Here is a 57,671-nt window from a genome sequence, read left to right as displayed (position 1 = left end):
TTATTATACAAAACACTAATATTTAGAAGGGGCTTATAAAATCAGTATGATCGTAACTGATTTTAATCGTCTATTTGCAGAAATAATTAAGGCTACCTGAACTCAGATAGCCTTAATTATTAATCATGTCGTGAGGCTTTATGCCATCATAAACATTAGTATCATTTGTCCTGTAAGGATTCTTAAAAACATTGTTAGAGGATATACTGTTGAGTATCCCACAGAAGGAGCATCGCCCGATCCCACAGAGTTTGCATATGCTAGTGCTGGAGGGTCAGTATTACTACCTGCTATTAATCCCATCAGTGTAAAATAATTAATCTTGTAGTAAAGACGGGCAATAGAGCCTATAATTAATATAGGAATAATAGTTATAAGGAATCCAAAACCTACATAAAGTAATCCGTCTCCATCTACAACTGTTGAAATGAAATTTTCTCCAGCTTTTATACCCACACTGGCTAAGAATAAAACAATACCTATTTCTCTTAACATTAGGTTGGCACTTTGAGTAGTATAGGTTACTAATCTGAAGTGATGTCCGAAACGTCCAATTAATATAGCCACAACAAGTGGTCCTCCAGCCAATCCTAGTTTCACAGGGGTAGGCATACCTGGAAATTTCATAGGTAAACTACCAAAAAGAATACCAAAGAAAATACCAATAAAGATGGTGATAATATTAGGGTGGTCTAACCTTTTCATAGAGTTACCTAAATGTTTCTCTATTTGGTTGATTCCTTTTAGTGTACCTACAACAGTAACACTGTCACCCACTTGTAGCGTTAAGTTGGGATCTGCTAATAAATCCATTCCCGAACGATTAACACGGGTAACATTGACACCGTAGATATTTCTAATCTGTAATTCTCCCAAGTTTTTACCGTTAATATCAGATTTGGTAATTAATATTCGGCGAGAAACTAATTCTTTCTCTTCTGAACTGTCATTTTCTGCTTCTAGATCCCATGCATTTGCTTCGGCCTCTTTTCCTACCAATGCTACTACAGCATCTGTGTTATCAGCAGAGCAAACTACAAGGAGTAAATCCCCTTTTTTAAAAATCGTATCTCCCTCGGGCATAATGCTTGAATTTCCTCTACGAAGTCGAGAGCAGATAAAAGGGTATCCAAGGAAATGTTTTACATCTTTTAGGCTCTTGCCTACTATTGCTTCATTGGTAACTTCTACAATAATACGAGAGGGCTTATCTTGCCCAGCTTCTTTTTCTGCAAGAAGCTCTTCTTCTTCTTTTTTGATGTTCACTCTAAAAATGTATCGGATAGCTATGATACAACCTATGATGCCAATAACTCCTAGCGGGTAGGCACAAGCATACCCCAATGCAATCTCAGGTCCTTCATAGCCAATTTGGTTTAGGGCTTCTTGAGCCGCACCAAGTCCTGGAGTATTCGTTACTGCACCATAAAGAGTACCTATAATCATAGGTAGTTCAATGCGTCCTCCCATTATATAATAGATGCTTAGAGCAACTACAATATTGAGAGTTACAATACCGACGGCGAGTAAATTTAAAGTCATTCCTCCTTTTTTAAAGGAAGTAAAGAAGGCTGGTCCTACTTGAAGACCAATACAGAAAACGAAAAGAATTAGGCCAAACTCCTGAATAAAATGAAGTGTCTCTGGGTTCACTTTAAACCCAAAATGGCCCATCACAATTCCTGTAAAAAGAACAAAGGTGACACCTAGTGATACACCAAAAATTTTAATTTTACCGAGTGCAACCCCTGCTGCAATAACAAAAGCATATAGCAGTACTATATGAGCTATCGAATTAGGGTCATGCAGTAAAACATTAATCCATTCCATAATAAGTTCTGTTGATTTGATAAGTGACACAAATTTAGTTATTTTTTGAGCAGAAAGCAATATTCGCATCTATGTCTTTCACTTGTAAGCCGAACTCAACTTCAAATGTTGAAACTTTTCCGTAATTTATCTTATTTTATAGTATTGAATTCTTATATTTGTGTAAACCTAATGTAATAATTAGACTTTTAATCAAATATGATTAGTTAAAAATTCTTACAATAAATTTAATAAACTATGGCAGAAAAAAGAGAGCATCTTTTCTCAAATTTTCCTCCAGTGTCTACAGAACAATGGATGGAAAAGGTGGCAACTGATTTGAAAGGAGCTGATTTCGAAAGAAAACTGGTATGGCGAACTAATGAAGGTTTCAAAGTTCAGCCATTCTATAGATGGGAAGACATTAAGGATTTGCAGTTAATAAATTCTCTTCCAGGAGAATTCCCATATTTAAGAGGTACTAAGAAAAACACCAATGCTTGGCTAGTTCGTCAAGATTTAGAAGTAAAGGATATTAAAGAAGCAAATAAAAAAGCTTTATTCTTACTTGAAAGAGGTGTTGAATCTTTATCTTTTAAAATTAATGAGAAAGATTTAAATGATCAGTTAATGGATGCCTTATTAAAAGGTATTGATGCTGAAACTGTTGAGCTAAACTTTTCTACGTGTCAAGGACACATCGTTGAGTTAGCAAAACTAGTAGTTGCATACTTCCAAAAGAAAAACTATGATGTTAAGAAGTTATTCGGATCGATTGATTTCGATTTTATGAATAAGATGTTAACTCGTGGTAAAGAAAAAGGGAACTTTGTTGAAACTTCAAAAGCATTATTAGAAGCAATTAAGCCTTTACCTTTTTATCGTACATTAAATGTGACTTCAAGTTCTTTAAATAATGCAGGTGCATTTATTACTCAAGAACTCGGTTACGCTTTAGCTTGGGGTAACGAATACCTAGATAAGCTTACTGAAGCAGGATGTCCTGCAGAACTAGTAGCCAAAAAAATTAAATTCAACTTTGGTGTAGGTTCTAATTACTTTATGGAAATCGCTAAATTTAGAGCAGCACGTTTACTTTGGGCTAATATTGTGGCAGCTTATAACCCAACTTGTGATCGTGATTGTGATAATCAAGGTGAAAATAAAGAATGTCGTTGTGCTGCGAAAATGCGTATCCATGCACAAACTTCATTATTCAATATGACTGTTTACGATTCACATGTAAACTTACTTCGCTCTCAAACAGAGGCTATGAGTGCTGCACTTGCTGGTGTTGACTCTATGACTGTACTTCCTTTTGATATACCTTATAAAGATTCAGAAGAATTCTCAGAACGTATTGCACGTAATCAACAATTATTATTGAAAGAGGAATCTCATTTCGATAAAGTAGCTGACCCTGCTGGTGGTTCATATTATATTGAAAAACTAACAGAATCTATTGCTCAAGAAGCTTGGAGAATATTCCTAGATGTTGTTGAAAAAGGAGGATTTTACAAGGCTGTTAAAGAAGGTAGAGTACAAGATGAGGTTAATGCTTCAAATGAAAAACGCCATTTACTTGTAGCTCAACGTAGAGAAAATATCTTGGGAACAAACATATTCCCTAACTTCTCAGAAAAGGCTGGAGACAAACGTCCAAAAGATTTTACTTCTTGCTGTAAAGCTGATGGTAAGTCGGATATTAAGACTCTAAACTTTGATAGAGCTGCACTAGAATTTGAAAAACTAAGACTAGAGACAGAACTATCTGGCAAACGTCCTAAAGCATTTATGCTTACTATTGGTAGCTTAGTAATGCGTCAAGCTAGAGCTCAATACTCTTGTAATTTCCTTGCATGTGCTGGATACGAGGTAGTAGATAACCTTGGCTTCAAAACAGTGGAAGAAGGTGTTGAAGCAGCTATGGCAGCAGGTGCTGATGTTGTTGTATTATGTTCAAGCGACGATGAATATGCAGAATATGCTGAACCAGCATTTAAAGCATTAAATAATCGTGCTATGTTTGTGGTAGCTGGTGCTCCTGCATGCATGGATGACTTGAAAGCTAAAGGTATCGAGAACTTTATTCATGTTAAAGTAAATGTTCTAGAAACCTTGAAAGAATTTAATGCAAAACTTTTGAAGTAAACAGATATGAAACCAAACTTTAAAAATTTAGATATATATTCTGCTATACACCCAGCAGATGGGATGGTATGGCAAAAAGAAAATCAAATTAAAGCTGACTGGGAAACTCCAGAACATATTCATGTAAAATCAGCTTATACAAAAGAAGATTTAGAACAATTAGAACATTTAAATTACACTGCTGGACTTCCTCCATTCTTGCGTGGACCATACTCTACAATGTATGTAATGAGACCATGGACTATTCGTCAGTATGCAGGTTTCTCTACAGCAGAAGAATCAAATGCTTTCTATCGTAGAAACTTAGCAGCTGGTCAGAAAGGACTTTCTGTAGCATTCGACTTGCCTACACATAGAGGTTATGACCCAGACAACGAACGTGTTGTGGGTGATGTTGGTAAAGCAGGGGTTTCTATTTGTTCTTTAGATAATATGAAAACCTTATTTGATGGTATTCCTCTAAACAAGATGTCAGTATCAATGACTATGAATGGAGCTGTACTACCAATTATGGCATTCTATATTAATGTAGGTCTAGAACAAGGTGCTAAGCTATCAGAAATGGCTGGTACTATTCAAAATGATATTTTGAAAGAATTTATGGTGAGAAATACTTATATCTATCCACCAGAATTCTCAATGAAGATTATCTCAGACATCTTTGAATATACTTCTCAAAATATGCCTAAGTTTAACTCTATCTCTATTTCGGGTTACCACATGCAAGAAGCTGGTGCTACTCCTGATATTGAGTTGGCTTATACATTGGCTGATGGTTTAGAATATGTTCGTGCAGGTATGAAAGCAGGTATTGATATTGATGCTTTTGCTCCTCGTTTATCATTCTTCTGGGCAATTGGTACAAACCACTTTATGGAAATTGCTAAGATGAGAGCGGCACGTATGCTTTGGGCTAAATTGATTAGTCAATTTAATCCTAAGAACCCTAAATCAATCACTTTGAGAACTCACTCTCAAACTTCTGGTTGGTCACTTACAGAGCAAGACCCTTACAATAACGTAGGACGTACTTGTATTGAAGCTATGGCTGCTGTACTAGGTCACACTCAATCATTACATACTAATGCTTTGGATGAGGCTATTGCATTACCTACAGATTTCTCTGCACGTATTGCTCGTAATACTCAGATTTATATTCAAACAGAAACAGAAGTTTGTCGTCAAGTTGATCCATGGGCTGGTTCATTCTATGTTGAAAATTTAACTAATGAAATCGCTCATAAGGCATGGGAACATATCCAAGAAGTTGAAAAACTAGGCGGTATGGCAAAAGCTATTGAAACAGGTATTCCAAAAATGCGTATTGAAGAAGCTGCTGCTCGTGCTCAGGCTCGTATTGACTCAGGAAAACAAACAATTATTGGTGTTAATAAATACGTTCTAGAGAAAGAAGATCCAATTGATATTCTTGAAGTAGATAACACTGCCGTAAGAGAAGGTCAGGTAAAACACTTAGAAGAATTAAGAAAGAACCGTGACGAAGCAGCTGTTAAGAAAGCTCTTGAAGCTCTTACTAAATGTGTTGAAACTAAAGAGGGCAACTTGTTAGCATTGGCTGTTGAGGCTGCTAAAGTTAGAGCTACTTTGGGTGAAATATCAGATGCATGTGAAACAATTGTAGGACGTTATAAAGCACAAATTAGAACTATATCAGGCGTGTATTCATCAGAAAGTAAAAAAGACAAAGATTTTGTCAGAGCGTGTGACTTAGCTGAAAAATTTGCTAAGAAAGAAGGTCGTCAGCCTCGTATTATGATTGCTAAGATGGGACAAGACGGTCACGATAGAGGTGCAAAAGTTGTTGCAACAGGTTATGCAGATTGTGGTTTTGACGTGGATATGGGACCATTATTCCAAACTCCAGCCGAAGCTGCTCGTGATGCTGTTGAAAATGACGTACACATTCTAGGTGTTTCTTCACTTGCTGCTGGTCATAAGACTTTAGTTCCTGCTGTTATTCAAGAATTAAAGAAACTAGGTCGTGAAGATATCATTGTTATTGCAGGTGGTGTTATTCCAGCTCAAGACTATGATTTCTTATACAAAGCAGGAGTTGCTGCAATCTTTGGCCCAGGTACATCTGTTGCTAAAGCTGCATCTACTTTACTAGAGATTTTATTAGACGAATGATTTCGTTGTAAATATAATTTAGAAAGGAGAAGTCAATCGACTTCTCCTTTTTTTTGATCTTCGGTTAATAAATAGATTGAGATATTTATTAATTTATTTAAAATATAAGCTTGTTATAATAATCAAGTATTAATATGTGTTATATAACATACTATTTGAGTCTGTAATTTTGCCAGACTCACTCAAAACATTACATTTGTACTGTGTTTTTCATAGTATTAGATTTAAGGTTAACAAGATTGGAGCAAGGCGTTGCTCCTTTTTTTATGCCCAAAAGCGAAATAGATTAATTTCTTGTTAATTTAAAGTTGTAACTCACCAATGAGTTAATTATCTGCTTAACAGCATTCTTATAGCAATTTTAGCTTACTCATAAATGCAACGGAAAAGAGAAAGATCGCTTAAATAAAGCAGATTAGATCTATATTTTATTTTTAAGCTTGATCAGTCACCAATGATTTTTACTAACTTTGTAGTCCACTAATATAATAGAGAATGATTGTTTGTATTGCCGAGAAACCATCTGTAGCACGTGATATTGCTAACATTTTAGGAGCTCATGAACCCAAAGGAGGATATTATGAGGGAAATGGTTATCAAGTTACTTGGACATTTGGTCATCTTTGTACGTTGAAAGAACCACATGAATACTCTTTAGATTGGAAGTATTGGAACTTAAATACTTTACCAATGATCCCACCTCGATTTGGTATCAAACTCATAGAGCAAAAATCGATAGAGAAACAGTTTAATGTCATTGAACACCTTATGCAAAGGGCTGAAATGATTGTAAACTGTGGTGATGCTGGTCAAGAAGGAGAATTAATTCAACGTTGGGTGATGCAGAAAGCAGGAGCAACTTGCCCTGTAAAAAGATTGTGGATATCTTCATTGACAGAGGAATCAATAAAAGAAGGTTTTGACAATCTAAAGGATGAAAAAGAGTTTCAACCTTTATACGAAGCGGGTTTGGCCCGTGCAATAGGTGATTGGCTTTTGGGTATGAATGCTACTAGGTTATATACTCTAAAGTATGCCAACAATAAGCAAGTATTGTCTGTGGGTAGAGTACAAACACCAACATTGGCGCTTATTGTTAATCGTCAAGAAGAAATAGACAACTTTAAGCCCGAATCATACTGGGAACTTAAAACACTCTATAAAGAGACTATCTTTAATTCTGTTCAAGGGAAATATGAAAACAAAGAAGATGCAGAGGTTCTATTGCAGAAGATACAAGGAAACCTATTTGAAGTAACTTCGGTTCAAGCTAAAAAAGGCTCTGAATTCCCACCTAGATTATTTGATTTAACCTCTTTACAGGTTGAGTGTAATAAGAAGTTTGGTTTCTCTGCTGATGAAACTCTTAAACTAATACAAGGACTTTACGAACGTAAATTAACTACTTATCCTAGAGTAGATACTACATTCCTGAGTGATGATATTTATCCTAAATGCCCATCTATACTAAAAGGTTTAAGAGATTACGCAGAGCTGACAGCACCTGTATTGGCAAAAAAGTTGCCAAAGTCTAAGAAAGTATTTAATAATACAAAAGTCACAGATCACCATGCTATCATACCAACAGGTGTTTATCCCGATCGCATAACAGATAATGATCGTAAAGTATACGATTTAATAACCAAGAGATTTATTGCATGCTTCTATCCGGAGTGTAAAATATCTACAACAACAGTAGAAGGTAAGGTTGAGAAAGTGAAATTTAAAGCTACTGGAAAGCAGATTTTAGATAAAGGTTGGCGTGTCGTTTTTGAAAAAGATGAAGATGAGCAAAAAGAGGACAAATCAAAGATGTTACCTCCTTTTACTAAAGGTGAATCTGGACCTCATGAACCTTCTTTGCTCGAAAAATGGACAACTCCACCTAAACTATACACTGAAGCAACACTCTTAAGAGCTATGGAAACTGCTGGTAAATTTGTAGAGCAAGAAGAGCTGAGTGATGCATTAAAAGAAAATGGCATAGGTAGGCCTTCAACACGTGCAGCTATAATTGAAACTTTATTTAAGAGGAATTATATTCGCAAAGAAAGAAAAAACTTAGTCCCAACAGAGACAGGTAAGGAGTTGATACGTATTATTCATGAAGAACTTCTTAAATCTGCTGAACTTACAGGAATTTGGGAAAAGAAGTTGAGAGAGATTGAAGATCAAAGTTATAATGCTTCTACTTTCATTGATGAGTTGAAAGAGATGGTCTCTGATATAGTTTCAACCGTAAAAAATGATATTACAGATCGTAGACACCCCTTAAAAGAAGGAGATCCTTGTCCTTTATGTGGTAGGGGAGTGTTGATAAAGGGTAACAAAGCCTTTGGTTGTTCTCAGTGGAAAGAAGGTTGTGAATTTAGACAAACATTCTAGTATATCAATGTGATTAGCTTTTTTATGAAGTATAAAAAGGCTATTATATCGGTATCCTATTGTTATCATGACACCGACATGATGATACGATGACACCGATATGTTGTTGTCATGTCGGTGTTATGATATATTCATTCTTATGCCCAAAAGTGCTACTTCGATAATAGTTTGAGGTATAAATAAGGGCAACTTTATTGATTTTATTGTTGTTCGATAAAGTAGAAATAAAATAGGCTGCCTAATGTTAAGCAGCCTATTTTGTTATCTATTTAGTGATAGTGATATGAGTTTATCCTATCTGACTTATCTTTGTGAGTTTTTCTACATCAATAATCTTTATTTTTCGACCATCAATTGCAATGATTCTTTCAGATGCAAAGTTTGACAAAGTTCTAATAGCATTAGAAGTAGTCATATTTGATAAGTTTGCCAAATCTTCACGTGAAAGATATATACTTAATGTATAACCATCTTCTTCTAGTCCATAACTTTCTTTTAGGAATAAGAGAGATTCAGCTAATCTACCTCTAATGTGTTTTTGCGTCAAGTTTACAGTTCTTTCATCAGCAATACCTAAATCAATAGATAGTTGTTTGATGAAGAACATGGCTAACTCGCAATTTTCAGAAACGAGCTTAGTCATTACTTCTAATGGAATTAAGCAAAGAATAGATGGTTCGAAGGCAGCAGCAGCTGTAACATAATCTTCATTAGCAAAATAAGCTCTATAGCCAAAATATTCAACGGGTTTAATCATACGAATAATCTGACTACGTCCGCCAACACCATCTTTGTAAATTTTCACTTTCCCACTTAGCAAACACATAAGGTATTTGGGTGTTTCTTCCTCATCATATATAATTTCATTTTTCTTGTAATTTTGAAGTATATAATTATTAGAAAGAAACTTCCTCTGGTCTTCATTTAAAGGAGCCCACATATCGGATAAATATTCCGAAATCTCGATATTTGATAAGTTCTTTTTACCCATGAGTGTTTCTAAAGTATGTTATATAGCACAAATATAAAAATAAATTAAGTATAAAGGTATATAAACTATCAAATAATGTAATATGACTTAATTTGCTGTTTATCTAGCAAAAAGGAGCTCTCTATATTTAGGTAAAGGCCATATTTCATCATCCACTTCCATTTCTAGATGGTCTATGTGGTCTCTTATATTTTCAAGAAATGGCCTCACTATATTTTCATATGCATAAGCCTTTTCTGTATAACATTCCATTTTGTTGGCCACCTTTCTAGCCTCAATCATTTCTTTCACTAACTTTTTTATAGAGGTAACACGGTATGATATTTCTCGAACTAGCTCTACTCTGTCTTCACTCAAGATCTGATATTCTTCCTCTTCAAAAATAGTTTTAAGTCCCATTAGATTTTTTAATAATCTATTTTGATAGCTTACCGCAATAGGTACTATATGATTTATTGCTAAGTCACCCAAAACTCTACTTTCAATTTGAATTTTTTTAGTAAACTTTTCTAGCTCTACCTCTAGTCTGCTATAAAGCTCATGCTGAGAGAATATATTTTCTGATATAAATACTTTTTTAGCTTGATCTTTTACGTAATAGGTTAAAGCTTCAGGAACATGGGATATATTACTTAATCCTCTTCTTTTTGCTTCTTCTTCCCATGCTTTAGAATATCCATCTCCTTCAAATCGAATAGATTTTGATTCTAAAATGTATTTTTTGAGCAGCTTAAAAAGTGCTTCATCTCTACCCATACCTTTATCTATTAGCCCTTCTAACTCTTCTCTAAATTGATTAAGTTGAGAAGCCATAGCTGCATTAATTACGATCATAGATGCGGCACTATTTGATGAAGAACCGGCAGCTCTAAACTCAAATCTATTTCCTGTAAAGGCAAAAGGAGATGTTCTGTTCCGATCTGTTGTGTCTAGTAAAATCTCGGGAATTCTACCTATACCTAGTTTTAATGTTGTTTTTTCTTCTGGAGTCATCCTTTTATCACCCACTTGTTCAACGATTGAATCTAGTGTTAGAGAAAGTTCATCTCCGAGGAAAATAGAAAGGATAGCAGGTGGAGCTTCGTTTGCTCCTAGGCGATGGCTATTTCCTGCACTGACGATGGATGCTCTCAGTAAATCTTGGTTTTTATAAACCATCATAAGAGCATTTACAAGAAAGGTGAGAAATAGTAAGTTACCCTTTGGGTTTTTACCAGGAGCAAACAGATTAATGCCCGTATCAGTGCATAATGACCAGTTATTGTGTTTTCCTGATCCATTAATTCCTTTATAAGGTTTTTCATGAAAGAGTACAGCAAAACGATGTTTTTGAGCTACTCTTTTCATGAGATCCATAACTTGTTGATTATGATCGTTGGCTAAATTGGCATTTTCAAAAATAGGCGCAAGTTCAAACTGATTAGGTGCTACTTCATTATGTCTTGTTTTTATAGGAATTCCTAGTTTGTGACACTCTATTTCTATTTCTTTCAAGAAAGCATTGACCCTAGGTGGAATAGAACCAAAATAGTGGTCGTCCAATTGCTGATCTTTAGCAGAAGAGTGTCCCATAAGTGTTCTGCCTGTGAGGTATAAGTCTGGACGAGCATTATACAATGCAATATCAACTAAAAAGAACTCTTGTTCCCAGCCTAAGTTAGTAAGTACCTTCGTGATGTTCCGATCAAAAAGCTTACATAGTTTCGTTGAGGCTTTGTCAACAGCAGAGAGAGCTTTTAGCAGAGGGGTCTTATAATCAAGAGCTTCTCCTGTGTAGGAGATAAATATAGTAGGAATACAAAGTGTAGTATCTACTACAAAGGCAGGGGAACTTGTATCCCAAGCTGTATAACCCCTTGCTTCAAATGTATTTCTTATTCCCCCGTTTGGAAAAGAAGAAGCATCTGGCTCTTGTTGAATCAGTAATTTTCCTGAGAAATGTTCGATTGCATCAAATTCTTCTTTCAGTTCTATAAACCCATCGTGCTTCTCAGCTGTTCCATCAGTAAGAGGCTGAAACCAATGAGTATAATGAGTTACATGTAAAGTCTTTGCCCAACTTTTCATCCCATTTGCTATTAGGTTTGCAAGTTCTCTCGTGATAGGTGTTCCTTTATCTAGAGCTTTAGTAAATTCATTAAAGGCTTCTCTAGGTAAGTATTCTTGCATTTTTTTCTGATCAAAAACATGGCTTGCATAGTAATCAGAAAGTTTATTAGAAGGTGGAGTTATAGAAAGGGGTTGTCTATTAACTGTCTCTTGTAAGGCAAAAAAACGTAATTTTGACATTTTGGTATGTTATATTAAGGGGTTGTTGACAAAAATAATGTAATTAAATGAATTATACTCCTAAAAAATAGATGTAATGTAAAAATGGTTGAAATCTGTATAAGTATTTAGTCCTAAATAAACCCTATGTATAAATGTTTATATTTTAGAAAATAGCTATATTTGTTATAATATGAAGAAGTCTTTTGTAAAACGGACATATTGTTTGCTTGTATTACTGTTATTCGTGGGAGAGCTATTAGCCCAGAATAAGAGTATGAGAGATGTCCCTTCACTAGATATTACACCCTATTGCGTTGACTCTATAATGAACAACGTATCCTTTTATGCTCCATTTTATGAAACAGCTATCAGTGAGTATGATGCTGATTTATATGTAAAGACAAAGATTGATGTTGTAAGAAAAAACTTGTTGTTACGATATTTACCCGCTATGTTTAGGCCACGTGGTAATGTGCGTAAATATATATTAGAAACCTATAGTGACTTGCACTATACAGCCCCTGATATCTATGATCAAAGAGTAAAGGCTATTACAGGAACCACACCTCGACTAAAAGGAGCTAGTGCTAATATCTTGAGATACTTTAATATAAATGTTTATTCTCCAGCATTATTAAAAGAAAAACTCATATCGCCAATAAGTAAAGATGCCAAGAAATACTATAAGTATAAGTTGGAAAGAGTTGATAGAGGTGTGGGCGGACATTTAGAATTTACAATAAGATTTATACCCAAGAGTAAGAGCTATCAATTAGTAAGAGGTTATCTGATTGTTAGTGATAAGGTATGGAGTATTCGCGAATTTGAATTCTTTGGACGTTCTGAGTACTTAAGTGCAACTTGTTATATTAGATTAGGTGAGGTTGGAAATTCCGATGAGTTTCTCCCTCTTGATTATCATATAGACGCTACATTGCGATTTATGTGGAACAAGGTGGTGGGTACTTATGATGCAGTAATGAAGTATGATGATATAGAAATTAAGAAAACAAAAGATATCATTCCTCCCCAAAAAAAGAATAAATATGATTTAACCCAATCGTACACATTCCAATTTAAAGATACTACTAAGGTTGAGAAAAAGGAAGATGACTTCTCCGAATATAGAATGCTACCTTTGACAAAAGATGAAGAAGTCTTATATGATGAATTTGAAGCAGATAAAGATACAACTATGAAGGTTGTAGATACAAAGAAGAAAAAATCCGCAGCATTTTGGGGTGAGGTTGGGGATTTCTTGATAAGTGATTATACTTTGGATTTATACGATGTTGGTACGGTAAAATTTTCCCCATTACTAAACCCATTCCTTTTAAGCTACAGTGGTAGTGATGGCTTTACCTATAAACATAAAATAAAATACAGTAGAGTTTTTAGTAATGATAGATTGCTGAGGGTACGGCCGACTATTGGTTATAACTTTAAAAGAAAAGAATTTTACTGGAAAGCCTATTCTGATTTTATGTATTGGCCTAAAAAAAGAGTTGGGTTCCAATTGAATGTTGGGAATGGTAACCGAATATATAGTAGTGAAGTTTTAGAAGACTTAAAGAATGAAACAGATACTATTCAGTTTGAGAAATATGAATTAAACTACTTCAAAAATCTATATGTAGATTTTATGAATACCTGGGAGGTTGTTAACGGTTTTAATATCGACTTTGGGCTTTCTGCTAATAAGCGTACTAGTGCTGCCAAAGGTGTGCTAGATTCTATTAACCTAGGAGAAAAATTTAGTGGTAGATATGTTAGTGTGGCACCAAGGATAAGATTGGCTTGGACTCCTGGTCAGTATTATTATATGAACGGAGATAGAAAGGTAAATCTTTACTCTAAATACCCTACTTTTGTATTAGACTGGGAGAGAAGTATTAAAGGCTTTCTCGGAGCAACTGGAGCACATGAGCGTATTGAATTGGATATTCAATATAAAATCCCACTTACTATGATGAGGACTCTTTATACCCGTTTAGGGGGAGGTATGTTTACTAATCAAGAGCAATTGTACTTCGTTGACTTCGTATACTTTGCTAAGAATAACTTACCAGCAGGTTGGAATGATGACATTGGTGGAGCTTTTCAAATATTAGATCGTCGATGGTATAATGCTTCTCAGTGGTATATACGTGGTAATATGGTTTATGAGGCTCCGTTTTTATTATTGCCTCATTTACGTAAATATACACGTTCGGTTATAAATGAACGTATATATGTAAATGCTTTGGTAATGAATCAATTGCAGCCTTATATTGAAGTGGGGTACGGTATAGGGACTCATGTCTTTGATTTTGGAGTCTTTGTGTCTAATTCAAACTGGAAAAACTTTAAAATGGGGGCCAAAATAACCTTTGAATTATTTAACAGATAGAATTGTTTATGAATATTCTATCTGTTGATAATGGGGTATTTATGAAAAGATAGAACTATAGATTTGTTTATCAGTTAATAATCTAGCCTTTTTGTGGATTTTTAGGGTATAGTCTTTTGTTGTTTGCCCGAATAATTGTATTTTTGCACCCGATTTATAGATCAATATAATGTCTAATCGAATTAAAGTATTTATTAACAATTAATTATTAATGGAAAATTTAAAAAATGTAGCTCCTATTGAAGACTTCAATTGGGATGCTTACGAAAGCGGAGAAACTACTACAGCTATTGACCGTGAAAGCCTAGCAAAAGCTTATGATGACACTTTAAACAAAGTAAGCGAACGTGAAGTTGTTGACGGTGTTGTAATTGCTATGAACAAACGTGAAGTTGTTGTAAATATCGGTTACAAATCTGATGGTATCATTTCTCTAAATGAATTCCGTTACAATCCTGAACTAAAAGTTGGTGATACTGTAGAAGTATACATCGAAAGTCAGGAAGACAAAAAAGGACAACTTGTTTTGTCTCACAAAAAAGCACGTGCTGCTCGTGCATGGGAGCGTGTTAACGAAGCTCTAGAAAATGAAGCAGTAATTAAAGGATTTATCAAATGTCGTACTAAGGGTGGTATGATCGTTGACGTATTTGGTATTGAAGCATTCTTACCAGGTTCTCAAATCGACGTTCGTCCTATTCGTGATTACGATGTATTCGTTGGTAAAACTATGGAATTCAAGGTGGTTAAGATCAACCAAGAATTCAAAAACGTTGTTGTTTCTCACAAAGCTCTTATCGAAGCTGAACTTGAACAACAGAAAAAAGAAATTATCAGCAAGCTTGAAAAAGGTCAAGTTCTTGAAGGTACCGTTAAAAACATTACATCTTATGGTGTATTCATCGACCTTGGTGGCGTAGACGGTCTTATTCATATTACAGACCTTTCTTGGGGCCGCGTAAGCGATCCAAAAGAAGTTGTTGAACTAGATCAAAAATTGAACGTTGTTATTCTTGATTTTGATGATCAGAAAAAACGTATCGCTCTTGGTCTTAAACAACTTACTCCTCATCCATGGGATTCTCTTGATGAAAATCTTAAAGTTGGTGATAAAGTTAAAGGTAAAGTTGTGGTTATGGCTGACTATGGTGCTTTCGTTGAAATCGCTGCAGGTGTTGAAGGTCTTATCCACGTTTCAGAAATGTCTTGGTCACAACACTTACGTTCTGCACAAGACTTTATGAAAGTTGGTGATGAAGTAGAAGCTGTTATCTTGACTCTAGACCGTGAAGAACGTAAGATGTCTTTAGGTATCAAACAACTTAAACAAGATCCTTGGGAAACTATCGAAGAAAAATATCCTGTTGGTTCTAAACACGTAGCTAAAGTACGTAACTTTACTAACTTTGGTATCTTTGTAGAAATCGAAGAAGGTGTAGATGGTCTTGTACACATCTCTGACCTATCTTGGACTAAGAAAATCAAACACCCATCTGAGTTTACTCAACTAGGTGCTGATCTTGAAATCGTAGTTCTTGAAATCGACAAAGAAAATCGTCGTTTAAGCTTAGGCCACAAACAACTAGAAGAAAATCCATGGGATGTATTCGAAACTGTATTTACTGTAGGTTCAGTACATGAAGGTACTATTATCGAAATGCTTGATAAAGGTGCTGTAATTGCTCTTCCTTATGGTGTTGAAGGTTTTGCTACTCCAAAACATCTAGTTAAAGAAGATGGTTCTCAAGCTCAACTTGAAGAAAAACTAGAATTCAAGGTTATCGAATTCAATAAGGATGCAAAACGTATTATTCTTTCTCACAGCCGTATTTTTGAAGATGCAGCTGTTCAACCAGAAGAAGATAGACAAGAAGTTAGAAAGTCTTCTAAGAAATCTGCTCCTAAGAGAGATAATACTCCAATGCAAAACCAAGCTGCTTCAACTACACTAGGTGATATTGATGCACTTGCTGAGTTAAAAGAAAAATTAGAAGGTAAAAACTAATTTCTGTTAGAATATCTTTTAATTAAGTATATAAAGGCATTTACCAAGCGGTAAATGCCTTTTTTATTTATCAACTCCAGAAAGAATTTTATCTTTGTTAAAACGAATGATAATTAATGGATAAATTTGAAGTAACTATATTGGGCTGTGGCTCTGCACTTCCAACAACAAAACATAACCAAACTTCTCAGGTCGTAAATTTTAGGGATAAACTGTTTATGATAGATTGTGGAGAAGGTACACAGCTTCAGTTCAGAAAAGCAAAGTTGAAATTCTCTAGACTAGGGCATATCTTTATATCCCATTTACATGGAGATCACTGTTTTGGGCTGATGGGATTGATTTCTACATTTGGATTACTAGGTCGTACAGCCGATTTATATATTCATGCTCCCAAAGGTTTGGAGGCTGTGATGAAACCTGCTTTGGACTTCTTTTGTAATCCGTTGTCTTACCAAGTGTTCTTTAAGGAATATGACACTAAAAAATCTTCACTGATCTATGAAGATCGGTCATTGCAGGTTACTACCATTCCTTTAAAGCATAGGATGCCTTGTTCTGGTTTTTTATTTCAAGAAAAGATTGGTTTAAATCATATTATCAGAGAACAGGTCGATTTTTATAATGTTCCTACTTATGAAATGAATAGGTTGAAAGCAGGATTTGATTATATTACCCCTGATGGTGAAGTTATATCGAATGCTGTTTTAACAAAACCAGCTGCATTGCCTAGAAGTTATGCTTATTGTTCAGATACAGCTTATAACCCACCAATAATAGAATTAATAAAAGGGTGTGATTTATTGTTTCATGAGGCAACTTTTGCTAACTCAGAGAAAGTAAGAGCTAATCAAACCTATCATTCTACTGCTGAACAAGCAGCAACAATAGCTTTGAAAGCTGAGGTAAAGCAATTACTTATCGGTCATTTTTCTGCAAGATATCCTAATGAAAATATATTATTGACTGAAGCGAATGCTATTTTTCCTATTGTAGAGATAGCCGAAGAACTTAAAACTTATGTTGTTGAATAGTTTTAATTACTAATTGAGTAATATGGAGAAAAATTTTAATGAAGAGCAGATTATATTGTTAATTCAGGAGCCAGAGACTCTTGAATTAGGGTTTAGAGCTCTTGTTTCACTCTATAGCAAGCCTTTGTATTGGCACATAAGAAGAATAGTTCTTACGCATGAAAATGCAGATGATGTTCTCCAAAATACATTTTTGAAAGCTTGGCTAAATCTAGAATCCTTTAGAGGTGATGCTAAATTATCAACTTGGCTGTATCGGATTGCTGTTAATGAGAGCTTAACATTTATCTCAAAACATAAAGAAAAATATTCTGTCGAAATAGATAATCCAGAATTAGGACTAGAAAACGTATTGAAGAGTGATCCCTATTTTGATGGTAAGGAGTTGGATGTGCAACTTCAAAAAGCTATAATGAAGCTTCCTGATAAGCAACGTATTGTGTTTCTTATGAAATACTACGATGACTTGAAGTATACAGAGATTTCTAGAATTTTGGGAACGACAGTAGGAGCTTTAAAGGCGTCCTATCATCATGCCGTAAAAAAGATTGAAGAATTTATTAGCAACCTTGATTAAACCTTTTACTATAATTCTTATCTAACTATAAAGAGGAGGTATATAGATATGAAAAAGATAGATGATTTAAAAAGTAAAGATACTTTCCGTGTGCCAGAGGATTATTTTGATAGTCTAACAGATAACATAATGAGTCAGCTCCCTAAAAAAGAATTGATAGAGCAAGAGCTGCCAAGTGTTACTCGATGGGATAAACTGAAACCTCTTGTTTATTTGGCTGCTGTATTTATTGGTGCAGCTTTAATCATAAGAGTAATGATGCCTCAAAAAGAGAAAATGATTGATTTAGCTACTAATTATAATATTGAAGACGTTTCAGATGAATTTATTCAAGAAACGGTTGATGGGGCTCTGTTTGATGATTATTCCTTACACGTGTATTTAACTAATTATTCAGAATAATAATATTATTATGAAAAAATATATTGCTTGTTTTATTATAGTACTTAGCTCTTTTACTGTATTAAAAGCTAATGCCGTATGTCCACAAAGATTGTCACCTCAGGAGTTTAACAAGAAGCAGCAGGAGTATATCACCGAGCAAGCTGGTTTAACAACTGTTGAATCAAGTGCTTTCTTTAAGCTGTTTTTTGAGTTACAAAGTAAAAAACGGGAGAATGGTAAGGAAATTAATAGATTAATGAAAAGTGCGAAAAATGGATTGACAGAAAAAGAGTATGATGAAACCCTTACTAAAATCTATTTGCTCCGAAAAGAGAATGCTGAATTAGAACTAGAATACTATAAAAAATATAAGGATATCATATCCAACCAAAAGATCTATGATGTAATGAAGGCTGAGGCTAAATTCCATAGAGAAATTATAAGAGGAATGCATCAAAGAGGTAGGGGAGGAAAGAATAGAAATTCAAATTGAAAAAAGGACTGCAATTGCAGTCCTTTTTGGTATCTCATCTACTTTAAATTACCTACCATATTTTCAGGTTTTACCCATTTGTCAAACTCTTCAGCTGTTAGGAAGCCAGAGGAGATCGCTTCTTCTCTTAGTGTCGTTCCATTTTTGTGAGCAGTCTTTGCTATTTGAGCAGATTTTTCATACCCTATATGTGTATTTAAAGCCGTAACAAGCATAAGAGAGTTGTTTACAAGCTCCTTAATTCTGTTTAAGTTGGGTTCAATGCCAGTTACGCAGTGTTCTGTAAAAGATATACAAGCATCGCCTAATAGTTCTGCCGACTGTAAGAAGTTGGCTGCAATAACAGGCTTAAATACGTTTAGTTCATAATTACCATTAGCACCAGCAAATGTTATAGTCGTTTGGTTCCCCATTACTTGAGCACAAACCATTGTTAAAGCTTCATTTTGTGTTGGGTTTACCTTACCTGGCATGATAGATGAACCTGGTTCATTTTCGGGAAGATGCAATTCACCTATGCCTGAGCGTGGACCTGAGCCTAACATTCTAATATCCTGAGCTATTTTAAATAGAGCTACAGCTAGTTGGTTTAAGGCTCCATGAGTGCCTACTACTGCATCATTGGCTGCCAAAGCTTCAAATTTATTGGGAGCAGTAATAAATGGGATTCCTGTAAACTTAGAAATATACTCTGCTACTTTTACATCATATCCTTTGGGTGCATTTAATCCTGTACCTACAGCTGTTCCGCCCAAGGCAAGTTGAGATAAATGAGGAAGAGTTACTTCTATCGCTTTAATGGCATTGCACACTTGCATGGCATAACCAGAAAACTCTTGTCCTAGTGTTAATGGAGTGGCATCTTGTAAATGTGTTCTTCCTATTTTAACGATGTCCTTATAAGCCTTAGCTTTTTTATCTAGAGCATCTTGTAATGCAGAAGCACCCACCAATGTTTTTTCAATAATCTTTTTATAAGCTGCAATATTTAATGCAGTAGGGTAGGTATCATTTGACGATTGAGATTTGTTTACATCATCATTGGGGTGAATTAAACTCTTTTCATCTATACTATGTCCAGCCAAAACAGAAGCTCTCTTGGATATCACTTCATTAACATTCATGTTACTTTGAGTTCCCGATCCTGTTTGCCAAATTACTAAAGGAAACTGGTCATCTAACTTGCCTTCAAGAATTTCATCGCAAACTTTGGCTATTAAATCTCTTTTTTCAGTAGGTAATACTCCTAGGTCACAATTGGCGTAGGCTGCTGCTTTCTTTAGATAGGCGAAGGCATAAATAATCTCTTTGGGCATAGAACCCGATGGTCCTATTTTAAAGTTGTTTCTTGATCTTTCAGTTTGGGCTCCCCAGTATTTATCTGCAGGAACTTTTACTTCACCCATTGTGTCTTTTTCGATTCTATACTTCATAGTTAGTAATTTATTATACAGTTACTAATTACTAACATTAAAGCATACGATGTTGTTATGTATTTCCTGGATATATTTATCCGAAGTGTTAAAAGATTACAAGCTGTTTTAAGATACTCTGTTTTTTTTGACACCGACATGAGAATGACATGTCGGTGTCAGAGTAATGTCTTATCGGTGTTAAGATCTTATTTTGATTTATTCAAAGTATTCTCTAATCTACTACTTGATAGTATGTTGTATAGAAAAATGCATAGAAAATAGGAGGAATATTATGCTCGGTCCAAACTGGTGCATTTCTGTGAGCTACAAGGTCTCTAAAATGTTTTTTATAATCCTTTAGATTTTGCTTCATCCCATATTTTATCCATTTCAGATAGGCTCATCTCATGTAAATTTAAACCTTCTTTTAGGGTATGATCTTCTAAGTAATTAAATCTGCGAATAAATTTTTGATTGGTGAGTTCTAGGGCATTTTCTGGATTGATGCCATATTTTCGAGCAGCATTGATAATACTGAAAAATAAATCCCCAAATTCTTTTTCCGCTTCAGCCTTATCCATGTGTTGAATCTCTACTTGAAGCTCATTAAACTCTTCTTTTACTTTATCCCATACTTGTTCTTTTACCTCCCAGTCAAAGCCTATATTTCTAGCTTTATCTTGTATTCGGTAGGCTTTGATTAATGCAGGCAGAGCATCTGGAACGCCACTTAGTACTCGTTTATTCCCTCCTTTTTCTTTCAACTTCAACTCTTCCCAGTTTGATTCTACTTCGTCAGAACCGTGTACTTGAGTTGTGCCAAAGACATGAGGATGTCTGAATATTAATTTCTCACACAACTTATCACATACATCTTTGATATCAAATTGTTCTTTTTCGGAGCCTATCTTAGCATAAAATCCGATATGGAGAAGCACATCACCAAGCTCTTTGCAGATATCCTCTTGGTCATTTCGCATTAACGCATCACAAAGTTCATAAGTTTCCTCAATCGTATTGGGACGTAAACTTTCATTGGTTTGCTTTCTATCCCATGGGCATTTTTCTCGTAGTTCGTCTAGTACATCTAGAAAACGACCAAAAGCTTCTAGTTTTTCTTCTCTTGTATGCATGATTTTTGATTATTTAAGTTGTCTTCTAATAGGGTTTAAACAAAAGTACATAAATCAAAGACGTGTTTCTCCTTTTAATTTATTAATTTTGCACTCTATAATATACCAATATATAATTGATTTAATTTAATATGGAATTAGCAAGTAAGTATAATCCCGCTAATGTTGAGGAGAAGTGGTACGCCTATTGGATGGACCACAAATTATTTAGTTCAAAACCCGATGGAAGAGAACCCTTTACCGTCGTCATACCTCCTCCTAATGTTACTGGTGTCTTACATATGGGTCACATGCTTAATAATACTATCCAAGATATTTTGGTGCGTAGAGCTCGTATGCAAGGAAAAAATGCTTGTTGGGTTCCTGGCACCGACCATGCTTCGATTGCAACTGAAGCAAAAGTTGTAAATCGCTTGGCTGAACAAGGAGTTAAGAAAACAGATTTAACTCGTGATGAATTCCTAAAGCACGCTTGGGACTGGACAGAAGAGCATGGAGGTATTATTTTAAAACAATTACGCCGTTTAGGTGCTTCATGCGACTGGGATAGAACTGCTTTTACTATGGATGATATTCGTAGTGAAAGTGTTATTAAAGTCTTTGTGGATCTTTATCAGAAAGGACTAATTTATCGTGGTGTACGTATGGTCAACTGGGACCCAGTAGCCTTAACTGCTCTCTCTGATGAAGAAGTTATTCACAAAGAAGAACATAGCAAGCTCTATTATTTAAAATATAAAGTTGAAGGCGAAGATACTTATGCTATTGTAGCTACTACACGCCCTGAAACAATTATGGGTGATACTGCCATGTGTATCAATCCTAATGATCCTAAAAATCAACATCTCAAAGGGAAAAAAGTGATTGTTCCTCTTGTAGGAAGAGTTATTCCTGTAATTGAAGATGATTATGTAGATGTAGAGTTTGGTACTGGATGTTTAAAGGTTACTCCTGCTCATGATGTAAATGACTATATGCTTGGTGAAAAACACAATTTACCAAGTATTGATATTTTCAATGACAATGGTACCTTAAGTGAAGCAGCTGGTTTGTATGTGGGACAAGATCGTTTTGATGTCAGAAAACAAATTATTAAAGATCTTGAAGCCGCAGATTTATTATTAAAGGTAGAAGATTATACCAATAAGGTAGGTTATTCAGAAAGAACAAATGTTGTTATAGAACCTAAACTATCTATGCAATGGTTCTTGAAGATGGAAGATATGTCAGCTAAGGCATTAAAGCCTGTGATGGATGATGAAATTCACTTCTATCCTGAAAAATATAAGAATACATATCGTCACTGGATGGAGAATATACGGGATTGGTGTATTAGCCGTCAATTATGGTGGGGACACCGTATTCCTGCTTATTATTTACCCGAAGGAGGTTATGTAGTAGCTGAATCTGAAGCAAAAGCTCTTCAATTAGCAAAAGAAAAGAGTGGTAATCAAAATCTTAAAATAGAAGATCTTCGTCAAGATGAAGATTGTTTAGATACTTGGTTCTCTTCATGGCTATGGCCTATCTCTTTATTTGATGGAATAAATCATCCAGATAATGAAGAAATGAAGTATTATTATCCTACATCCGACTTAGTAACTGGTCCTGATATTATTTTCTTCTGGGTAGCCAGAATGATTATGGCTGGATACGAATATGAAAATAAGATGCCTTTCAAGAATGTTTACTTTACAGGTATCGTTCGTGATGCTCAAGGGCGTAAAATGTCAAAATCATTAGGTAACTCTCCTGATCCAATTAAGCTAATAGAGCAATACGGTGCTGACGGAGTGCGTATGGGTATGATGTTGGCTGCTCCTGCAGGGAATGATATTCCTTTTGACGTAGCACTTTGTGAACAAGGTAGAAACTTCAATAATAAAATATGGAACTCTTTCCGATTGATTAAAGGTTGGGAAGTAAGTACAGAAATTGAAATTCCAGATACAGCTAAATTAGCTAACCTATGGTTTGAAAGTAAGTTGAATGAAACCATTAAGGAGGTTGATGATTTATTTGGCAAATATAAACTGAACGAAGCCCTTATGGCTATTTATCGTCTTTTCTGGGAAGAATTCTCTTCTTGGTATTTGGAGATAATTAAGCCAGCTTATGGTCAGCCTATTGATGTGTCAACCTATAGTTCAGTATTAAACTACTTTGATGCTTTACTTAAACTACTTCATCCTTTTATGCCTTTCATTACAGAAGAGCTATGGCAAACAATGGATAATCGTAAAGAAGGTGAAAGTATCATGTTCCAAAATGTTTTAGCTTCAGACTATACAAGTGAATCTTTATTGAAGGATTTTGAAGTAATGAAAGAGGTTATTAGTAATATTCGTATGGTTAGAGCCCAAAAGAATATTGCATTAAAGGATGCTTTAGAACTGAATGTTGTTGGAAATAATCCTATTGATTCTTATAACTGTATTATTGAGAAAATGGCTAATGTCTCTGCGATAGAAGAGGTCGAAGATCACGTAGAAGGTTCTTCATCTTTCATGGTAGGAACTCAAGAATTCTGTGTGCCTTTAGCTGGTGCTATTGATGTTGAGGCTGAGATTGCTAAGATGGAGACAGAGTTAAAGCATAAAAAAGGCTTCTTGCAGGGTGTAATGAAAAAGCTAAGTAATGAGCGTTTTGTGAATAGTGCTCCTGCTCAGGTTGTAGAACTTGAAAAGAAAAAGAAAGCAGATGCAGAAAGTATCATTAAGTCTTTAGAAGAAAACATTGAAGCACTTCGTAATGCTTAAATAAAATATTAAACATAATTTATATATCAGAGGGGGTAGTTCGAACTATCCCCTTTGTTATTATGTAATGTAGTAGATCAAAACAGTTCTCTAAGTTTGAGCAAATAATAGCAATACTTGTACAGAAGTAAATGTATAAATAGAAACAAGGCTGCCTTTAGAGGGCAGCCTTGTTTAAAATATTTAGATTCTATTTAATCTTCTAGTAAGTGTTGAAGAAAGTCATCTAGTTCTTGATCTAGGCCTTTTAGTAGCTCATCATTAACAATAAGTAAATCTTCATCAATTAATAATAGATCTTCTATAACTTCACCTTCTTCATCTATTAGTACAAATGAATAAGGTTTTAGAATATCTAGTTTATCGAAAACTCCATTATCTTTTCCTTGTTGAAGAATATTGCTTAATTCTTTAGCAATATCATTGTAAAAGTCTTCATTGTTTTCGTTAATCCATTCCTCTACTTGAGTACTTGCTAATACTTGATCATCATCATCCATAATAGCTAATGAACCAGAATCTGAATTGGGTTGTAAATAAACATCTGTCACTAGTGGTTGTTCTGATCTATTTTGAAGCTCTTTTACAGCAATTTTTATAGACTCATTGATAGTAGCTATAGAAGTTGATGATAAATTCATAATTGGACTCTTTTAAATTTACTCAAAGGTAGAAAAACAAAACAATATTATAGAGATACCAACCGATTAATTTTCGATAACAAAACGATTCATTTGCTGATTTAATATCTCTTTATTCTCAAATCTCTGTTTTAAAAGTTTAGAATATAGAAGACAATTGACATATAGGTCATTGGAATCTTTGAGTTTTGTTGTTGTAGAAGTCATATCTATGTTATAATACTCTTGAGCTAGTGTCAGAGCCTTTTGAATCCATTCATAAGCTAATTCTATTTGATCGGATATTTCTGCATAACCAGCCGCATTATAAGCAGCTTTAATGCGATAAACCATTTTACTGTTGTTGTTATAAATATTCTCACATTCTAAAAGGGCTTTATCAAAATCATTGTTTTTTACAGCCTTATTGGCTAAAGCAAATGGGGGTTCGTCTGTGTATGAAAGTCTACTTTCTGTTTTCCAATGTGGAGTCAAATCTTTTGCTATGGATCTTCCAATTAAATATCCAGCAGTTAATGTATAATCTTCAGGCTTTCTTTTATTCTTATTGGGTATAGTTAGTTGTAGGATAAAAGAATCAGTGATATCTATTGTGTCTTTTTTTCCATGAATAAAAGCTACATCTTTCTCTGTATTATAGATTTGAATAAACGGATTAATGGATTCCATATAGAAAGTAGCAGGGTTTGGATAATTAATTTCTATATTTTGATCTAAAGCATTCACCGCCTCTAATGAAATAATTAAATCGGCATCTATTTTATCTTTCATTTTTTTGAATGTGTCGGTAGGTAAAATGAGAGAATCTGGAACAGCCCATATTGTATCTGCTATAGTAATCTGTTTAAAATAATCGGTTTCAGCGAGTGCCGAAATCATACCATTAAAAATATCTTCCGCTGTAGTTTTTGTAAATGCTAGGTTTTCAGATTGATGCGTTATATCCTTGGGGTGAATATTATTTAAAACAGCTATATGTGTTATCCTTTTAGGAAAAGTTATTTTCCCTGGTTCCATATAGTCAATACTATAATAATTGGAACTTATACTACAAGAAGAGAGTATTAGGAATATGCTGAAAATAGTAAAAAAGTTGAATGAATGTTTTTTCATATCCTGCTTTATTATGAACTGAACCAAAAATAGGAATAAATCCTTACTATATAAACAAAAAAGAGCAACCTTTTGTTGGTTGCTCTTCTATATTTGAGATTTAAGTATGCTTATGCATTCTTGCCATGGCAGTGTTTGAATTTCTTACCGCTACCACAAGGACAAGGATCATTTCTTCCTACTTTAGTTGGAGCAACATAAGGCTCGTTTTTAGGTTGTTCACGAGTATCTTTAGCTGCTGCTTCATCCATACCTTCAGGTCTTGATAAGTCTTGTTTCTCTTCTCTGTATTGAGGAGCTTGCTTTTGTGGTTCTGGAGCAGCTTCTTGTACTTCAGCTGGATCTTGAATTGGTATTTGTCCTCTCATTAATACAGTGATTGTTTTGTCATTAATCTTATCGACCATATAATCGAATAGCTTAACAGACTCCAATTTGTAAATAAGAAGTGGATCTTTCTGTTCGTAACTTGCATTACGTACAGATTGTCTTAGATCATCTAGTTCTCTTAAGTTCTCCATCCAAGCTTCATCGATGAAGTGAAGTAGAATTGCTTTTTCAAATGCTTCAACAACAGCTTTACATTCTGTGTCATAAGCTCTTTTTAAGTTGCATGAGATGTTGTATACTCTCTTACCGTCCGTAATAGGGATAAGAATGTTTTCATACATCTGTCCGTGGTTTTCGTAAACTTGTTTGATAACAGGGAATGCAATCTTAGAAAGAGTGTCTGATTTTTCTTTGAATTTATCTATAGCAGCATTGAATGTTATTTCAACTAATTCATTAATGTTACCTTCTTTGAGTTGTTCTTCAGTAAAAGGTATATCCATAGCAAATAGGCGTAGGATTTCCATTTTACAGTTTTGGTAGTCATCACGATTGTCTTGTACAGCAACATCACAACGGTCCCAAATCATATTTACTATGTCCATACCAATACGTTCTCCCATTAAAGCATGGCGACGTTTTGTATAGATTACGTTACGTTGTTTATTCATAACGTCATCATATTCTAGTAAATATTTACGAGAACCAAAGTGGTTTTCTTCAACCTTCTTCTGAGCTTTTTCAATAGAGCGAGAGAGCATTTTGTGCTCAATCATTTCTCCTTCTTTAAAGCCTAGAGTATCCATCATTTTGGTTACTCTTTCAGGAAGAGAAAGACGCATTAAGTTATCTTCCAATGAAAGGAAGAAAATAGAAGAACCTGGGTCTCCCTGACGTCCTGCATGACCTCTTAACTGTCTATCGACACGACGAGATTCGTGTCGCTCTGTACCAATAATTGCAAGACCACCTAAGTCTTTTACTTCTTTTGAAAGCTTAATATCGGTACCACGACCTGCCATATTTGTTGCAATAGTAACTGTGCCCTTTTGTCCAGCTTGAGCAACAATATCTGCTTCTCTTTGGTGTAGTTTAGCATTTAATACGTTATGTGGAATATTACGCATATTCAACATACGACTAAGCATCTCCGAAATATCTACAGCTGTAGTACCCACTAAGACTGGACGCCCATCTGCAACAAGTTTTTCAATTTCTTCAATTACAGCTTTATATTTTTCACGTTGTGTCTTATAAACACGGTCGTTCATGTCAATACGAGAAATAGGCTTATTTGTAGGAATAACTACAACATCTAATTTGTAAATATCCCAGAACTCACCCGCTTCAGTTTCAGCAGTACCAGTCATACCTGATAACTTATGGTACATACGGAAGTAATTTTGAAGAGTAATAGAAGCAAATGTTTGAGTTGCTGCTTCTACTTTGACTCCTTCTTTTGCTTCAATAGCTTGGTGAAGACCATCAGAGTATCTACGGCCTTCCATGATACGACCAAGTTGCTCATCGACAATCTTAACTTTGCCATCAACAACAATGTACTGGTCGTCTTTCTCAAACATAGTATACGCTTTAAGAAGCTGATTGATGGTATGCACTCTTTCAGATTTGATAGCATAATTATTCATCAATTCATCTTTCTTCTGAAGTTTTTCTTCTTCAGTTAAGCCACTTTGATTTTCTAGTTCAGATAATTGAGCAGCAATATCAGGTAGTACGAATAATTTAGTGTCATCTGATTTACCCGTAATTAAGTCGATACCTTTATCGGTAAGATCTACACTATTTAATTTTTCATCAATAACAAAGTAAAGAGGATCAGTTGCCTCGTGCATACGTTTGTTATTCTGCTCCATAAACATTTCTTCAACTTTTAGCATACCAGTTTTTATACCTGGTTCACTTAAAAATTTGATAAGAGCTTTGTTTTTAGGCATTGATTTATGGCTACGGAATAAGGAAATAAATCCTTGTTCTTGCTCTGCTTGATCTTCTGATTCAATTAATTTTTTAGCTTCTGCTAAATAAGCTGTAGCCAATTTTTTTTGTGCAGCTACTAGTCTTTCCACTAGAGGTTTTAATTCATCAAATAGCTGTTCATCTCCTCTTGGTACTGGTCCAGATATAATAAGAGGTGTTCTAGCCTCATCAATAAGCACAGAGTCAACCTCATCAACTATACCATAGTTGTGTTGTCTTTGTACCAAGTCTTGAGGGCTACGTGCCATATTATCTCTCAAGTAGTCGAAGCCAAACTCATTGTTGGTACCATAAGTGATATCTGCTAAGTATGCTTGTCTACGAGCTTCAGAGTTAGGTTGGTGTTTGTCGATGCAGTCAATAGATAATCCATGGAACATATAAATAGGTCCCATCCATTCAGCATCACGTTTTGCTAGGTAATCATTTACGGTGACAACGTGAACACCATTTCCTGTTAGAGCATTTAAGAATACAGGGAGAGTCGCTACAAGAGTTTTACCTTCCCCTGTTGCCATTTCTGCAATTTTACCTTTGTGTAATACTACACCACCAAACAGCTGTACATCATAATGAATCATATCCCATACGATTTCATTACCACCAGCTTGCCAGTGATTTTGATAAATTGCTTTATCTCCATCAATGCGTACGAAATCCTTGGTTGCAGCTAGAGTTTTATCAAACTCAGTAGCAGTAACAACAATTTCTTCGTTTTCTGAAAAACGACGGGCTGTATCTTTTACAATTGAAAAAGCAACAGGCAAAACTTCATCTAGTGCCTTCTCGTAGATTTCTAGTATTTCTTTTTCAAGTTTGTCAATTTGATTAAAGATTTCTTCTCTTTTTTCAATCGGAGTATCTTCAATTGAGGCTTTTAGAGCATCAACTTTTGTTTGCTCTTCGCTAGCACAATCTTTAATGTATTTCTTTAATTCAATAGTTTTTGCTCTTAAGCTATCATTATCAAGCTTTTGAACGTCTGGATAAGCAGCTTTTACTTTTTCAACCCAAGGCTTGATATCCTTCATGTCTCGGCTTGATTTGTTTCCAAAAAGCTTACTTAGTAAGTCAGTAAATCCCATGTATATTGTTTATTTATTTGCTAAAAATGAAAGTGAAAAACTTTGCTGTCACAAAGTTACATTAAAATGCTGATTTTTCAGAACATTTATGAAAAATGAATGAAAAGGATCTATCGTATGCGATCGATAGCTTTCGATCTAGAGCCATTAGGTGCTCTAATTTTAATGGTTTGAGCAATGGTTGGAGCTATTGCTTCAGCTGATATAGGAGTATTAATTACTTCTGCCTTAAAAGGTGCTCCTAAAAAGATAGTAGGAGTTTGAATTGCAGAATAATTAACGGTAGATTGAACGTCTTTCTCATTGATTATTTGCCAGCCAGGAAGTACTTCAATTACTAAATCTCCTGATCTTTTTTTATGAAAGCTATTACGTTCTAATTCTTTATATGGGTTCCAAGAGCCTAATAATAAATCTTGTGCGTAATATACCTCATTTACGCCACTAAATTGAGATAAGAAATTGGCGGCTCTTTGCTGAACATCTTCTATCTTTAATTTTTTATCTTCAATCAGCTTGTGATTTAGATAAATTTGTAAGTCGTGGTGTGCCTCTACAAACTGACCTTCACCATAGTAGGCCATTAAGTAGAGATTAAGGAGTGCAGAACATCTATTTAGATAAAAATCTCCAGTAGGAATTCTATGTTCTTTTAAAACATTACCTGTTTGGCCATTGACATAACCTGTAGAAGTAACATAAAAAATCGTATTCTTTAGACCGATTTTATTATCAATTATTTGTAATATTTGTGCTATACTTCTATCTAGTCGTATATAAGTATCTTGTATCTCAAGGGATGCTGCCTCACTCGTACCTAATGCATTTCCTCCATAAAAAGATAATTGGATAAAGTCGGTAATGTCATCTTCACCTACTCCGCTTTGTCGAAACAATTGTTCTGCCAATAATACAATTTCTTCGTTAATTATCGGACTTATTGGCACTTTGGCATATTGTTCACTATTGCTATTACTAGTTAGGCTATGCCTAAAGCTTTTTTTACGTCCATTAAGAGATTGGTTATAATTCTCTATAGGTAGGAGAGGAACCCATTCTAAACTATTTTCTCTATAGTAAATAGGATTTTGCTCATTATATTGGCTTGCCCACCAAGGGAAGTCTGAATAGTAAGTTGAGCCACACCATTTCCCTGTTTCTTTATTAAACCATAAAGCTGCATCTGCCGCATGACCAGCAGATAGAATAGCCATGTCAGCTTCTGGAGCTATAGAATATACGATAGCCTTTCCGTGAGAAGCTAGTTTTAGTTCGTCTGTAATTGTTGAACTCAATAGATTTTGAGCTGATGAACTAAGGCTTGTGTAGTTTCCCATATAAGCTGAATCATAGATGCAGCTTTTGGGTTGCATGGTGGATAAGTCTAACCACTGATTAGCTATTATTCCATGTATAGATGGTGTGGTACCCGTATTTAATGTTGCAGTAGTATTAGAGCGGTCTCTTTTTGCTAGAGAGAAATCAGTATCTTTATATACCAATCCTTCTTTCCACAATTTTTTAAATCCGTCTTCTCTATAAAGATTCCAATAGGCCTCGATCAGCTCCGTACTTAATTGGTCAATATTAAGACCAACAACAACCTTGGGCTCTACTTTCATAGATTGAGCTTGTAAGCTTGTTATAGCAATTGCAGTAAGTATTGAAGTAATGAGTCCTCTCATCTTTTTGTATGTATTAATAGGTTAGTTAATGATCTTAACCACAAACATCCTGCCAAAGGTAATATCGCAAAGTCGAAATTTTGAGGAATTAGGCTAAAAAACACTATAAAAAGTGTTAAAACGCCTAAGTTTATATAATGGTAGGTCACTTTTTTCTGTTTTTTCTCTAAATATCCAATATATGGAGCTAAAACGAGATGAAGAGGATGAAATAAAATAATAAGATAATTAGGGCTTACTGTAGGGTGCTCTGAAAATAGAGCTAAGAAAGTAAGGACACATCCTACGACTCCGAAGATTGCAAAAGTAAAAGTATCCAAAACCCAATAGCTTTTCTTTTTCTTATACTCTAATAAAGAGGTTAGGAAAAATAAAAAAAACAAAGTTGAAAATATGATTGTAGGGGTTGGTATAATAGCTATTGTTTCTTCTTTATGAGGCGTTTTTAATAACTCTTTTATAGGTTTTACGATTGGCTTAGAATCAAAATTTGTGTGATTCAATATATGCATTAGTTCAATAGGTATAAAGGTTTTGTCTTTGATGGACATAACTTTATCTGCATCACTTCCAAGGCAGAGGTCAATACCAAACTGACTCCATGGAAAGTTTTCGGTGTACTTATGAATGATGGATCTAAATGTATATATTTTGTCAGAATCATCTTGGAGGAGTAAGGGTTCATGTAGTGCTCCAATAATTTGGTCTAGTGGTCGAGTTGCACAATTGTCAAATAAAAAATTATATCTGTAAATCCTATTTTGAGGTTGATAATTAAGTTCAAGTGCATCGACTAATCGACTTTTTTCTTCAATTGTTAGATTTAGTTCTTGCTCCCAAACGCTCCTTTTATAGAAGTCATACTCATACATAAAATAATCAAAAGGAACTTTCCCTAATTGGTAGTCTGTGTGTCCAAGAGCAAATCGCCAGATAAAGTGATCACTTTTAAAATCAAAGATGCCATAATTATATACTTCATCATAATTAGTATGTGGAACTGTGACTCTGATAGCAGTGTGTCCAAATAGTGTATATATTTCATCACCTGGACTGCAAGTCAGAAGGCTTATTCGGATTGAGTCAGAGTAGGGGTAGGGTGTATTAGCTTTGGAAATGAGTAAGAAGCTAAAAAAGAATATTGTTAGGAGTGCTTTTCTCATTATTTTACTATTAATTTGTAGCAAAGATAGGCTTATTTTCTCATTACCTTAGAGATTATATTTTAAATAACACTCTTAGTTTATTCAAACTTGCTTATCTTTGTTACTTTATAATATTATAGATAGACAGTGAATCTGATTATTGATATAGGAAACACGGTAGCTAAGGTTGCTGTATTTAATCCAGAAGGATCAATTATAGATATATTATATTGTTCGAATAAGTCTCTAGATCATTTGTGTGAGATTTGTCGAAAATATCCTATAAAGAGAGGAATCATAGCTACAGTTATAGACTTGACAGAAGAAGTCGAACGAAAGCTAAAATCTCTTTCTATACCTATGATTTGGCTGGATCATACGACACCTCTACCTATAACAATTTTGTATAAAACTCCTCAAACTCTCGGATATGATAGAGTTGCAGGTATTGTAGGAGCGTATACTGAATTTCCCAATACAAATATTTTAGTGATTGATGCAGGAACGGCTATAACTTATGATTTTATAGATGATAAAGGCCAATTTCATGGAGGAAATATCTCTCCAGGAATACGAATGCGTCTTCAGGCACTTCACAGCTTGACAGGGAGATTACCTTTGGTAGATCCTGATGGAGAAATAAAAGCCTTAGGCCAAACAACAGAAGAAGCAATTAGAGCAGGAGTATTTAAAGGCGTTGAGTTTGAAATGCTTGGTTATGTGGAACGAATGAGTATCCAGTATCCTAATCTTTTGGTTTTTTTAACGGGTGGTAATGACTTTTCTTTTGAAACGAAGTTAAAAAGTAGCATATTTGCAGATAGATTTCTTGTTATTAAAGGATTGAACAGAATATTAAACTACAATAAATGGGACGAATAAACAAAATAGTATGTGCTGTAATAGTCACTCTATTTTCGGGAGTTGCTTTAGCGCAGAATAACACAAACTCTCCCTATACACGATACGGCTTAGGTCAGTTAACTGATCTTGGGTCAAGTAAAAGTAAAGCTATGGGTGGCGTTGGTTTTGCGTTGCGTGACAACTCACAAATAAACCTCTTAAACCCAGCTTCATATACAGCAATGGACTCTCTTACTTTTTTGTTTGAGGGAGGTGTCAGTTTCCAAAACGCAAACATTGATGATGGCTCGACAAAGTTAAATGCTAAAAACTCTAGTTTAGATTATCTCGCTGTTCAGTTTCGTCTAAAAAAATGGATGGCTATGAGTGTAGGACTTCTTCCTTTTTCAAATGTTGGATATCAAATTGTTGAAGGTAGGGTTAATGAAGATGACCCCGAAGCTAATGTCGCTTTTACGCATAAAGGCAATGGAGGTTTGCATCAATTCTATACAGGTATCGGTTTGAATCCAATTAAGGGTTTGTCTGTTGGGGCTAACGTTTCATTCTTGTGGGGATCAATAACGCATAATATCTCTATGTATTTCCCGAATGCATCAGAAAGTGATAAGAGAAAGGCTTATAATGATAAAGTATCTCTAAAAAGTGCTAAAATTGATTTTGGAGCTCAGTATTCATATCCTATTGGGAAAGATGATGAATTAACAATTGGAGCTGTTTATACTCCTAAAATGAGTATGTCTAATGATACTGAAACAACTACCGTTTTCAATCATCAAGTATTGAAAGAAGGCTCTTCTAAATTTGACTTACCTAGTAGCTTTGGTTTAGGAGTAGCTTATAATTGGAATAAAAAATTATTAGTATCTTTAGATTTATTACATCAAAAGTGGAGTAAAGCTAAATATTATGATAAAACGGATGCTTACCTTGATTACAACAGAATATCTGTTGGTGCAGAATACTCTCCTAATATCTTTGCAAGAAACTACTTTGCAAGAATAAAATATAGAGTAGGTATGTATTATGCTGATCCTTATTATAAAATTGAAGGGAAGCGTGCTGCAAGGGAATATGGCGTTAGTGCAGGGATAGGTCTACCAATCCCTAAAGTAAAATCTCAATTAAATGTCTCTGCTCAATATATCCGTATAGATGGTAGATCAGACAATTTCTTAAAAGAGAATTATTTAAGAATAAATGTAGGCTTAGTCTTTAATGAAAGATGGTTTGCAAAACGTAAGATTTAAAGAATAAAAGTACGTAAATAAATATAACTTAAGATGAAGATTACAAAACTATTAGCTGTTGTATTACTACTGTTAGGAGTTACCAATGTCTCCGCACAGGTAGATGAGAAATGTCTATCGAATAGTAGTATTTCACACGAAGCCGTTAAGGTTGGAAACTACAAAGATGCTTATGAACCATGGAAAGAGGTAATAAAAGATTGTCCTCTACTACGTTATTATACTTTTACCGATGGTTTCAAAATCTTAACTAGTTTCTTGGATAAGGCAGAAAAGAGCTCTGCAGATTATACTAAATATTTTGATGAGTTGATGCAACTTCATGATTCTCGTATGGAGTATATTCCTCAATTTAATGAAAAAGGAGTAACTAATATCCCTTCTGTTGATGCAGCACTCGGACTTAAAGTGATAGATTATCTAACATACAGTACTAATCCCGATTATAACTTGGCTTATGATTGGACTAAAAAATCAGTATTAGCAGAGAAAGCTGATTCTCAGCCAGCTGTTTTGTTTTATCTAGTAAACCTTTCTTTAGCTAAACTTCAAACTGATGCAACTTTTAAAGAATCATTTGTAAATGACTATTTATTTGCAAGTCAGCTTGCTGAGGAAGCAATAGAAACGAGTACAAAAGATGTCTATAAAAAAGCTTACGAAGATACCAAAAATAGTTTGACTGCTCTTTTCATTAATAGTGGAGCTGCAGACTGTCAATCTTTACAAGATATTTATGCTCCTAAGGTAGAAGAAAACAAAGATAACATTGAGTACTTGAAACAAGTAATATCTGTTATGGAAAGCCTTAAATGTAGAGATCAAGAAGCTTACGCTCAGGCATCTTTTTATTCATACCAGATTGAACCAACTGCTGAGGCAGCGATGGGTTGCGCTATGAGATCTTATAAAAAAGGAGATATCAATGAAACAATTAAATTTATTGATGAAGCTATGGGTCTAGAAGTAGAGCCAGCTAAAAAAGCAGAAAAAGCTTATTATGCAGCTACATTCCTTTTTGCAGGTAAAAGATATAGTCAAGCTAGAAGTTATGCACTTAAAGCATTAGGTTTTGACCCTAATAATGGATCAGCTTATATACTTATCGCAAAACTTTATGCTTCAAGTCCGAACTGGAGTGATGAAGCAGTTTTAAACAAGTGCACTTATTTCTTGGTAATCGATAAGTTGCAAAGAGCTAAGGCTGTCGATTCAAGTGTGGCAAATGAAGCTAATGAGTTAATTAGAGTTTATTCTCAATACACACCAACTGCTCAAGATCTATTTATGTTAGGTTATAAAGCAGGTGATTCAATAACTATAGGTGGATGGATTGGAGAATCAACAACTATTAGATAAACTAGTATGTTTTTGAATAAAAACAATACAAAAAATACATTTATAAAAAGCATAACAGTGACTCTTTCAGTCACTGTTATGCTTTTTTTGATATTCGCGTCTTCATCTTGTACTAGGAAGAAGGATAACTTAGCAGATAAAATAACAAATAGAGATTCCTTGCCATTATTGAATACAATTGGTGTTGAATCTCTAGTTTCAGATTCAGGAGTTATCCGTTATCGAATATTGGCAGGAGAGTGGCTTATCTTTGATAAAGCTGAGCCTTCCTATTGGTCTTTCGAAAAAAAAATACATCTTGAGAGATTTGATAGTTTGCTTCGAATTGATGCCCAAATTGATGCTGATACAGCTTATTTTTATGATAAAGATCGTCTATGGGAGCTTCGAGGTAATGTTAAAATTGTAAATTTAAAAGGTTCCACATTTACAACAAATTTGTTATATTGGAATCAACAAACTGAAAAAGTCTATTCAGATGAGTATATTACGATTGAGGATGGAGATAATATTTTCCATGGAATCGGTTTTGATGCTGATCAACGATTAGAGGTATATACAATTAGAAAGCCAACAGGAATTGGTTATGTAGACTTAAATGAGGCGAAAAAAGATTCAGATTCAATAAATAACTAATGGCAACTATAATATTACTACTTCTACTTACAATGTTATTCTCTGCATTCTTTTCAGGAATGGAGATTGCATTTGTGTCTGTGGATAAGTTACGCTTTGAAATGGAAAAGGGGAAAGGATTTAGTTCTAAGATACTATCCTTGTTTTTCAATAATCCCAATAACTTCATTTCCACAATGTTGGTCGGTAATAATATAGCACTTGTTATCTATGGGATTTTGATGACTTATGTCTTAAACTATTTATTTCTTGATGCTTTAGTTTCTAATCAGTTTTTAAAAATGCTGTTTCAAACTATCTTATCAACTATCATTATCTTATTTACAGGAGAGTTTTTACCTAAAACCCTTTTTAAGATTAATCCCAATTTAGTCCTTAAGGTATTAGCCTTACCTCTATTCTTATGTTATATTATCCTTTATCCGATTTCTTTGCTGGCATCAACTTTGTCTTATTTATTGTTGAGAGTCTTTGGTGTAAAAGTAAATAAAGAAGTTTCTAATAAAGCTTTCTCTAAAATTGATCTTGACTACTTTATTCAGTCGGGAATTGAAAACATTGAAAGCAAGGATGAGATTGAAAATGAAGTTCAAATATTTCAAAATGCTCTTGATTTCTCGGCTATAAAAATAAGAGACTGTATGGTTCCACGTACAGAAATTGTAGCATTGGATGTGAAGGCCTCGCAAGAAGATTTAATGAATATCTTCATTGAAACAGGACTTTCTAAGATTATTATTTATGATGAAAATATTGATAAGGTAGTAGGCTATATTCACTCCTCTGAAATGTTTCGAACTAAGTCGGATTGGCAGAAAAGAGTTCAAGATGTTCCTATAGTACCCGATACTATGGCTGCTCATAAATTAATGAAACTCTTTATGACCTTGAAGAAGACTATTGCTGTGGTTGTCGATGAGTTTGGAGGAACATCCGGAATTGTTTCTTTGGAAGATCTTGTTGAAGAGATATTTGGAGATATAGAAGATGAGCATGATACATCCACCTTTGTGTGTAAAAAAATAAATGATGTTGAATTTATTTTATCGGCACGGTTGGAAATTGAAAAAGTAAATGAAATGTTTGATCTTGACTTACCTGAATCTGATGAGTATTTAACAATTGGAGGTCTTATTTTACATTTTTATCAAAGTCTACCTAAGTTACACGAAGTGATAATAATTAATAAATTTCAATTTAAAACACTGAAAGTAACAACCAATAAAATAGAGCTGGTGCGTTTAAATATAATAGAATAAGCACTTTGTTGAAATATTTATTGTCTATAACTTAGACGCGTGTATGGTTTTTTTGTATCTTCGTGCGCTTATATACATGATTAATAAAAAACAAAAATAGTATAAATTAAAAATGGCAACACTACAAAACATTAGATCCAAAGGGCCTCTTTTGGTCGGAGCGATCGCTTTAGCACTTTTTGCATTCATCGCAGGTGATGCATTAAAGGTATTTCAACCTAGACAGCCACATGATGTGGGTGAAGTAGATGGTAAAGCTCTTTCTATCTCTGAATATCAGTTATTAGTTGATGAATATACTAATATTCAAAAAGGCTTTTCTGGTAGAAACTCATTAAGTGAAATGGAAACAAACCAAATTAAAGATATGGTTTGGAATACTTATGTAAGTAATCAAGTTATCGCTAATGAAGCAGACAAACTTGGTTTGGTTGTGACTAAAGCAGAACTTAATAATATCCTTGATCAAGGAGTTAACCCTACATTCAGAATTGTACCTATGTTTTTTAATGAACAAACAGGACGTTTTGATAAGGATAAACTATTTATGTTCTTAGCAGAATATGCAAAACTAAGTAAGACGGCTGGTATTGATCCCAACTATATGGGAAGCATGCAACAGTTGCACGCTTTATGGGCTTTTGTTGAAAAATCATTGATTCAAGAAAAACTTGCAGAAAAATACATGGCTTTGGTTGGATCCGCATTCGGTACAAATAAAGTAGAGGTCGAATCAGGAATTGAGGGTAGATTAAATCAGGCTAATCTAACAGCTGCACTTATTCCTTTCACAAGTGTTGATGATTCTAAGGTAGAGGTTACTGATGCAGATCTTCAAAAAGAGTATGATGCTAAAAAAGAAATGTTTAAGCAAGATACAGAGTCACGTCAAGTAAAATATATTGATGTTAAGATTAATCCTAGTGTTGCAGACGTTGAAGCTCTAGAACAAGAAGTATCTGAATATGCTGAGCTATTACGCAATGAAAAAGATAATTATGCTTCAATTATAAATAATACCTCAGGTTCAAACATTCCATATAATGATGTTTATTTGAGTTTGGAATTGTATCCTGAAGATGTTATTGCTCATGTCAAAGAAACATCGGTTGGTGATACTTTTGGACCTTATACTAATGCTCAAGATGCCACAATTAACGTGGTAAAAGTAGTGGATAAAAAGAATTTACCAGACTCTGTTCAGTTTAGAATGTTGCAAATTCAGGGTCTTGAAGCAGATGCGTTAGTTAAAAAGTCTGATAGTATTGTTAATGCTTTAAATAATGGTGCAAGTTTTAAATCTATAGCAGAGGAAGAACAACAGCCATCTGAAGCATTCTGGATTTCAGAAAACACAATCGCAAATCAAGAGCAATTTGTGCTTTACAATACATTATCTACAATGCAACCAAACGAAATTAAATCATTACCTGTTCAGTCTGGTAATATTATTCTGCAGTTGGTTGATCGTAAAGTCTTTAAGGATAAATACAAATTAGCTGTAGTGAAAAGAACTATGGAAATTAGTAGTGAGACAGCTAATAAAGCTTATAATGATTTCAGTCAATTCGTAGCAGAGAACTCTACAGTTCAATCTATGATCGACAATGCTGAAGAAGCTGGTTATAGTGTTTCTACACAAGAGCTAACTACCTCTATGCATACAGTAGGTAATATTTCCTCTACTAAAGAGGCTGTAAGATGGATCTTTGACTCTAAGACTGGTCAGGTTTCAAATATCTATGAATGTGGTGAAGGTGATCATCTTCTTGTAGTAGGCCTAACAGATATTATTCCAGCAGGCTATCGTCCGTTAAGCTATGTAAAGGATGGTCTTAAGAATTTAGTGTTGAATAATAAGAAAGCTGAATATCTTGAAAATCAAATAGCTTCTGTTAATGCTAAATCTATTTCAGATGTAGCTTCTATTGAAAATGCTGTAGTAGATACTATTAAGCATGTCACATTTAACTCTCCAGCATTTATCTCTAAAACGAACTCAAGTGAACCTGTTGTGAGTGGTTATGCTGCTGTAGCTAAGGAAGGTGTATTGAGTGGCCCAATTAAAGGCAACGCCTCAGTAATGGTCTTGAATCTATTGAATCGTGATAAATCTGAAGAAGAAGTAGATGCAACAGTAGAACGTACTAGAATCGAAAGTGAAATGATGTATTTTGCTAACGGACGTACTATTTTACAAGACCTTATTGAAAAGGCTGTGATCGTTGATAATCGTTATTTATATTTCTAAATAATAAAATTAATAGAACTTAAAAGAAAGGGTTAGCGAATAATGCTAGCCCTTTCTTTTGTTATATTGATAGAAGTAGATTCAAAAAATAAGTATTTTATTGCTTACATTTGTAAGAAGGTATTATAATTAATAGTAGATTAGATGAATATGGATAAGAAACCTCTTTTAGGAATGACTTTGTCGGAACTTCAAGTATTAGTGTCTCAAGCAGGATTGCCTAAGTTTACAGCTAAACAAATAGCCTCTTGGTTATATGAAAAAAAGGTGACAAATATTGATGAGATGACTAACCTCTCCAAAAAGAATAGAGATCTTCTTAATCAAGAATACACAGTTGGTGCAGCAAATCCTATTCAAGCTGTAAAATCTGTTGATGGTACTATTAAATATCTTTTTTCGGTAGGAGATAAAAATTCTATTGAATCAGTGTACATTCCTGATGAAGATAGAGCAACTTTATGTGTGTCTTCACAAGTGGGATGTAAAATGAATTGCTTATTTTGTATGACTGGAAAACAAGGGTTTTCAGGTAATCTTTCAGCAAATCAAATTTTGAATCAAATCCAAACAATACCCGAGTCTGATACATTAACCAATATTGTTTTCATGGGAATGGGTGAGCCTATGGATAATCTAGATGAGGTATTAAAAGTGTTAGAAATATTGACATCTGATTATGGCTATAAGTGGAGCCCTAAACGTATTACTGTTTCAACAGTCGGTGTGCGGAAAGGTTTCGAGAGGTTTTTACAAGAAAGTGATTGCCATTTAGCTGTTAGTATTCATACTCCTATAGCTTCGCAGAGAAAGGATTTAATGCCTGCTGAAAAAGGTTTGCCTATTTCTGAAATGGTCAACATCTTACGAGATTATGATTTTTCTAAACAAAGACGTTTGTCTTTTGAATATATAATGTTTAAGGGAGTTAATGATAGTATTAGTCATGCTAAAAAGCTGTTAGAGCTGTTGGATGGGTTAGTGTGTAGGGTGAATTTAATTCGCTTTCATGCTATACCTAATGTAGATTTGAATGGATCTGATATGGAAACCATGACTGTTTTTAGAGATTATTTGACAAAGAATGGGGTTTTTACGACCATTAGAGCTTCGAGAGGTGAAGATATATTTGCAGCTTGTGGTATGTTATCAACTATGGAAAAAAATAAAAACAAATAATTATGAAAACGCGTAAATTTTATTGGACTTTATTGATTATAGCAATAGCAGTCTTTTCAGGTTGTAAGCAGGGTGGTAAAAGAGGGGTGTTGACGCCTACTTCAAGTGCCCTACCTTATGAACTTCTAGTTGTAATAGATAATAGTATAAAAGAGAGTAGTGCTGGGGAAGCCTTGATTAACGTTCTTACAAGTAATGTTCCTGGTTTGCCCCAACCTGAGAGTGCTTTTAAACTAATGTATACAGATCCTCAACATTTCGATGGGATTTTAAAACCAATACGAAATATTGTCATTGTGAATATTGGTAAAACATATACTGAAGCTCGTTTTAATACTGCTACTGATGTTTATTCATTTCCTCAGTCCATATTAACTGTTCAAGCTCCTAGTATTGAGAGCATGAAAGATTACTTAGATCAAAATGGAATGGCGATTGTTGATTATTTCACTAAAGCAGAGATGAATCGTCAGATTCGTATCTTGGAAAAGAATCACAGTGATGTGATTTCTAACAAGGTAAAAGAAATGTTTGACTGTGATGTTTGGGTCTCTGGCGAGTTAGCATCTTCTAAAGTAGGAAAAGATTTCCTTTGGACAGGAACGAATGAGGGAACTTCTGATCGTTATTTTGTTATGTATTCAATACCTTATGAAGACGATAAATCATTCACTAGAGAGTATTTTCTTCATAAAAGAGACTCCGTAATGCAAGAGAATATACCAGGAGCTGAAGAAGGAATGTATATGACTACTGTCCCTGAGTACACTGATGTTAAAGTGATAAATGTACAAAATGAATACACTTTAGAAGCTCGTGGTTTGTGGAAAATTAAAAATGATATGATGGGTGGTCCTTTTATCTCTCATATGAGATTAGACCAACAAAATAAAAAATTGATTTTTGCGGAAATTTTTGTTTATGCTCCAGAAAAAATGAAGCGTAATTTAGTTAGGCAGATGGAAGCGTCTCTTTATACACTTCGTTTATCAGCTGCATTAACTACAGATAATAATGCAGAAACAGATATAGTAAAAGATTAAACGACTAATGAAAAATAGAAAAATAAGAATAGGTATAACACACGGTGATATTAATGGTGTGGGATATGAAGTTATTCTAAAGACTTTTGCTGCTTCGGGTATGTTTGATATGTGTACCCCTATAATTTATGGTTCTCCTAAAGTGGCAGCTTACCATCGCAAAAGTTTAGAAATCTCGACAAACTTTAGTATTATAAATAATGCTGAGGAAGCTGAGGATAATAAGTTAAGTGTCCTTAATTGTGCAGACGATGATATTAGAGTTGAGTTTGCTAAGGAAGATAAAAATGCCGGAAAAGCAGCTTTGCAATCGCTAGAAAGAGCGGTAGATGATTATAAAAAAGGTCTTATTGATGTGGTAGTTACAGCTCCTATAAATAAGCACTCTATCTATTCAGAAGATTTTCATTTTCCTGGTCATACGGAATATCTGGAAGATAGATTAGGAGAGGGTAATGAGTCTTTGATGGTCTTATTAAAAGGTGATTTTAGAATAGCAGTAGCTACTGGTCATATGCCAATAAGAGAAGTTCCTTCAGCATTAACTCAAGAGTTATTAGAAAATAAGATATCTATATTTAATGATTCGTTGATTGAGGATTTTGGTATTGCGCGGCCAAGAATAGCTGTACTCGGATTAAACCCCCATGCAGGAGATAATGGATTGTTGGGTAAAGAAGAAATAGAAGTTATTACTCCAGCAATTCAAGCTATGTCTGAAAATGGGATATTTTGCTATGGACCATTTCCTGCTGATGGATTCTTAGGATCAGGTGTTTATTCTAAATTCGATGGTATTCTAGCCATGTATCATGATCAGGGATTAATACCTTTTAAAGTCTTAGCTATGGATGAAGGGGTAAACTTTACAGCAGGTTTGCCTGTAGTACGAACATCTCCAGCTCATGGAACAGCTTATGATATAGCAGGTAAAGGGATAGCTAGTGAGTCTTCGTTTAGAAATGCAATTTATACAGCAATAGATGTATTTAACTATAGAGAAGAACAAGAAGAATTACAAGAAAATCCTCTTGAAAAATTATATTATAATCGTAAGGATGATAGTGATAAGTTAGATTTGGATAAAGATGATTCTGACCAAGATGATTTCTAAAAAAGGATATTATTTATAATATGACTAATGCTGAAATACAAAAAGTAAAGCTTCGGTTTTCAATTATAGGAAACTGTGATGAATTATTGAGAGCTATTGATATTGCGATTCAAGTGGCTCCTACAGATTTATCCGTGTTAATTACAGGAGAAAGTGGTGTAGGAAAAGAAAGTTTTCCTCAAATAATTCACCAGTATAGTGCTCGTAAACATGGTAAGTATATTGCTGTAAACTGTGGCGCCATACCTGAAGGAACTATTGATTCAGAGCTTTTTGGACACGAAAAAGGAGCTTTTACTGGTGCTATAGGCGAGCGCAAAGGTTATTTTGGCGAAGCGGATAAAGGAACTATCTTTTTGGATGAGGTGGGAGAACTTCCCTTACCTACTCAAGCAAGATTACTTCGTGTTTTAGAAAGTGGTGAGTTCATAAAAGTGGGCTCATCAAAAGTAGAGAAAACGGATGTGAGAATTGTTGCTGCTACAAACGTTAATTTAAGAGAAGCTATAGCCAGCGGTCGTTTTAGAGAAGATTTATATTATAGGTTGAATACAGTTCCTATACAAGTTCCCCCATTAAGAGAAAGAGGCGATGATGCTGCTTTACTATTTAGGAAATTTGCTGCAGATTTTGCGGAAAAATACCACATGCCTGCAATTCAATTGACAGATGAGGCTAAAGAACTCTTAGTATCATATCCTTGGCCTGGTAATGTACGACAATTGAAAAATATTGCAGAGCAAATATCTGTTATTGAAACAAATAGAGAGATTTCTGTAGAGATCTTAAAAAGATATTTACCAGAACAAATTATTCAAAGTAATCTACCTGCTTTATTAGGGAAGAAAACAAGTGGATTTGAAAGTGAAAGAGAAATTTTATATCAAGTGCTTTTTGATATGAGGAAAGATGTTACTGAACTCAAACGATTAGTTCATGATATAATGGCAGATAGGGGAGGTTATTATCCTCAGGCTAGTCCAATAGTTTCCCAATCATCGAATTTACCAACAACAATTAATTTAGATACTGAGCAAGAACCCGTTGAGCAACATATACAAGATACTCATGAATATGTTGAAGAAACATTATCATTAGACGAAGTAGAGAAAGAAATGATAAAAAAAGCTCTTCAAAAACATAATGGAAAGAGAAAAAGTGCTGCAAAAGATTTAAATATCTCAGAACGTACTCTTTACCGAAAAATCAAAGAATATGATTTGGACTAAAAGTAAAACCTTTATATTATCAGGCTTATTTTGTTTTTTATTATCAGCTTGTGCAATATCTTATAAGTTTAATGGTTCTTCTATTAATTACGATAAGGTTAAAACAATCTCCATAGCGGATTTTCCAATTAAGGCAACTTATGTGTATGCTCCTTTGGGTACGCGGTTTAATGAAGAATTAAATGATATATTTATTCGTCAAACTCGTTTGCAATTTGTGAAGAGAGATGCTGATTTAGAAATTGAAGGAGAAATTACTGGGTATAATCAATATAACCAAGCTGTTAAAGCTGATGGATACTCCTCTGAAACAAAGCTAACTATAACTGTTAATGTTCGTTTTGTGAACAATACAAACCATGAAGAGGATTTTGAACAGCAGTTTTCCGCATTTAGAACCTATGATTCCTCCCAAATGCTGACAGCAGTTCAAGATCAATTGATTTCTGAAATGGTTAAAGAAATTACAGATCAAATATTTAATGCAACTGTAGCAAACTGGTAGGCGGATGGATTATAGCACTTTAAAAAAATGGCTGGAATCGCCACATCAATTAAGTGAACAGGATTTTATAGAATTATCGGATGCAATAGTTGATTATCCATACTCACAGCCTTTACGTCTATTTTTCTTAGTTCAGTTAAAAAAGAGAGAATCAGAACAGTTTTCTGAAGAATTAAAGAAAGCTGCTTTGTATATAGCAGATAGAAAACTCCTTTATTTTATTTTAGAAGATAATTCTGAAAAGGAAGTTCTTCCTACAAAGAATGGGATAATAAGAGAAGAACAGAGGACTGTTATAAAGCCTGCGATCATAAAGGAAACAGTAAAAAAAGTTACTAATTCTTCATCTATTCTTAGTAATGAAATGGCTCCTGAAGATCATACTGATCAAACTTTAGATTTAATAGACTCGTTCTTGTCTACTTTGCCACAAGGAGAATTAGAATCTGATGGATTGGAGTTAGCTTCAGATTATACTAGTTATTTATTAGATGAAGAAGAAATTAATTCGGGCCCACCATTGGATGGACAAGACTTAATTGATGAATTTATATGTAGTCATAAAAGTGGAAATCAAAAATCTGGCGATGTACCTGACTTTAAGAAGATTTCTATGGATACTCCTCAAGAAGGAGATGTAGAAATATCTGAGCCAGAATCTGAAGATGAGGGGTTTTTTACTGAGACTTTGGCCAAAATATATGTCAAACAGCAAAGATATGATAAAGCTCTTGAAATTTTAAAAAAGTTAAGCTTGAAATATCCAAATAAAAATGCTTACTTTGCAGACCAAATAAGATTTTTAGAAAAATTGATTATTAACGACAAATCGAAATAACCTTATAAACGATGTACACATTTTTAATAGTATTGATTTTAGTGCTTTCAGTTGCACTTTGTTTAATCGTATTGATTCAAAAATCAAAAGGAGGCGGCCTTGCTTCAGGTTTCTCATCAACTAACCAAATAATGGGAGTACCTAAGATGACTGACTTCATCGAAAAATTAACTTGGGGATTGGCAGCAGGTATTGTAATTTTAAGTATTGCAACTGTATATGTATTGCCTTCAGCTCCAACAAGCCAAGATGGAAATAGATTTCTTGACCAAGCACAAAAACAACAAGTTGAAAATCCTTATAACTTCCAAAATCAGGGCGTTTCAACTACTGTAAATGAAACTCCAATCGAGAATTCATCAGAAGCAACAACTCCTGCTGAATCAGATTCTGCAGAATAAGTTTGATGTGTACTTGTAAAGTAAAAAATTATAACTTAAATTATGGCTGTAATACGAAACGTGTTACAGCCATAATTGTTTTAAGACACTTCTAATTGTATATAAAATGAATAAAATTTCTCACGAAACTATGAGAGAATCATCCGTGCTTAGGTGGTCAGCATTGATTCTCGTTGCATTAACCATGTTCTTTGCTTACATGTTTGTTGATGTATTATCACCATTGCAAACTCTTTTAGAGCAACAGAAGGGATGGACTCCCGAGGTTTACGGAACTTTTGCTAGCTCGGAGTATTTTCTTAATGTTTTTGTTTTCTTCTTATTTTTTGCTGGTATAATACTAGATAAAATGGGTATTCGTTTTACGGGTCTTTTATCTTGTATAATAATGCTTATTGGAGCAGGTATTAAACTTTATGCCATTAGTGATTGGTTTGGAGCGGATAATGCTCTTTATGATTTGCTGAACAGCTTTGCTGTATCTTTTCCACCAGCTGCTAAACTAGCATCTGTAGGGTTTGCTATCTTCGGTTGTGGTATTGAAATGGCTGGTATAACAGTTTCTAAAACGATTGTTAAATGGTTTACTGGTAAGGAAATGGCATTAGCTATGGGGTTGGAAATGGCAATCGCTCGCTTGGGAGTAGCTGTTGTTTTCTGGATATCTCCTTATTTTGCTAATTTAGGAACTCCTGATGTAGTTCGTCCTGTTGCAGTTTGTTGTTTACTATTGTGTATTGGTTTTTTAACCTTCTTTGTTTACACTTTGATGGATAAAAAGTTGGACTCTCAAGATTCTACTCTTTCTAAAGAATTAGATGAAGAGCCTGAAGAAGGTTTTAAAATAAGTGATTTAGGAAAACTACTTACTAATAAAGTATATATCATTACAGCTTTATTATGTGTGCTTTATTATGCAGCTATTTTCCCATTCCAAAAGTTTGCAACTAGTATGTTGGAAAATCGTTTAGGATTATCAACTACAGATGCGTCACAATTATTTTCATGGTTTCCAATTGGGGCTATGCTCTTAACACCTCTTTTAGGTTGGTTCCTAGATAAGAAAGGTAAAGGTGCTACTATGCTTATTTTTGGATCTATATTAGTGTTTGTATGTCATATGACATTTGCTATTTATCCTTTTGTAGAAGGTGATAGTAATAGTTTACTTGTTGCATACTCAGCAATTATTGTGTTGGGGGTATCATTCTCTTTGGTTCCTGCTGCACTATGGCCCTCTATACCTCATTTAGTTGATAAAACTTATCTGGGTTCAGCTTATAGTATTGTCTTTTTAATTCAGAATTTTGGATTGTGGTTATTCCCAATCATTATTGGTGTAGTCTTAGACAAATCTAATCCAGCAGAGGTATTAATAGCTAACAATGGAGTTTATAACTATACCCCTGCAATGCTTGTGTTTGCATCTTGTGGTATCTTTGCATGTATATTAGGCTTATGGCTTAAAGCAGAGGATAAGAAGCACGGTTATGGTCTTGAAGAACCTAATGTAAAGAGCTAATGTTTGCCAAGAGTAATAATAAGATAAATATATTAGATGTGACTCCTATTCGTAGAAGTCACATCTCTACATATATAATGGATGATGGAAGGGTGCGGTTGGGTATTTTGAGATTCAAATCAAAATGGGTGAATAAGTACTTTTTACCCAAGAAAATATCTCCTGAGATTAAAGTTCCGTTAGATGTTCATGGTTCTGAAGTATGGAAATTAATTGATGGAAATCGTACAATTCGTAAGATTATTATTCAGTTGGCCACTCATTTTGAAAATCAGGTTGACTATGAGGAAAGAATAGTAACTTATCTCTATCAATTAAAGAAAGATCAGTTGATAGACTTCATAAGCGCTAGATAAGATTGTTTAGAGCTCACCCACGCCAAAAGGAAGGTGTAAATAGTAATAGTATGGTAAATAATTCTAAACGGCCACACAGCATTAAGAATGAAGATATCCATTTTGCTGTCTGAGGTAATGCGCTCCAAGAAAAATCAGGTCCAAATTTTCCAAATCCAGGTCCCATATTACTAATACTAGAAATAACAACTCCAAAAGATTCTAAAAACTCCACTCCCATAGCCATAAGTGAAAGAGTTGAAAATAATACAATGATAATAAAGATAAAACTAAATGCTAAGACCGTACTTTGGACAGTATTGGGTAATATTTGATTATTTACCTTTACTCTTAGCACTACATTGGGGTGTATGATTCGCTTAAATTCGTTTTTTGTGATCTTGGATAAGATAACAATACGAATGCATTTAAAGCCACCAGAGGTGCTCCCCGCACACGCTCCTATAATCATTGGAATAAATAAGATGCCCCATAAAAATGGATTCCAATTCATATAGTTATCTGTAGCAAAACCTGTTGATGTATGGATTGAGCCTATTTGAAAAATAGCTTTTCTAAAGGCTTCTTCCAATCCGTAATTAGATGTGTAGTATAAACCTACTGTTATAACAAGAGTTAGGACTAAAACTGAGCCTAGATAATATTTCAGTTCTGAGTTTTTAATTACCTTTTGAAATTTCCCAGTAACAAATAGGAGTAGAATAGTGAAATTTACCCCAGATAGAATCATAAAAAAGGAGATAACATATTCAATATAAGGTGAATTATAAAAGGCTATGCTCGTTTGTTTAGTAGAGAATCCTCCAGTTCCTGTTGTACCAAATGCGTGGCAGATACTATCGAAAAAAGTCATTCCTCCTGCACAGAGTAAAAAGGTTTCTATTATAGTCATTCCTGCGTAGATAGACCATATCCACTTAGCCGTAACACTAATTCTTGGATGAACTTTGTCATGTGTTGGGCCAGATGATTCAGCAGCAAAGAGCTGAATACTGCTAACTCCAAATAAGGGCAATACTGCTATAGTGAAGAATATGATTCCCAGTCCTCCAATCCATTGCGTCATACTACGCCAGAAAAGTAGTCCATGAGGAAATTCTTCTATGTTGTCTAGAATAGTGCTGCCAGTACTACTAACTCCTGATATAGTCTCAAAAAAGGCATCTGTAATAGTGGGAATATATCCACTATGATAAAAAGGGATCATACCAAATAAAGAAACGATAATCCATGAGATGCTTACTATAAAGTATCCATCTCTGCGTCCCAAGTATTTTTCTGCTCCTTTACTTAGTAAAGTCAGTATTGCACCACAAGCAGCAGTTAAACCTGTTGTTAAAAGGAAACTATTAAGATCATCTTCTTGATAGAAAAAAGATACGGCTGTACTACATAAAAGCATAGCAGATTCTATGAGTAGTAGAACTCCTATGATTCGTAGGATTAATTTCGTATTGATCATTTTAATTGAAGAATTTTTCTATTTTCTTAATCATTGTATTGAGGCAGAATACTACAACGTGATCACCTGCTTGTATCTGTGTGTCTCCATTCACCAATATGCCTTCTCCTTCACGAATCAGCCCACCTACCGTAAATCCTTTGGGGAAACCTAAATTTTTTACTAGTTTCTTCGTTACTTTAGCATCTGGCTTTACAATAAATTCAGCTACATCAGCATTCGCAAAAGTGAGACACTTTACATTAGAAACGTCAGCTTCGAGCATCATTTGATAAATATGACTAGCTGCAATGAATTTCTTGTTGATTACCGCTCCAATATCCAAGCTTTCAGCCATACTGATATAATCAACATTTTCTACTTCAGCTATAGTTTTTGCTACACCTAAACGTTTTGCTGATAGACAAGCAAGAATATTAGTTTCCGAGTTTCCTGTTAAGGCTATAAATGCTTCTGTATTGTGGATACCTTCTTCAAGAAGTAGATCAACATCTCTTCCATCTCCGTTTAATATCAGTATTTTATTATCTAGTGCTTCAGATAAGCGATTGCATCTCTCTATATTAGTATCTAGAATTTTGATGTTCATATATTCAGGAGCATATTGGGCAGTACGAGCAGCTATTCTACTTCCTCCCATAATCATAACATTACGGACATCTGGATATTCTTCTTTCCCAGTTATTTTTCTAATATAGGGTATGTATTTTTTTGTAGTGGTAAAATACACAATGTCATCTAGTTGTATAGTGTCTTTTCCTCGAGGAATAATAGTTTCTTGTTTTCTTTTTATTGCTACAATGTGAAAAGGTATTTCATTTGCTCCTAGTTCTATTAATGTAGTGTTTACCAATTCGGCATTTTCTCTAATTCTTACACCAAGAAGGATTAAGGCTCCTCCACAGAATTCCCACCATTGGCGAACCCAGCTCATCTTCATTGAAGATACAATTTCTTTAGCGGCAAGCATTTCGGGGTAGATTAGTGAGTCTACTCCTAGTTCTTTAAAAAATGCTTTGTTCTTAGGTAATAAATATTCGTAATTATCTATACGAGCAACTGTTTTAAATGCGCCAAGATTGGAGGCTAACATGCAAGCAGTCATGTTACGACTTTCATCAGGAGTAACTGCTATAAATAGATCTGCTGATTTTACTCCAGCTTCTTCCAAACCCTTGATAGAAGTAGGAGATCCAACAATAGTCATGAGGTCAAAATTTGAATTAAGAGATTCAAGTCTTTCCTCATCTTCATCCAATAGAATAATATCTTGCTTTTCGCTAGACAACAGTTTGGCTAGGTGCGTTCCTACAGCCCCAGCGCCTGCTATAATAATTTTCATTTATTTTATAATACTACTAATTTAGTCAGCTAGTTTGTTTACAATTGTAGCATGGATTGAATCCTCGTCTAATCCGCACACTTTATAAAGTTCATTTACACTACCATGTTCTATAAACTCATCGGGAATACCCATTCGGTATATGGATGGAGTATAACTATTATCTGCCATGAATTCAAGTATAGCAGTACCCATACCACCCTTAATTACTCCATCTTCAATTGTTATAATCTTCTTGAAATTTTGTCCAATCTGATGTAATAAGTCTTGGTCAAGAGGCTTTAAAAAACGTAAGTCATAAAGAGCAATATGATTTCCTTCATTATTTAATTTTTCAATCACGTTTTGTGCACTATTTCCGATTGGTCCTAAACTGATAACAGCTAAATCTGTCCCTTTTATTATCTCTCTACCTGTTCCAATAGTAATTTCTTCTAACTCACATTTCCAATTCGGACAAACACCTCTACCACGCGGATAACGTATAACAAAAGGACCTTTGTCGGGAAGTTGAGCTGTATACATGAGCCTTCTTAACTCTTTCTCATCCATCGGTGAGGAAATTGTTAAATTAGGGATAGGGCGTAGGAATGCTAAATCGAAAGCACCATGATGTGTTGGACCATCTTCTCCCACTAAACCTGCTCTATCTAGACAGAGTACCACTGGCAGTTTTAATATTGCTACATCATGAATAATGTTATCATAAGCACGTTGAATGAAGGATGAGTAAATGTTGCAAAAAGGAAGCAATCCATCTTTTGCCATTCCTCCTGAGAAGGTTACAGCATGTCCTTCTGCTATCCCCACATCAAATGCTCTTTCGGGCATTGATTTCATCATTATATTCATAGAACAACCAGAAGGCATAGCGGGTGTTACTCCAATGATTTTGTTGTTTTTTTCTGCTAGTTCAAGTAGTGTATGACCAAAAACATCTTGAAATTTAGGAGCTAAACCACTTGTGTCAGATACAATTCTTTCTCCAGTTATAGGATTAAACTTTCCTGGAGCATGCCATATTGTAGCATGTTTTTCGGCAGGCTCAAAGCCTTTTCCTTTAATCGTATGGAGGTGTAAAAGTTTAGGACCTTCCATCTCCTTAATGTCTCTAAGTACTCGGGCTATATTTTTTACATCATGACCATCAATTGGTCCAAAGTAGCGAATATTCAAGCCTTCAAATATATTCTGCTGCTGCATGGCTACGGATTTTAAACTATTACCTAGACGTATTAAGGCATTTCTACGATCGTCGTTTAAAATATTCATTTTTCGTAAAACCTTCGCTGCTTGATATCTCACTTGGTTATAAGGTTGAGAAGTAGTCAGGTTTACGAGATATTGCTTCATGCCACCTACACTTTTATCAATGGACATATCATTATCATTAAGAATGATAAGCAAGTTGTTCGGTATAGAAGAAGCATTATTCAAGCCTTCAAAAGCTAATCCACCACTCATAGATCCATCTCCGATTACGGCAACAATATGTCTGTCTAATTCCCCTTTCTGACGTGCAGCTACTGACATTCCTAAGGCAGCAGATATAGAGTTGGATGCATGGCCACAGGTGAAAGTGTCATATTCACTCTCATCAGGAGAAGGGAATGGCTTAATGCCTTTAAATTTTCTGTTGGTATAAAAGATGTCTTTTCTACCGGTCAAAATTTTATGAACATACGCTTGATGCCCGACATCCCATACTAATCGGTCATAAGGAGTATTAAAAATGTAGTGTAGTGCAACTGTTAATTCTACCACTCCTAAACTAGCTGCGAAATGTCCAGGATTACAAGAAAGCTCATCAATGATGTCTTCACGTAATTCAGCACAAAGTTGCTCTAGTTGATCTAAGTTTAATTTACGTAGATCGTATGGAGAAGATATATTATCGAGTAAGCTATATTTTGACTTCTTTTCCATTCTTCAAAATGTTATTGTGCAAAGCTACAAAAGAAAGAGTAAATAGTCTATTTTGTAGTTTGCAAACTCCAAGGTAAACTCAAAAGTAGGTATAAAATGCGAATAATGATAATTCTTTATTCTATTCTATGCTTAATTATGAATTAATAGATTAATAATAAGCCTGTTTATTAAAATAATATTCTAATCAAGAATAAGTAACTATTTTTGTACTATAATACTAGTAAAAAATGAATTTAAGAACTCCAGTTGAAATTAAATCAAAAGAATATCCCAAGATTAATCACAATCATTCTATTCTTAGTCTAGGTTCCTGTTTTTCAGAACATATAGGATATAAATTAGTTCAGGCAAAGCTTGATTGCACTGTGAATCCTTATGGTGTCTTGTATAATCCTTTGTCTATAGAAACAGCAATTAGAGAGATGTGTAGTGAAAAGCTATACTTAGAAGATGATTTGTTTTTATATAATGGGGAGTGGCATAGCTGGATGCATCATGGATCTTTTTCTGCGTTGAGGAAAAAAGATATTCTTGATAATATCAACTCAAGGTTACAGCAGATTCGTGAAAAATTACACAATTTAGACTACTTGTTTATCACGTTTGGCTCAGCTTGGGTATATAAAAGAATAGAAGATGGGGCGGTGGTTTCAAATTGCCATAAAGTTCCTAATAAACAATTTCGTAGAGAGAAACTGAGTGTGCCTGAAATTGTCGAGGTTTATAAAACTCTTATTAAGGATATACAAGAGATATCTCCTCAGTTAAAAATTATTTTTTCAGTAAGTCCGATTCGTCATATTAGCGATGGATTACATCAAAATCAATTGAGTAAAGCTACTTTATTACTCGCGATTGATGCATTGGAGCAATTGTTTCCAGATTCTGTTTTTTATTTTCCTTCTTATGAGATAGTACTTGATGAGTTGAGAGATTATCGTTTTTTTGCTGATGATATGGCTCATCCTTCTTTTTTAGCTGTAGATTATATCTGGGAAAAATTTAGACAAACTTTCTTTTTAAAAGATACAGATAGTTTAATATCTCAATGTGAGCAAATATCAAAAAGTATGGCACATCGCCCCTCTAATCCTAAATCACCAGCTTATGTGTCTTTTTTAGAACATTTAGTAATTAAAATGGAGCAAATATCAAGAAATAATACGAAATTAGAGTTTAGAAAGGAGATTAATCAATGTCATATACAATTGAAGAAATTACGAGAATAATTAAAGCCAAAAGAATTGGTGATAATCAGACTATTATAAACTGGTTGCTCACAGACAGTAGATCTTTAAGCTTCCCCGACGAAACTCTGTTTTTTGCATTGGTAACATCAAGAGGTGATGGTTCAAAATATATTGCAGACTTATATAGCAGAGGGGTCAGAAATTTTGTGATAACAAATTACGAAAATCAAATACTAGCTAAATTTCAATCTAGGGGAATTTTAGCCTATGCAGATGCTAATTTTTTAGAAGTGGAAAACCCTCTGAAAGCTTTACAGAAATTAGCTGCTTACCATCGATCCCAATTTGATTGCCCAGTAGTAGGTATTACAGGTAGTAATGGAAAAACTGTAGTGAAAGAATGGCTTCATCAAATATTAGCTTCTTCGAAAAAGATAGTGAGATCTCCTCGAAGTTACAATTCTCAGATAGGTGTGCCATTGTCTTTGTGGCAGATGCATAGTGATGCAGATGTTGCTATAATAGAAGCAGGAATATCTCAACCCGATGAGATGGGCGCTCTGGAAAGTATGATACGTCCAACAATAGGAGTGCTTACTAACCTAGGTGGAGCGCATCAAGAAAACTTCTTTTCTATGCAAGAAAAATGTATGGAGAAGTTGAAGCTATTTAAACATTGTGATGTTGTCATCTATGAAGCAGATAACGATTTGATATCTAATTGTATGTCTAAATCTATGCTTACGTCTCGTGAGATAGCTTGGAGTAGGTATGATATGGAGCGACCACTTTTTATTAGTGGTATTCAAAAAGATGAGAATGAAACAACAATTTCTTTCCGCTATTTAGGTTTAGATAATTATTATAAAATACCTTTTATAGATGAGGCTTCCATTGAAAACTCTATTCAGTGCTTAGCTATTTGCTTATACTTAATGATACCAGCAGATCAGATTAGAGCGGGGATGGCACAACTTGAGCCTATCGCTATGAGATTGGAAGTAAAAGAAGGCAAAAATAATTGTTTGATTATTAATGATAGCTATAATTCAGATTTATCTTCTTTGGATATAGCTCTTGATTTTCATTATCGTCGTTCATTGCAAAAAGGATTAAAGCGTACTCTTATTCTTTCTGATTTATTGGAAACAGGTCAGAATACTTCTACTCTATATAGAAGAGTGTCACAGCTTATCTCATCAAAGCAAGTGCAGAGGTTAATCGGAGTAGGGAAGAATTTAATGAATGAATTTTCTAAATTTTCTACTATAGAAAAAGATTTTTTCAATAACACTGAAGATTTGATTGAAGCTATTCAACTAGGTAGAATTAAATTTAATCACGAAAGTATATTATTGAAAGGAGCTCGTCGTTTTGGCTTTGAAAAAGTTCTAGAAGAAATAGAACTCAAGAGGCATGAAACTATTCTAGAGGTTGATTTAAATGCTCTGATAGATAATTTAAACTATTATAGAGATCAGTTGCAACCTAAGACAAAGATCATGTGTATGATTAAAGCCGCTGCTTATGGTGCAGGTTCTTATGAAGTCGCAAAAACTCTACAAGATCGTAAAGTAGATTATTTAGGTGTAGCTGTGGCTGATGAGGGTGCTGAACTTAGAAAAGTTGGAATAACTAGCTCTATCATTATAATGAATCCCGAAGTCTCTGCATTCAAGCAAATGTTTCAATACAGTCTTGAGCCCGAAGTGTATAGCTTCCATCTATTAGACTCACTATTGAATGCTGCTGAAAAAGAAGGAATAACAAATTTCCCAATTCATATAAAGATTGATACAGGTATGCATCGACTAGGATTTATGGCAGACGATATGCCTGAATTGGTCAATCGCCTAAAAAATCAAAATGCGTTAATCCCTAAATCAATATTTTCTCATTTAGTAGGGAGCGATTCCGATGTGTTCGATGACTTTACAAAAGATCAAATAAGCTTATTTGACAAAGCTGCGACAGAACTGCAAGCTGCTTTCTCTCATAAGATAATCCGTCATATTTGTAATTCTGCGGGTATTGAGCGCTTTCCTGAAGCCCATTATGATATGGTTCGTTTAGGCATAGGCTTATATGGGGTACATCCCTCCAATAAACCTATTTTAAAGAATGTTAATACTTTAAAAACGACAATACTTCAAATTAAAGATCTTGATAAAATTGAAACTGTAGGATATAGCAGGAAAGGGGTATTAACACGTAATTCACGTATTGCTGCCATTCCAATAGGTTATGCAGATGGACTTAATAGAAAGCTAGGTAATCATAACGGATTTTGCCTTGTTAATGGTCAGAAAGCTTCTTATATCGGTAATATTTGTATGGATGTCAGTATGATTGATGTTACTGATATCCCTTGCAAAGAAGGAGATGAAGTTATCATCTATGGCAATGATCTTCCAGCTGAAGTTTTAGCTGAAAAGTTAGGTACAATACCTTATGAAATTCTGGCAAATATCTCAACAAGAGTGAAGAGAGTCTACTTTCTAGACTGATAATATAGAAGATAAAGTCTTGATTTAAGTAGTTATATTCTATCTTTGCTGAAATTTAGATAACTAACATAAATACATTATTAATATGTTTGAATTTACAACACTAGCGTTTATATCTGGTTCTGAGTGGATTATTATTGCTTTGGTAATTCTTTTATTATTCGGAGGCAAGAAAATTCCTGAATTAATGAAGGGTTTAGGAAAAGGAGTAAAAAGCTTTAAGGACGGTGTGAATGAAGCTAAAGATGAGATCAATAAAGTGAAAGACGATATTGATGAAACCGATTCAAAGAAATAAATTATGGCGGAGATGACCTTTTGGGATCATCTTGAAGAGTTACGTCGAATAATATTTAAAGTCTTAGGAGTTTGGTTGGTTTTGGCTATTGGTTTCTTTATAGCCATGCCTTGGATTTTTGACTATGTTATTTTAGCTCCCTGTAGTAATGATTTTGTGTTTTATGATTTACTACGTTGGATTGGAGAAAAACTAAGTTTAGAAGATGAATTCTTTACACAAGAGTTCTCTGTTAAGTTGATAAATATAAACTTAGTTGCCCCTTTCTTAGTCCACATTTCTACAGCTTTTTGGATGAGTGTAGTAGTATCTGCACCTTATCTTATTTATCAGTTGTGGAAATTTATTAAACCTGCACTTTATGAAAGAGAGTTGAAAGGTGTGAAGAGAGCTATGCTAATGGGAACAATGATGTTCTTTTTGGGTGTTTTGCTAGGTTATTATATGGTTTTTCCTTTAACCTTACGATTTTTATCAACTTATACACTTAGTACAGCGATAGATAATCAACTGACACTAAATTCATACATAGACAATTTTATGATGCTTATACTCTGTATGGGTTTAGCCTTTGAGTTACCCTTGTTAACTTGGCTATTATCCCTTATGGGTGTCGTAAATAAATCATTCCTAAAAAAATATAGACGACATGCAGCTGTTATAATTGTTATTTTAGCTGCAATAATAACTCCGACAGGAGATCCTTTTACTTTAAGTGTAGTAGCAATTCCATTATATCTTCTTTATGAGCTTAGTATTGTAATGGTAAAAGATAGAGAACTAGTAGTAGAAGAAGAGTAAAAGAGTATTATAAACTATCTCTATTAGATAAAAGATATAGCATAAGTCCCGGGTTATCTTAAAAAGATGATTCGGGATTACTTTTTAAAAGTAATTGCCCTTAATTAATGTAATATTTGAAGGTATTAAGTTCTCTTTTAGCTATGGTTTTCTAAGCTATACTTCCTGAAACTCATAAATTGAACTTTTTAAGAGTCGATTTTATGGTAAAGTGTGACACTATCCTTGATACTAATAATAATAGGCATAGTGGAGAATTGTTTATCAAGGTTACTTTTTTATATTTAAGTATAAATGTATTTTAATAATTAGCTACTCGAATAAATCATGAGAAAATCTTCGATATAAAAGGACTCTGGTATATTTGCTGTGACCTTATAACTTCTAAG

42 protein-coding genes are annotated in these 57,671 nt (G+C 34.3%); 29 read left to right on the top strand and 13 right to left on the bottom strand.

Features of this window, described 5'->3' with window-relative positions; all coding sequences use genetic code 11:
* Nucleotides 1-138: 138 nt before the first annotated feature.
* Nucleotides 139-1,830: a putative transporter gene (locus K8V80_RS00855; protein WP_040310465.1), complete on the bottom strand. Its 1,692-nt coding sequence runs from the start codon at nucleotides 1,828-1,830 to the stop codon at nucleotides 139-141.
* Nucleotides 1,831-2,067: 237 nt separating this feature from the next.
* Between K8V80_RS00855 and mutA the strand changes: the two genes are divergently transcribed.
* The 3 genes from mutA to K8V80_RS00840 all read left to right on the top strand — a co-directional run bounded on the left by mutA (nucleotide 2,068) and on the right by K8V80_RS00840 (nucleotide 8,496).
* Complete coding sequence (gene mutA / locus K8V80_RS00850; protein WP_006745735.1) at nucleotides 2,068-3,960, top strand: methylmalonyl-CoA mutase small subunit; 1,893 nt, start codon at nucleotides 2,068-2,070, stop codon at nucleotides 3,958-3,960.
* A gap of 6 nt (nucleotides 3,961-3,966) precedes the next feature.
* Nucleotides 3,967-6,111 (top strand): methylmalonyl-CoA mutase, encoded by a 2,145-nt coding sequence (scpA, locus tag K8V80_RS00845; protein WP_006745734.1) that lies wholly within the window; start codon nucleotides 3,967-3,969, stop codon nucleotides 6,109-6,111.
* Nucleotides 6,112-6,606: 495 nt separating this feature from the next.
* Nucleotides 6,607-8,496: a DNA topoisomerase 3 gene (locus K8V80_RS00840; RefSeq protein WP_276774714.1), complete on the top strand. Its 1,890-nt coding sequence runs from the start codon at nucleotides 6,607-6,609 to the stop codon at nucleotides 8,494-8,496.
* Between the two features lie 289 nt (nucleotides 8,497-8,785).
* Here the strand turns inward: K8V80_RS00840 and K8V80_RS00835 are convergent, their stop codons facing one another.
* Entirely contained in the window at nucleotides 8,786-9,487 is a 702-nt protein-coding gene (locus tag K8V80_RS00835; protein WP_006745732.1) for a Crp/Fnr family transcriptional regulator, read from the bottom strand.
* Between the two features lie 99 nt (nucleotides 9,488-9,586).
* Nucleotides 9,587-11,776, bottom strand: coding sequence for a glutamine synthetase III (locus tag K8V80_RS00830; protein WP_276774711.1), 2,190 nt, complete (start codon nucleotides 11,774-11,776; stop codon nucleotides 9,587-9,589).
* A 256-nt stretch (nucleotides 11,777-12,032) separates the two neighbouring features.
* Here K8V80_RS00830 and K8V80_RS00825 point away from each other — a divergent pair, with 256 nt between their 5' ends.
* The 6 genes from K8V80_RS00825 to K8V80_RS00800 all read left to right on the top strand — a co-directional run bounded on the left by K8V80_RS00825 (nucleotide 12,033) and on the right by K8V80_RS00800 (nucleotide 18,640).
* On the top strand, nucleotides 12,033-14,147 hold the full coding sequence (locus tag K8V80_RS00825; protein ID WP_276774708.1) for a DUF5686 family protein: 2,115 nt from the start codon (nucleotides 12,033-12,035) through the stop codon (nucleotides 14,145-14,147).
* Nucleotides 14,148-14,358: 211 nt separating this feature from the next.
* Entirely contained in the window at nucleotides 14,359-16,152 is a 1,794-nt protein-coding gene (gene rpsA / locus K8V80_RS00820; protein WP_006745728.1) for a 30S ribosomal protein S1, read from the top strand.
* A 116-nt stretch (nucleotides 16,153-16,268) separates the two neighbouring features.
* Nucleotides 16,269-17,186, top strand: coding sequence for a ribonuclease Z (locus K8V80_RS00815; protein ID WP_276774704.1), 918 nt, complete (start codon nucleotides 16,269-16,271; stop codon nucleotides 17,184-17,186).
* 22 nt (nucleotides 17,187-17,208) lie between these two features.
* Nucleotides 17,209-17,763 carry an RNA polymerase sigma factor gene (locus tag K8V80_RS00810; protein ID WP_006745726.1) on the top strand — a complete coding sequence of 185 codons (555 nt, stop codon included), beginning with the start codon at nucleotides 17,209-17,211 and terminating at the stop codon, nucleotides 17,761-17,763.
* A 48-nt stretch (nucleotides 17,764-17,811) separates the two neighbouring features.
* Nucleotides 17,812-18,165 (top strand): hypothetical protein, encoded by a 354-nt coding sequence (locus tag K8V80_RS00805; RefSeq protein ID WP_006745725.1) that lies wholly within the window; start codon nucleotides 17,812-17,814, stop codon nucleotides 18,163-18,165.
* Nucleotides 18,166-18,175: 10 nt separating this feature from the next.
* On the top strand, nucleotides 18,176-18,640 hold the full coding sequence (locus tag K8V80_RS00800) for a hypothetical protein (RefSeq protein ID WP_006745724.1): 465 nt from the start codon (nucleotides 18,176-18,178) through the stop codon (nucleotides 18,638-18,640).
* A gap of 38 nt (nucleotides 18,641-18,678) precedes the next feature.
* Here K8V80_RS00800 and fumC read toward each other — a convergent pair whose 3' ends face one another.
* Complete coding sequence (gene fumC / locus K8V80_RS00795) at nucleotides 18,679-20,073, bottom strand: class II fumarate hydratase (protein WP_276774697.1); 1,395 nt, start codon at nucleotides 20,071-20,073, stop codon at nucleotides 18,679-18,681.
* Between the two features lie 329 nt (nucleotides 20,074-20,402).
* On the bottom strand, nucleotides 20,403-21,188 hold the full coding sequence (gene mazG / locus K8V80_RS00790) for a nucleoside triphosphate pyrophosphohydrolase (protein ID WP_006745721.1): 786 nt from the start codon (nucleotides 21,186-21,188) through the stop codon (nucleotides 20,403-20,405).
* Nucleotides 21,189-21,319: 131 nt separating this feature from the next.
* Here mazG and K8V80_RS00785 point away from each other — a divergent pair, with 131 nt between their 5' ends.
* Nucleotides 21,320-23,947 (top strand): valine--tRNA ligase, encoded by a 2,628-nt coding sequence (locus tag K8V80_RS00785; protein ID WP_006745720.1) that lies wholly within the window; start codon nucleotides 21,320-21,322, stop codon nucleotides 23,945-23,947.
* 194 nt (nucleotides 23,948-24,141) lie between these two features.
* Here K8V80_RS00785 and K8V80_RS00780 read toward each other — a convergent pair whose 3' ends face one another.
* From K8V80_RS00780 to K8V80_RS00760, 5 genes are all read right to left on the bottom strand, one after another.
* Nucleotides 24,142-24,588: a hypothetical protein gene (locus tag K8V80_RS00780; protein ID WP_006745719.1), complete on the bottom strand. Its 447-nt coding sequence runs from the start codon at nucleotides 24,586-24,588 to the stop codon at nucleotides 24,142-24,144.
* 66 nt (nucleotides 24,589-24,654) lie between these two features.
* Nucleotides 24,655-25,701, bottom strand: a complete 1,047-nt coding sequence (locus tag K8V80_RS00775; RefSeq protein WP_276774689.1) for a DUF6340 family protein — start codon at nucleotides 25,699-25,701, stop codon at nucleotides 24,655-24,657.
* 110 nt (nucleotides 25,702-25,811) lie between these two features.
* Nucleotides 25,812-29,117 (bottom strand): preprotein translocase subunit SecA, encoded by a 3,306-nt coding sequence (gene secA, locus K8V80_RS00770; RefSeq protein WP_276774687.1) that lies wholly within the window; start codon nucleotides 29,115-29,117, stop codon nucleotides 25,812-25,814.
* A 110-nt stretch (nucleotides 29,118-29,227) separates the two neighbouring features.
* On the bottom strand, nucleotides 29,228-30,802 hold the full coding sequence (locus K8V80_RS00765; RefSeq protein WP_276774684.1) for an alkaline phosphatase family protein: 1,575 nt from the start codon (nucleotides 30,800-30,802) through the stop codon (nucleotides 29,228-29,230).
* Nucleotides 30,799-31,965: a DUF4105 domain-containing protein gene (locus K8V80_RS00760; protein ID WP_276774681.1), complete on the bottom strand. Its 1,167-nt coding sequence runs from the start codon at nucleotides 31,963-31,965 to the stop codon at nucleotides 30,799-30,801. Before K8V80_RS00760 ends, K8V80_RS00765 begins: the two co-directional genes overlap by 4 nt.
* 129 nt (nucleotides 31,966-32,094) lie before the next feature.
* On the opposite strand from K8V80_RS00760, the gene K8V80_RS00755 reads away from it, so the two are divergent.
* The 15 genes from K8V80_RS00755 (at nucleotide 32,095) to K8V80_RS00685 (ending at nucleotide 47,753) form a co-directional block, all read left to right on the top strand.
* A complete protein-coding gene (locus K8V80_RS00755) occupies nucleotides 32,095-32,829 on the top strand; it encodes a type III pantothenate kinase (RefSeq protein WP_006745714.1) in 735 nt (244 codons plus the stop codon).
* A complete protein-coding gene (locus tag K8V80_RS00750) occupies nucleotides 32,817-34,061 on the top strand; it encodes an OmpP1/FadL family transporter (RefSeq protein ID WP_006745713.1) in 1,245 nt (414 codons plus the stop codon). The genes K8V80_RS00755 and K8V80_RS00750 overlap by 13 nt, the downstream gene beginning before the upstream one ends.
* 33 nt (nucleotides 34,062-34,094) lie before the next feature.
* Nucleotides 34,095-35,420, top strand: coding sequence for a tetratricopeptide repeat protein (locus K8V80_RS00745; protein WP_006745712.1), 1,326 nt, complete (start codon nucleotides 34,095-34,097; stop codon nucleotides 35,418-35,420).
* Nucleotides 35,421-35,426: 6 nt separating this feature from the next.
* The gene (gene lptC, locus K8V80_RS00740) at nucleotides 35,427-36,056 is read left to right on the top strand and encodes an LPS export ABC transporter periplasmic protein LptC (RefSeq protein WP_006745711.1); all 630 of its coding nucleotides are present in this window, start codon (nucleotides 35,427-35,429) and stop codon (nucleotides 36,054-36,056) included.
* On the top strand, nucleotides 36,056-37,315 hold the full coding sequence (locus tag K8V80_RS00735; protein ID WP_276774675.1) for a hemolysin family protein: 1,260 nt from the start codon (nucleotides 36,056-36,058) through the stop codon (nucleotides 37,313-37,315). Before lptC ends, K8V80_RS00735 begins: the two co-directional genes overlap by 1 nt.
* A 112-nt stretch (nucleotides 37,316-37,427) precedes the next feature.
* Nucleotides 37,428-39,566, top strand: a complete 2,139-nt coding sequence (locus tag K8V80_RS00730) for a peptidylprolyl isomerase (RefSeq protein ID WP_276774672.1) — start codon at nucleotides 37,428-37,430, stop codon at nucleotides 39,564-39,566.
* A 150-nt stretch (nucleotides 39,567-39,716) separates the two neighbouring features.
* A complete protein-coding gene (gene rlmN / locus K8V80_RS00725; protein WP_276774669.1) occupies nucleotides 39,717-40,745 on the top strand; it encodes a 23S rRNA (adenine(2503)-C(2))-methyltransferase RlmN in 1,029 nt (342 codons plus the stop codon).
* A gap of 2 nt (nucleotides 40,746-40,747) precedes the next feature.
* Nucleotides 40,748-41,788, top strand: a complete 1,041-nt coding sequence (locus tag K8V80_RS00720; RefSeq protein WP_276774666.1) for a DUF4837 family protein — start codon at nucleotides 40,748-40,750, stop codon at nucleotides 41,786-41,788.
* 7 nt (nucleotides 41,789-41,795) lie between these two features.
* Nucleotides 41,796-42,902: a 4-hydroxythreonine-4-phosphate dehydrogenase PdxA gene (pdxA, locus tag K8V80_RS00715; RefSeq protein WP_276774663.1), complete on the top strand. Its 1,107-nt coding sequence runs from the start codon at nucleotides 41,796-41,798 to the stop codon at nucleotides 42,900-42,902.
* A 20-nt stretch (nucleotides 42,903-42,922) separates the two neighbouring features.
* A complete protein-coding gene (locus tag K8V80_RS00710; RefSeq protein ID WP_006745705.1) occupies nucleotides 42,923-44,131 on the top strand; it encodes a sigma-54 interaction domain-containing protein in 1,209 nt (402 codons plus the stop codon).
* Nucleotides 44,118-44,636, top strand: a complete 519-nt coding sequence (gene lptE / locus K8V80_RS00705) for an LptE family protein (RefSeq protein ID WP_006745704.1) — start codon at nucleotides 44,118-44,120, stop codon at nucleotides 44,634-44,636. The genes K8V80_RS00710 and lptE overlap by 14 nt, the downstream gene beginning before the upstream one ends.
* Before the next feature lie 4 nt (nucleotides 44,637-44,640).
* On the top strand, nucleotides 44,641-45,474 hold the full coding sequence (locus K8V80_RS00700) for a tetratricopeptide repeat protein (protein ID WP_276774658.1): 834 nt from the start codon (nucleotides 44,641-44,643) through the stop codon (nucleotides 45,472-45,474).
* A gap of 11 nt (nucleotides 45,475-45,485) precedes the next feature.
* Nucleotides 45,486-45,875, top strand: coding sequence for a preprotein translocase subunit SecG (gene secG, locus K8V80_RS00695; RefSeq protein ID WP_276774655.1), 390 nt, complete (start codon nucleotides 45,486-45,488; stop codon nucleotides 45,873-45,875).
* A gap of 106 nt (nucleotides 45,876-45,981) precedes the next feature.
* Nucleotides 45,982-47,397 (top strand): MFS transporter, encoded by a 1,416-nt coding sequence (locus K8V80_RS00690; RefSeq protein WP_423773050.1) that lies wholly within the window; start codon nucleotides 45,982-45,984, stop codon nucleotides 47,395-47,397.
* Nucleotides 47,397-47,753: a PqqD family peptide modification chaperone gene (locus K8V80_RS00685; RefSeq protein ID WP_276774649.1), complete on the top strand. Its 357-nt coding sequence runs from the start codon at nucleotides 47,397-47,399 to the stop codon at nucleotides 47,751-47,753. The genes K8V80_RS00690 and K8V80_RS00685 overlap by 1 nt, the downstream gene beginning before the upstream one ends.
* A 13-nt stretch (nucleotides 47,754-47,766) precedes the next feature.
* Here K8V80_RS00685 and K8V80_RS00680 read toward each other — a convergent pair whose 3' ends face one another.
* From K8V80_RS00680 to dxs, 3 genes are read right to left on the bottom strand one after another with little or no spacing between them, the layout of a single operon-like run.
* On the bottom strand, nucleotides 47,767-49,215 hold the full coding sequence (locus K8V80_RS00680) for a TrkH family potassium uptake protein (protein WP_006745699.1): 1,449 nt from the start codon (nucleotides 49,213-49,215) through the stop codon (nucleotides 47,767-47,769).
* Between the two features lies 1 nt (nucleotide 49,216).
* Nucleotides 49,217-50,557, bottom strand: coding sequence for a Trk system potassium transporter TrkA (gene trkA / locus K8V80_RS00675; RefSeq protein WP_006745698.1), 1,341 nt, complete (start codon nucleotides 50,555-50,557; stop codon nucleotides 49,217-49,219).
* A 21-nt stretch (nucleotides 50,558-50,578) separates the two neighbouring features.
* Nucleotides 50,579-52,483 (bottom strand): 1-deoxy-D-xylulose-5-phosphate synthase, encoded by a 1,905-nt coding sequence (gene dxs / locus K8V80_RS00670; RefSeq protein ID WP_276774641.1) that lies wholly within the window; start codon nucleotides 52,481-52,483, stop codon nucleotides 50,579-50,581.
* Nucleotides 52,484-52,713: 230 nt separating this feature from the next.
* Here dxs and K8V80_RS00665 point away from each other — a divergent pair, with 230 nt between their 5' ends.
* From K8V80_RS00665 to tatC, 4 genes are all read left to right on the top strand, one after another.
* Nucleotides 52,714-53,715, top strand: coding sequence for a GSCFA domain-containing protein (locus K8V80_RS00665; RefSeq protein WP_276774638.1), 1,002 nt, complete (start codon nucleotides 52,714-52,716; stop codon nucleotides 53,713-53,715).
* Entirely contained in the window at nucleotides 53,682-56,183 is a 2,502-nt protein-coding gene (locus K8V80_RS00660; RefSeq protein WP_276774635.1) for a bifunctional UDP-N-acetylmuramoyl-tripeptide:D-alanyl-D-alanine ligase/alanine racemase, read from the top strand. The genes K8V80_RS00665 and K8V80_RS00660 overlap by 34 nt, the downstream gene beginning before the upstream one ends.
* A gap of 85 nt (nucleotides 56,184-56,268) precedes the next feature.
* Nucleotides 56,269-56,481 carry a Sec-independent protein translocase subunit TatA/TatB gene (locus K8V80_RS00655; protein ID WP_006745694.1) on the top strand — a complete coding sequence of 71 codons (213 nt, stop codon included), beginning with the start codon at nucleotides 56,269-56,271 and terminating at the stop codon, nucleotides 56,479-56,481.
* A gap of 3 nt (nucleotides 56,482-56,484) precedes the next feature.
* Nucleotides 56,485-57,282 carry a twin-arginine translocase subunit TatC gene (tatC, locus tag K8V80_RS00650; RefSeq protein WP_276774632.1) on the top strand — a complete coding sequence of 266 codons (798 nt, stop codon included), beginning with the start codon at nucleotides 56,485-56,487 and terminating at the stop codon, nucleotides 57,280-57,282.
* Nucleotides 57,283-57,671: the final 389 nt, after the last annotated feature.

Origin of the sequence: Bacteroides coprosuis (genome assembly GCF_020741705.1) — a bacterium.
GTDB lineage: Bacteria > Bacteroidota > Bacteroidia > Bacteroidales > Bacteroidaceae > Bacteroides_E > Bacteroides_E coprosuis.
This window is presented reverse-complemented; position numbering and strand designations above follow the sequence as displayed.

Excerpts from the sequence above, each read along its gene's own strand:
- K8V80_RS00855 (WP_040310465.1), bottom strand. The coding sequence starts at position 1,830 with ATGGAATGGATTAATGTTTTACTGCATGACCCTAATTCGATAGCTCAT.
- mutA (WP_006745735.1), top strand. The coding sequence starts at position 2,068 with ATGGCAGAAAAAAGAGAGCATCTTTTCTCAAATTTTCCTCCAGTGTCT.
- scpA (WP_006745734.1), top strand. The coding sequence starts at position 3,967 with ATGAAACCAAACTTTAAAAATTTAGATATATATTCTGCTATACACCCA.
- K8V80_RS00840 (WP_276774714.1), top strand. The coding sequence starts at position 6,607 with ATGATTGTTTGTATTGCCGAGAAACCATCTGTAGCACGTGATATTGCT.
- K8V80_RS00835 (WP_006745732.1), bottom strand. The coding sequence starts at position 9,487 with ATGGGTAAAAAGAACTTATCAAATATCGAGATTTCGGAATATTTATCC.
- K8V80_RS00830 (WP_276774711.1), bottom strand. The coding sequence starts at position 11,776 with ATGTCAAAATTACGTTTTTTTGCCTTACAAGAGACAGTTAATAGACAA.
- K8V80_RS00825 (WP_276774708.1), top strand. The coding sequence starts at position 12,033 with ATGAGAGATGTCCCTTCACTAGATATTACACCCTATTGCGTTGACTCT.
- rpsA (WP_006745728.1), top strand. The coding sequence starts at position 14,359 with ATGGAAAATTTAAAAAATGTAGCTCCTATTGAAGACTTCAATTGGGAT.
- K8V80_RS00815 (WP_276774704.1), top strand. The coding sequence starts at position 16,269 with ATGGATAAATTTGAAGTAACTATATTGGGCTGTGGCTCTGCACTTCCA.
- K8V80_RS00810 (WP_006745726.1), top strand. The coding sequence starts at position 17,209 with ATGGAGAAAAATTTTAATGAAGAGCAGATTATATTGTTAATTCAGGAG.
- K8V80_RS00805 (WP_006745725.1), top strand. The coding sequence starts at position 17,812 with ATGAAAAAGATAGATGATTTAAAAAGTAAAGATACTTTCCGTGTGCCA.
- K8V80_RS00800 (WP_006745724.1), top strand. The coding sequence starts at position 18,176 with ATGAAAAAATATATTGCTTGTTTTATTATAGTACTTAGCTCTTTTACT.
- fumC (WP_276774697.1), bottom strand. The coding sequence starts at position 20,073 with ATGAAGTATAGAATCGAAAAAGACACAATGGGTGAAGTAAAAGTTCCT.
- mazG (WP_006745721.1), bottom strand. The coding sequence starts at position 21,188 with ATGCATACAAGAGAAGAAAAACTAGAAGCTTTTGGTCGTTTTCTAGAT.
- K8V80_RS00785 (WP_006745720.1), top strand. The coding sequence starts at position 21,320 with ATGGAATTAGCAAGTAAGTATAATCCCGCTAATGTTGAGGAGAAGTGG.
- K8V80_RS00780 (WP_006745719.1), bottom strand. The coding sequence starts at position 24,588 with ATGAATTTATCATCAACTTCTATAGCTACTATCAATGAGTCTATAAAA.
- K8V80_RS00775 (WP_276774689.1), bottom strand. The coding sequence starts at position 25,701 with ATGAAAAAACATTCATTCAACTTTTTTACTATTTTCAGCATATTCCTA.
- secA (WP_276774687.1), bottom strand. The coding sequence starts at position 29,117 with ATGGGATTTACTGACTTACTAAGTAAGCTTTTTGGAAACAAATCAAGC.
- K8V80_RS00765 (WP_276774684.1), bottom strand. The coding sequence starts at position 30,802 with ATGAGAGGACTCATTACTTCAATACTTACTGCAATTGCTATAACAAGC.
- K8V80_RS00760 (WP_276774681.1), bottom strand. The coding sequence starts at position 31,965 with ATGAGAAAAGCACTCCTAACAATATTCTTTTTTAGCTTCTTACTCATT.
- K8V80_RS00750 (WP_006745713.1), top strand. The coding sequence starts at position 32,817 with ATGGGACGAATAAACAAAATAGTATGTGCTGTAATAGTCACTCTATTT.
- K8V80_RS00745 (WP_006745712.1), top strand. The coding sequence starts at position 34,095 with ATGAAGATTACAAAACTATTAGCTGTTGTATTACTACTGTTAGGAGTT.
- lptC (WP_006745711.1), top strand. The coding sequence starts at position 35,427 with ATGTTTTTGAATAAAAACAATACAAAAAATACATTTATAAAAAGCATA.
- K8V80_RS00735 (WP_276774675.1), top strand. The coding sequence starts at position 36,056 with ATGGCAACTATAATATTACTACTTCTACTTACAATGTTATTCTCTGCA.
- K8V80_RS00730 (WP_276774672.1), top strand. The coding sequence starts at position 37,428 with ATGGCAACACTACAAAACATTAGATCCAAAGGGCCTCTTTTGGTCGGA.
- rlmN (WP_276774669.1), top strand. The coding sequence starts at position 39,717 with ATGGATAAGAAACCTCTTTTAGGAATGACTTTGTCGGAACTTCAAGTA.
- K8V80_RS00720 (WP_276774666.1), top strand. The coding sequence starts at position 40,748 with ATGAAAACGCGTAAATTTTATTGGACTTTATTGATTATAGCAATAGCA.
- pdxA (WP_276774663.1), top strand. The coding sequence starts at position 41,796 with ATGAAAAATAGAAAAATAAGAATAGGTATAACACACGGTGATATTAAT.
- K8V80_RS00710 (WP_006745705.1), top strand. The coding sequence starts at position 42,923 with ATGACTAATGCTGAAATACAAAAAGTAAAGCTTCGGTTTTCAATTATA.
- lptE (WP_006745704.1), top strand. The coding sequence starts at position 44,118 with ATGATTTGGACTAAAAGTAAAACCTTTATATTATCAGGCTTATTTTGT.
- K8V80_RS00700 (WP_276774658.1), top strand. The coding sequence starts at position 44,641 with ATGGATTATAGCACTTTAAAAAAATGGCTGGAATCGCCACATCAATTA.
- secG (WP_276774655.1), top strand. The coding sequence starts at position 45,486 with ATGTACACATTTTTAATAGTATTGATTTTAGTGCTTTCAGTTGCACTT.
- K8V80_RS00690 (WP_423773050.1), top strand. The coding sequence starts at position 45,982 with ATGAATAAAATTTCTCACGAAACTATGAGAGAATCATCCGTGCTTAGG.
- K8V80_RS00685 (WP_276774649.1), top strand. The coding sequence starts at position 47,397 with ATGTTTGCCAAGAGTAATAATAAGATAAATATATTAGATGTGACTCCT.
- K8V80_RS00680 (WP_006745699.1), bottom strand. The coding sequence starts at position 49,215 with ATGATCAATACGAAATTAATCCTACGAATCATAGGAGTTCTACTACTC.
- trkA (WP_006745698.1), bottom strand. The coding sequence starts at position 50,557 with ATGAAAATTATTATAGCAGGCGCTGGGGCTGTAGGAACGCACCTAGCC.
- dxs (WP_276774641.1), bottom strand. The coding sequence starts at position 52,483 with ATGGAAAAGAAGTCAAAATATAGCTTACTCGATAATATATCTTCTCCA.
- K8V80_RS00665 (WP_276774638.1), top strand. The coding sequence starts at position 52,714 with ATGAATTTAAGAACTCCAGTTGAAATTAAATCAAAAGAATATCCCAAG.
- K8V80_RS00660 (WP_276774635.1), top strand. The coding sequence starts at position 53,682 with ATGTCATATACAATTGAAGAAATTACGAGAATAATTAAAGCCAAAAGA.
- K8V80_RS00655 (WP_006745694.1), top strand. The coding sequence starts at position 56,269 with ATGTTTGAATTTACAACACTAGCGTTTATATCTGGTTCTGAGTGGATT.
- tatC (WP_276774632.1), top strand. The coding sequence starts at position 56,485 with ATGGCGGAGATGACCTTTTGGGATCATCTTGAAGAGTTACGTCGAATA.